This is a genomic window from Pseudomonas sp. JV245A, assembly GCF_032424515.1.
In the GTDB taxonomy this organism is placed as follows: domain Bacteria; phylum Pseudomonadota; class Gammaproteobacteria; order Pseudomonadales; family Pseudomonadaceae; genus Aquipseudomonas; species Aquipseudomonas protegens.
On sequence record NZ_VYKE01000007.1, the window covers coordinates 1 to 54,774 of the forward strand.

The following is a 54,774-nucleotide window of genomic DNA, read 5'->3' on the forward strand; positions in this document are numbered from 1 at the left end:
GCGCAGCCACGTTCACCAATTGCGCCAGGTGATCGACAAGCCGTTCGCCAAGCCGCTGCTGCACACCGTGCACGGTGTCGGGTACCGCCTGGCCGAGGGCCGAGATGGAGTTTAAGCAGAGCCTTGCCCAGCGCATCATCATCGCCTTTGCGTTGATGAGCGCACTGGTGGCGGGGGCGTTCGCCATGGGCATCGTGGCGACGGTGCACCTGGTGGAGGAGAAGCTCATCTCCGCAGGCCTGGGCGGTGACCTGCAACGCCTGTTGCTGATGGATAACGTCGGCGACTGGAGCCACCGTCCCGAGCCCGACCAGTTGTTCTACTACAGTGGCGGGCGCGGCGACTTCGAGCTGCCCAAGGATTTGCGCCATCTGGATCCGGGTTTCCACGAGGTGTTCCGCGAGGAGTTGTCCTATCACGCCATGGTCGAGGTGGTGGACGGTCGGCGCTATGTGCTGCTGCAGGACCAGAGCGATTTCGAAGAGCGCGAGCGGGTGCTGTTCGCCGTGGTGCTGGTAGGTTTTGTCCTGAGCCTGGCGCTGGCGGTGTTTCTCGGCTGGGTCCTGGCTCGCCGAGTGATGGCGCCGGTGGTGCGTCTTGCCCGGCAGGTGCGCCACCGGGATCAACTGCTGGGCCTGGCTCCGCCCCTGGCGCCGGACTACGCGGCGGACGAGGTGGGAGAGCTGGCCATTGCCTTCGATGCAACCCTGGGCCGCTTGCGCCAGGCCTTGAGCCGCGAGCGGCTGTTCACCAGCGACGTCAGTCACGAACTGCGCACGCCATTGATGGTTCTGGCCACTTCCTGCGAGCTGCTGCTGGAGAATCCACGGCTGGACCCCCGTGGGCGAGCCCAGGTCGAACGCATCGCTCGCGCTTGCGACGAGATGCGCGAGCTGGTGCAGACTTTCCTGATGCTGGCCCGAGCACAGCGTGAAGATGCCAGCATGTCGCCGCAGCTGAGCCTGAGCCAGGCGGCCAGTGACTTGACCGGTATCTGGCGCGAAGCCATCGAGGCCAAGGGGCTCGAGCTGATCTTCGAGCCCGGAACCCCAGGTGACAATCGCTACAACGCCACCTTCCTGCATGCGGTGATGGGCAACCTGCTGCGCAACGCCTTGCACTACACCGAACAGGGTTTCATCCGCCTGAGCCTGGTGCCCGATGGATTCGTGGTGGAGGACAGCGGCGTGGGCATTCCCGAGGAGAAGCGCGAGGCAATGTTCCAGCCGTTTGTGCGGGGCGATGAAAAGCGTGGGGAAGGCCTGGGGCTGGGGCTGTCCCTGGTGCAGCGGATCTGCGAGAACCAGGGCTGGACTGTCAGCCTCACTACCATGACGCCCAATGGCTGTCGTTTTTTCGTTCAGCTGAACTCGGCCAAGGCCTGATTGTTCTTTCCCGGCCCTGTTTTACGGGGCCGGTCACTTGTCGTTTTTTCCTCTTAAGTGGCCCCAGGCCACTGTCCTCAGCCTGTAAAACCCTGAAATATTTCCTCGTTGGACGGTACGAAGTTTTCACAAAGGGATGACCTGTCGCTGACACGTCGCTGCTTAAGGTGGCGCCATCAGTTGCAGGAGACTTTGATGATGGCTACGCCGATCAAGCTGGAATTTTCCGAAAAATACGATGCCCAACACGCCCAGGAATACCTGCTCAAGCACCAGGATGGTCTGGCGCGGCAGTTGTCCCACAAGCGTGACGAACAATTGGCCCGTACTGCGCTGGCCCTGGCGGGAGAGCCCGGGCTGGTACTGGACCTGCCCTGCGGTGCCGGTCGTTTCTGGCCGCTGCTGGCAGAAAAAACCAATCGAGTGATCATTGGCGCTGACAATTCAGCGGCTATGCTGAGTACCGCCACGGTGGCCCAACCGGCCGACGTGGTAAAACGGGTACGGCCCTTGCAGACCTCTGCGTTTGCCATTGATTTGCCAGACAACGCCGTGGACTGCATTTTCTCCATGCGTTTATTGCACCACATAGGCCAGGCGGAGCACCGCATGGCGCTGCTACGGGAGTTTCAGCGGGTCAGCCGTGACAGCGTGATCATCTCGTTGTGGGTCGATGGTAACTTCAAGGCCTGGAAACGCAAGCGCATGGAGCGCAAGCGCCAGGCTGAAGTTGGGCAGGAGGGTTACCAGAATCGTTTTGTGTTACCGGCGGCCACGGTCGAAGAAGAATTCAGGCAAGCCGGCTTTCGTGTCCAGGAGCACCTGGACTTCTTTCCGCTCTACGCCATGTGGCGGGTCTACGTATTACGCAAGAGGTAAGAGGATGGCTGTTGAATGTGCTTCGGAACTGGATGCCGCGCCCACAGATTGCTTCGAATACTTCTGGAACAAACAAGGTGAATGGGTCGAGGAACCCAATCAGCGTCGAGGCGGCGAGAGCGGCGTCCAACGCATTCAAAGCAGTAGCGGCGGCCTGCTCTATGCCAAGCGGCAGATCGGGCACATTCATCGCAGTTGGTTGCACCCTTTCGGGCGACCGACGGTCCTGCGTGAGCGCGAGGCTCTGCAAGGCCTGCGCCTGCTGGACGTAGAGGTCCCGGAACTGGTGTTCTGCGGGGCCCGGCGTGGCCCGGAGCGACAATGGCAGGCGTTGCTGGTCACCGCAGCGCTGGAGGGCTTCATGGAGGTCGACAACTGGTATGCCGCCGGTGGGCGCGAGCGCCATGGTGAAGCCTTTCATGATCGTTTGTTGCAGGCGGTGGCTGCGACCCTGGCGCGCATGCACAAGGGGCGCTGGCAACATGGTTGCCTGTACGCCAAGCACGTTTTCGTACGGGTGGACGGCGAGGGCGAGCAGGCTCAGGTGCGAGTCGCACTGCTGGATTTCGAGAAATGCCGCCAGCGCTTGAGCAGCCGCCGGGCTGCGGCCCATGACCTCAAGCAACTGCGTCGCCATTCGTCGTGGAATGACGCGGACTGGCAAAAGCTCTACTACTTTTACAAGACGGTGTTTGGCAGCCCCATCAAAGGTTTATAGCGATGAAGCTAGAAATTGCACGAGGTTTGTTCCTGGCAGGAGCCTTGGCAGTCGCTTCTTTGGCCGTAGCTGCCTGGGAGCAGCCGCGCACGCAGGTCCTGAGCGCCCAGGGAGACGCCCATTGCCCGTTGCCGCGGGTGGCCAAAGCCTCTGTGGCGGTCAAGCCCGATCATGATCTGTTGCTGTTCATGTTCGGCATGGCTCAAGGATTGAAACCCCAGAGTTGAAGCTTGTTCAGCCCCTAGAAAAAGGCCTCGCAATGCGAGGCCTTTTGTTTGCCCGGAAATGATCAGATCAGATGCAGGTGGTTGTCCCACAGGCCCGCTGGAAGGTCCAGGGGCTTGGCCACGATCTGCGTCTGGCGGCAGTCGTAGAAGCGGCAGCGACCTTGTCCCGAGGTCACCACGAAGCCATCGGCTACCGCTCCGACACCGGCGCAATCGGGCAGCGGGGCGTCGACCCGCACGGCACCGCTGTCCAGGTCCCAGATAAAGAAGCGGTTGCCCCGGGGAGCGGTCAGGGCCACCAGCCGCAGGTCGCTGTGCACTGCCACGCTGGCGGTGTAGTGCCCCATGGCCTGCAATTGTTCCTGGGCTACCGGGAAGGGGGCGAAAGGCTGGCCGGGACGCTTGATCGCCAACAGTTCCGAGGATTCGTGGGCGGCGCCCATGAACTGCTGGCCGGTGACTATGGTGCCGTCGCCGGCAATGCCCATGTGGCGCACGCTGTTCATCTGCTGGGCCAGGGTTTCCTTGCTCAGCAGCGTGCCATCGCGCTGCATCAGGACCAGGCTCGGTTCCATGGCGTCGAGGTTCATCTCCACCCGGCTTTCGGCTTCGGTACGGATACCGCCGTTGGCCACCACCAGGGTTTCCCCGTCGGGCATCCATGACACCTGGTGGGGGCCGATGCCATGGGTGGACAGCTCGCCGTTGTGCACCAGGCGCTCACCCTCGAAGCGGTAGACACCCAGCAGGCCCCGGCCCGGGTCCCGGGTATCGTTCTCGGTGGCGTACAGCCATTCGCCGCTCTTGTGGATCACCGCATGTCCGTAGAAATGCCGGTCCGGTTGCGCGGTCAGGGTCTGCAGGAGCGCGCCGTTGCGCAGGTCGATCAGGTAGCTTTCGGTGCCCGGGCGCCGCGCCACGAACAGGGCGATGGGCAGTTGCGGGTGGTTGATGATGTCATGGCAACGTTGGCCGACCTGGGTGGCAAACACCTGTTTACCGTCCAGTTGATAACCGACGGCGTAATGCTTGCCGTCACCATCGTCCCTGGCCGAAAGCAGCAGGGGCTGCTTGCCCTTTTGCTTGAACAGCGTCCAGCCGCCCAAGGTCACCGCACTGAGCAGCAGGCTGCCCAGCGCCAAAGCCTGACGTCGCAGCATCATCAGTCACCGTCGTTGGCGTTGAAGCCCAGTTGGATCCCCAGCGCCTTGGCCAATTCGCCTTCATGCAGGCGGTGGACCACGTTGAGGCTGTCATACAGGTCGTTGAGTTGCTGGCGGCCAGCGTCGTCGCTGAGCATTTCGGTCAGCGAGCGCTGGGTGCTGGCGAAGAGTTTCAGCGAGGCGGCGTAGGCGGCGTCGATCTTGTCGGCCAGAGGCTTCTGATCGGCAGGCAACAGGCCGCGCAAGCCCTTGTTGTCGACCCCGGCCCAGACTGTCTGGGCAGCGCTGAGGCTGGCTTCCAGGCCCTGCAGGGACGACTGACTGCGCCAGGCATCGGCCTGGAACGGCTGCGGGATGCCCTTGGTCTGGCGGCCCATCGGCGTGCCGAGCTTCTTCTTCAGGGTATCCAGAGCCGTGACCTGGACCCGCAGCAGGTCGGCGATGGCCTCGTGGGAATCGGCGTACCGCTGGTTGGGGAACTTGCTCATCTGCGCGAGCATGCCGTCGTTGGTGTTCCAGCTCGACAGGATTTCTTCGGCCAGTTGTTTCTGGCGCTCACCAATGGCAGTCAGCAGCGGGCAGTAGCGGGCTTTCTGCGCGCTGTCTGCCATGTCGATCTTGCTGTCGAAGAGGATGTATTCGTAGGCCGACAGCCCCTGCACCACGACGCTGGACTTGGCCAGGGCGGCGGCATCGATCTGCGGGTTGGCGGTGACCAGTTGCTCCACCTGACGGCCCACCAGGTTCTTCTTGTCCGGCCAGAACTGGACCTGCCAGGAGCGGTTGCCCTCGGCCAGTGGGCCGATCAGCAACGGCTGGAGCTCGGCCCAGGCTTTTTGCGCATGGAGGAAGTCGGCCCGGGCGGTGTCCAGGCTTTCCTTGCCTTCACAGAAGGCCAGGGCACTGATGGCCAACTGGCGGTCGGCGTCGACCCAGCGACTGTAGGTCGGCAGGATGACCTGCTTGGCGATGGCCGCCGAGGTCACGGCTTGTGGGTCCTGGGGCGAGCAGGCGCCCAGGGCGAGTGCGGCAAGGCTGGTGAACAGCAGTTTGGGGCGGAACATGTTCGGGCTCCCTTTATTGTGGAGAAAACGTGTGAGTCGAGCGTTATAGAGAATTCAGGAATGCCAGCAACGCGGCGCGCTGCTGGGCATTGAAGGTCAAGACCTGTTGTTTCGCGCCTTCGGCTTCGCCGCCGTGCCAGAGCACCGCCTCCATCAGGTTGCGGGCGCGGCCGTCATGCAGGAACTGGGTGTGGCCGCTGACGGTTTTGGTAAGGCCGATGCCCCATAGCGGCGCGGTGCGCCAGTCGCGGCCACTGGCCTTGAACTCTGTGCGGTGGTCCGCCAGGCCTTCGCCCATGTCATGCAGCAGCAGGTCGCTGTAGGGGCGTATCACCTGGTTGGCCAGCTCGGGTTCGGCGGCGTTGGCCGCGGTGGTGAAACTTGGGGTATGGCAGGATTGGCAGCCGGCCTGGAAGAACAGGTTCTTGCCGGCCAGGACCTGGGACGAGTCGACATCGCGACGTGCCGGCACCGCCAAGTTGCGGGTATAGAACAGCACCAGGCGCAGGATGTTGTCGCTGACCTCCGGCTCGCCATCCGGGCCGTTGCCATTGGGGGCCTGCTTGCAGGCGGTTTGCGCGTCGGTGCAGTCATCGAAGGGTCTCAGGCGGGTGGTCAGGCCCATATCACCAGAAAACGCGTGAACATTTTGTTGATTGAGGTTGGGTTGCCCGGCTTTCCAGCCAAAACGCCCGAGTACGGTCTTTTGCAGGGCGTCATCCCAGACCCAGTTGGGCCGGCCGGCGATGGCATTTTTATTCGCCGGCCTGGCATTGGCCAGGATCGCCTCTTCGGGAATGGCTTCCAGCAGCCCCAGGCCGATCATCGGTGGCGCCACCCGGGCGGAAAAACGCGTGTCCGGGTGCATAGGCCCGTAGCCCAGGTCGGTGATCTGCAGCTTGGGTTTGCGCAGCTCCACTTGGGTGCCGTCCTGGAAGCGTACCGGCAGGGGATCGTAGTCCACCCGTACCCGGCCTTCCGGAGCGACCCCGGGAATGGCCATGTCCTGCAGCTGGCCGCCGTACACCGGCTCCGGAACGATGCCTGCCTGTTCGATGAGCCTGGCAAAGGCCGGATCGTCGGGGATCGACAGGCGCACCAGCATTGACACCGCGTTCAGCGCATCCGGCGCCGGGGGATGGCCGCGCCCGTCCTTGACGTGGCAGTTCTGGCAGGCGTTGGTGTTGAACAACGGGCCGAGGCCGTCGCGGGCGGTGGTGGTGGAGGGGGCGATGACCCAGGGGCTGCGGAAGAAACTGTTGCCGACGCTGAAGTCCAGGCGCCGGGTGGGTGGCAGGTTGGCCGACGGCAGGGAGAAGGCATTGCGATCGCTCTTGTTGACCGTGGTCGCGCCGCCTGCCCGGGCTTCTCCAGGTTCGGCCTGGGTAAAGCGCGGCGCGTCATCGCAGGCACTCAGGCTCAGGGCCATGAACAGAGCGGACCAGCGAAGCGGCAACGAGGGCATCGGACATCCTGCAAGACGAGCAAAACAAGGGCGCAAAGTCTAACAGGGCGGCCTGGATTGAATAAGAGGAATTATCGTTTGGTTTGACCCAGGACAAGCTGGACGGGGCGCAGGCAACGATGTTGCAGGTTGTGCAAACGGCTGCGGCGGGCACAAAAAAGGCGACCCGAGGGTCGCCTTTCTGCCTGGCGCAATGCTGATCAGAATTCGTGATCGGCGTTGTCCGGGTTCAGGTCGCTGATGCCCAGCTTGCCGGCGGCCTGCTCGATCGAGCCGGTCTGCTTGACCAGGGCGGCGATGGCGTCACGCACGATCTGGTTGCCGGACTCGTTGCCCGCCGCAATCAGCTGGTCGTAGTGCTCGCCCTTGTTGGCGTGGTCGACCATGACCTGGATCTTGGCTTCGGTGGCCGCCAGGTCGGCTTTCAGGGCCGCGTCGGCGGCCGGGTCGGCCTTGGCCACCAGGGACGACAGGCTGGCGCCGCTCATCTTGGTGCCGTCGGTACGGGTGTACTCGCCCAGGTAGACGTTGCGGATGCCCTTGGCGTCGTAGAAGTGCGAGTTGTGGGTGTTGTCGCTGAAGCAGTCCTGCTCGTCTTCAGGGGAGTTGGCTTCCAGGGAAACCTTCATCCGCTCGCCAGCCAGTTCACCCAGGGACAGGCTGCCCATGCCGAACAGCATCTTGCGCAGGCCGGTCTCGGCCGGCTCGGCTTCCAGGGTGGCGCGGTAGTTGTCGGCCACGTCCGGCTTCCAGTTGCCGACCATTTCTTCCAGGTCGTTGACCAGCAGTTGGGTCACGGCCTTCAGGTAGGCACGACGACGGTCGTTGTGGCCGCCGGTGGCGCCGGCACCTTCCAGGTAGTCCGAAGCAGGGCGGGCGCCGGCGCCAGGGCCGGTACCGTTGAGGTCCTGGCCCCAGAGCAGGAATTCGATGGCGTGGTAGCCGGTGGCGACGTTGGCCTCGGCACCGCCCAGCTCGTTCAGGCTGGCGAGTTTTTCCGGGGTGATGTCTTTTACGTCGACCTTGTCTTCGCCGACCTGGATCTCGGTGTTGGCGATGATGTTGGCGGTGGCACCCGGGTTGCCCAGTGCGTGCTCGTAGCTCTTGTCGACGTAGTCGATCAGGCCTTCGTCCAGGGGCCAGGCGTTCACCTGACCTTCCCAGTCATCGATGATGGTGTTGCCGAAGCGGAACACTTCGCTCTGCAGGTAAGGCACGCGAGCGGCGACCCAGGCAGCCTTGGCGGCTTTCAGGGTGTCGTCGTTGGGCTTGGCGAGGAAGGCATCGATGGCGGTCTGCAGGGTTTTCGCGGTGGATTCGGAGTCGCTGTATACGGCGAAGACCATGTCGGCGTAATGCGCGACCACGGCCTTGGCAGCCGCTTCGTCGACCTTGCCGGCTGCATCGGCCGCTGGGGTGGCAGTGCTGGTGGCCGGGGTCGGCGCTTGGGCGGCAGCCTTGTCGTCTTTGCCTTCGCCGCAGCCGGCGAGGGAAATTGCGATGGCCAACAGACTGGCGGTAGCCAGAGGCATACGAATCATGGCGAACATCCTGCTTCGAGAGGGGAGTGGACGGCGCGGGGGCGCGCAAAAGCTGCGACATAATGCGAAAGATTTGCATTATGTGTAAAGGGTTGTGCCTGGAAATATTTCTTATTCAACAGGGGATTGCGCTGGGTCAGGTTCGCCAGCGCCGTGCCTGGCTCAGAGGATTGCCGCATTGCTGCGCTGGGCCTGTTTCAGGTAGGCCCCCAGCTCCCGGGCGGGCAGGGGTTTGCTGTAGTGGTAGCCCTGACCTTCGTGGCAGCCTTCGGAGATGATGTAGGCCTCCTGCTCGGCAGTTTCCACGCCCTCGGCGATCACCTGCATGCCCAGGCTCTTACCCAGCTGGATGATCGCGCGCACGATGGTGGCATCGTCGTCGTCGTCCAGCAGGTCCTGGACGAAGCTCTTGTCGATCTTGATCTTGTCCAGGGGCAGGCTCTTGAGGTAGCTCAGGGACGAATAGCCAGTGCCGAAGTCGTCGATGGCAATCAGGGCGCCGGAGCGACGCAGGCTCAGCAGGTGCTGGGCGGCGGTGCTGATGTCTTCCATCAGGCCGGTTTCGGTGACTTCCAGCTCCAGGCTGCGGGGCGGCAGGCGGTAGATCTGCAACAGATTGTTGACCACCCGTGGCAACTCGGCGTGGTGCAGTTGCACGGTGGACAGGTTGACCGCCATGCGCAGGTCGCTGAAGCCCATGTCGTGCCATTCCCGCAGCTGGCGACAGGCCTGGTCCAGCACCCATTCGCCGATGGCGATGATGGTGCCGTTCTGTTCCGCCAGGGGGATGAACAGGTCTGGCGGCACCAGGCCATGCTCGGGGTGCTGCCAGCGGATCAGCGCTTCGACGCCCACCACACGGTGGTCGCGATAGCTGATCTGCGGTTGGTAGACGAGGAAGAACTGATCCCGGGCCAGGGCCTCGCGCAGGTCTTTTTCCAGCTCGCGGCGGCGACGCATCTCGCTGTCGACGCTGGCGATATAGAACTGATACCGATTGCGTGACCGGGTCTTGGCCAGGGTCATGGTCTGTTCGGCTTTTTGCAGGAGCTTTTCCGTGCTGTCGCCGTCTTCCGGGAACAGGGTGATACCGATGGTGGCACGCAGGCGGATTTCCTGGTGATCCAGGGCGAAGGTGGCCTCCAGGTCATCGAGGATGCTCTGGGCCAGTTCCGCAGCTTCGTAAGGCTGTTCGATATCGGCCTGGACCAGGGCGAACTGATCGCCCCCCAGGCGCGCCAGGGCGCCAAGCCGGCCGCTGTGGCCGCGCAGGCGGTCGGCCAGGGCCAGCAACAGTTGGTCGCCGGTCTGGTAGCTGAACTGTTCGTTGATGCCCTTGAAATCATCCAGGCCGACACAGAGCACCGCCACCCGGCGTTGCAGGCGCCCGGCGTCCACCAGGATCTTGTCCAGTTGCTGTTGCAACTGCTGGCGGTTTGGCAAGCCGGTGAGGAAGTCGTACTGGGCCATGCGCAACAGGCTGTTTTCCGCCTCGTGACGCAAGTGGGTGTTGCGCTCGATGGAGGCCAGCAACTGGTTGGCGGTATTGATCCAGATCCCCAGCTCGTTCTTCTCGTGGCCCTTGAGCAGGGGCAACTGGTGTTCGCTGGGGCGGTCGGGGTTGATGGTGGTCAGGTGCTCGATGATTAGCGACAGCGGCTTGGTCAGCAGCCAGTGATAGACCAGGTACAGCACCAGGCCCATGGCCAGGGCCCGCAGGACTCCGGAAATGAAGATGATCACCGAACTGACGATGAAGCCCTGGCCATAAGTGGCGGTGTCGAGGGTGATGCTCAGGTCGCCGTAATATTCGCTGTAGGGGCCACGGCCCACCAATTGCGTAGTGAAGGTGCGTTCCTGACCGAGGATCAGGTCGGTCAGCCAGCGGCTGGAGGATTTCTGCAGGTCGCGGGATTTCTCCGCGAGCATGGTCTCGTTCGGGTGGCCAATGGAGGCCATGCGCACAGCGTCATCCTGGAACAGGCCTTCAATGACTTGCATGCCCATTTCCCGGTCCAGGCTGTAGACCGCCTGTGTCGATGGGTCGCGAAACATGTCGAGAATGCGCTGGGCATCGCTAGCTACCGCCTGCCGAGTCTTGTAGGCATCGAAGACGATCTGGGCGCAGCTCAGGACCACGCCCACTATGAGTGCCGACAGCAGCACAACCCGGAGCAACTTCACCGACAAGCTGTTTTTGAGTTCCAGCTTCAAAGGGCTATTCCTTGTTCCGTGCGTGTAGCGTCAAGTTGCCATGAGTATTGGCAATCCCGTGATGGCCGTCAAAGTGACATTAGTGCCGAGAACAGGATGTCTGCGGGCCAGGCCCGGGTGATCAGAATCAGGATTGCTCGTGCTGTGGATAGTGTGTCGGTAGCGACGCCTTGCAACTTGAGGGGTGGCGTTGTTTTTTACCTGCCATGAATCTTAGCGCTTCAGGTGGGCGGGACAAGATCCCGGCTTTGCCACAGGCAAAAAAAACCCGGCCAGGCCGGGTTTTTTACACTGCAAACGGACTTAAGCGACGAAGTTCTTGCCTTCGAACTGCTCAGCCACGAATTTCCAGTTGACCAGGTTCCAGAACGCTTCGACGTATTTTGGACGAACGTTGCGGTAGTCGATGTAGTAGGCGTGTTCCCAGACGTCGCAGGTCAGCAGCGGGGTGTCGCCGCTGGTCAGCGGGTTGCCGGCGCCGATGGTGCTGGCCAGGGCCAGGGAACCGTCAGCCTTTTTCACCAGCCAGCCCCAGCCGGAACCGAAGGTGCCAACCGAAGTCTTGGTGAATTCTTCTTTGAACTTGTCGAACGAACCGAACGCAGCGTTGATGGCTTCAGCCAGGGCGCCGGTAGGTTGGCCGCCGGCGTTTGGCGCCAGGCAGTTCCAGTAGAAAGTGTGGTTCCAGACCTGGGCTGCGTTGTTGAAGATGCCGCCCGAAGAGGTTTTGACGATCTCTTCCAGAGTCTTGCCTTCGAACTCGGTGCCTGGCACCAGGTTGTTCAGGTTCACGACGTAGGTGTTGTGGTGCTTGTCGTGGTGGTATTCCAGGGTTTCCTTGGAAATGTGCGGCTGCAGAGCGTCGTGTGCATAGGGCAGCGGCGGCAATTCGAAAGCCATGATGATTCTCCTAATCAGGTCAGTTGCGGTGAGCGCAAGGCCGATCACGGGCGGCCAGACAAGCGCCGGGGAGTTTGTACTCTTTGCGGCGCAGGGTTCGGATCATAGCACCGGGGGTGCGGCTTAACCACGCAACAACTGTGTGGGATAGAGGTTCCAGAGCCTTTTGGAATAAGTCACGCGGCGCTGATCAACTGCAGGGCGACGCTGAACATCATCACCGCCACCAGCAGGTCGAGTATCCTCCAGGTGCTCGGGCGCGCCAGCCACGGAGCCAGCCAGGCGGCGCCTAGCGCCAGGGTGAAGAACCACAGCAGCGAAGCGCTCGCGGCCCCCACCACATAGGCGCCCGGTTCGGTCTGCTGGGCCCCCAGCGAGCCGATCAGCAGCACCGTGTCCAGGTACACGTGGGGGTTGAGCAGGGTCACCGCCAGGGCGCTGAGCATCACCGCCCGCAGCGAACGCACGGTCTGTCCTTCGCCCTGCTGCAGGCTCTGTTTCGAGCAGGCCCGGCGCAATGCCTGGGCGCCATACCAGATCAGGAATGCCGCGCCGCCCCAGCGTGCCACCGCCAGCAGCATCGGGCTCTGGGTGAGCACGGTGGCCAGGCCGAACACGCCGGCCGCCACCAGTAGCGCATCACAGGTGACGCACAGTGCCGCCACCGGCAGGTGGTGCTCGCGGCGCAGGCTCTGGGCCAGGACGAAAGCGTTCTGAGTACCGATGGCCATGATCAGGCCGAAGGCCACCAACAGACCATTCACATAGCTTTGCCACATGGCTATTGCTCCTCGCCGGCGGCCAGTTGTTGCAATACCTGCATGGCCCGCCCGGCATCCGCCTGGCCGACAAACAGGTGGTCGTGGTAGTAGCCGGCGATCACGTTGCAACTGATCCCGGCCTTGCCCAGGGCCCCGGCGAAGGCAGCGGTCAGGCCCACGGCTTCGAGCGCCGAATGCACGTTGAGGGTGATCCAGGCGGCTACATAGTCGAAGCCCAGGCCCAGGCGCTCGGCCTGCTGGCGCGGGAGAATCACGGTCAGGCCTTCGCGCTCGCGAAAACTGCCCAGCACTTCGCAGTCCTGCAGCAGGCTGCGGTCGGAGAGGGAGCAGAACACGTACTCGCCGTCATTGAGCTGCGGGCTCATGCTGCGCAGCAGGGTTGCGAGGGAGGTTTCACCGGCCATGAACGGAATCCTTGAACGAAGAGGCATTGCTGAGGCTTTACGCTGGCTATTTTCCCGGCCCAGGTTGTATAAGAAAAACCAATATTGCTGATCTCTCATTAGGAAAACTGATGTTCGACTACAAGTTGCTCTCGGCCTTGGCCGCAGTGATCGAGCAGGCAGGGTTCGAGCGGGCGGCCCAGGTGCTGGGTTTGTCACAGTCGGCGATTTCCCAGCGGATCAAACTGCTGGAGGCCCGGGTCGGCCAGCCAGTGCTGGTGCGGGTGACGCCGCCGGCGCCGACGGAAATCGGCCGGCGCCTGCTCAACCATGTGCAGCAGGTGCGCCTGCTGGAGCGCGACCTGCAAAGCCTGGTGCCGGCGCTGGACGAGGAGGGCCTGCCGGAGCGCTTGCGCATCGCCCTCAACGCCGACAGCCTGGCCACCTGGTGGGCTGGCGCAGTGGGCGATTTTTGCGCCGAGCACCATCTGCTCCTGGACCTGGTGGTGGAAGACCAGACCGTCGGCCTCAAGCGCATGCGCGCCGGGGAAGTGGCGGCCTGCGTCTGTGCCAGCGAGCGCCCGGTGGCCGGGGCCCGCAGCCTGCTGCTGGGGGCCATGCGCTACCGGGCCATGGCCAGCCCGGAATTCATCGCCCGGCATTTTCCCCAGGGCGTGCGTGCCGAGCAGTTGCCGCGCACACCGGCGCTGGTGTTTGGCCCCGACGATTTCCTGCAGCATCGCTACCTGGCTTCCCTGGGCGTGGACGGTGCTTTCGAGCATCATCTGTGCCCGTCTTCCGAGGGCTTCATTCGCCTGACCGAGGCCGGCCTGGGCTGGGGGCTGGTGCCCGAGTTGCAGGTCCGCGAGCAGCTCGAGCGGGGCCTGCTGTTGGAACTGTTGCCGGATAAACCCATCGATGTGCCGCTGTACTGGCATCATTGGCGCAACGGCGGCCAATTGCTGGGGCTGCTCACCGAGCACCTGGCACGTTTGTCGGCACAATGGCTGGTGCCCTGGGAGCAGCCGTCAGCGTCAAGCGACAAGCTGCAAGTAGACAGCTTGCGCACTGATTTTTAACTTGCAGCTTGTAGCTCGTAGCTCGTCACTGCTTTCTTAGGAATATTTCATGAAGATTCTGGTTACCGGCGCAAGCGGCTTCATCGGCGGGCGCTTCGCCCGCTTTGCCCTTGAGCAGGGCCTGGAGGTGCGGGTCAATGGCCGTCGCGCCGAAGCCGTGGAGCATCTGGTGCGCCGTGGCGCTGAGTTCGTCCAGGGTGACCTGAGCGATGCCGATCTGGTGCGCGAGCTGTGCCGCGACGTCGACAGCGTGGTGCATTGCGCCGGTGCCGTGGGCTTGTGGGGGCGCTACCAGGACTTCCACCAGGGCAATGTGCTGGTCACCGAGAACGTGGTCGAAGCCTGCCTCAAGCAGCGGGTGCAGCGGCTGGTGCACCTGTCTTCGCCCTCGATCTACTTCGACGGCCGGGATCACCTGGGGTTGACCGAGGAACAAGTGCCCAAGCGCTTCCGGCATCCTTATGCGGCCACCAAGTACCTGGCCGAGCAAAAGGTCTTCGGCGCCCAGGAGTTCGGCCTTGAAGTGCTTGCCCTGCGCCCGCGCTTCGTCACCGGCGCCGGCGACATGAGCATCTTCCCGCGGCTGTTGAAGATGCAGCGCAAGGGCCGCCTGGCCATTGTCGGCAACGGCCTGAACAAGGTCGATTTCACCAGTGTGCACAACCTCAACGAGGCGTTGTTCAGCAGCCTGCACGCCAGCGGCTCGGCCTTGGGCAAGGCCTACAACATCAGCAACGGCACACCGGTGCCTTTGTGGGATGTGGTCAATTATGTGATGCGCCAGATGCAGGTGCCGCAAGTCACCCGTTATCGCTCCTTCGGCCTGGCCTATGGCGTGGCGGCGCTCAACGAAGGTTTCTGCAAGCTCTGGCCGGGGCGACCGGAGCCAACTCTGTCGCGCCTGGGAATGCAGGTCATGAACAAGAATTTCACCCTGGATATCAGCCGTGCCCGGCATTATCTCGGCTATGAGCCCAAGGTCAGCCTGTGGGCGGCCCTGGATGAGTTCTGCGCCTGGTGGAAAGCCCAGGACATAAGCTGAAACCAAAGACTGAACCGAGTTTGCCCGGCCCGGTCCATTGGCCGGGCGGATTAGCGGTTTATACTCGCCGCACTCAGCCACCACCGCGTTTCACAAAGGTTGCCCCATGCGTAACGATGCAAACGATGACTTCGACGACGTTCCCAGTCTGCGCGCCGATCCTCTCGACGACGATGTCTTCCCCACCACCAGCGCTGCCCGCGAGCGTACCTCCGTGCATTCGCGCGGCACGCCGGTAGTCAAGGTCAAGAGCCCCAGCACCGGCCCGCTCTGGGCATTGGTGGGCGCCTTGTTCTTTGCCTTCATCGGCCTTGCCTGGTGGAGCTTCCAGCAGATTTCGCTGATGGAACAGCAATTGGTGGCGACCCAGGAAAGCTTCGCCAGGATCAGTGAGGAAGCGGCCGGACGCCTGCAGGACATCTCCGGCAAGGTGGTGGCCAGCCAGACCAATGTCACCACGGACAGTGAAGCGCTGAAGCTGCAGATCAAGCAACTGGAGAGCCGCCTGCAGGACCAGAGCCGACAGCAGCAGGGCGTGGCGGGGCAGGCCACCGATCTGGACAAGCGCCTGGCGCAGATGAGCGCGCAGACCGCCGAACAGCAAGCAGCCAACAGCCAGTTGCAGGCTCAGGTGAAAGCCTTGAGCGGTGAACTGGCGAGCCTGAAAAGCGCCCAGATCGACAATGGCAAGGTCGATGCCCAGCTCAAGAGCCTGGGCGCCGACCTGGCCACGCTGAAGAAACAGGGCAATCCGAGCGCCGCCATCGAGCGTCTGGAACAGGACCTGATCGTGCTCAAGAGCCAGCAGGACAACCGTCCCGCCGCTGCGCAAAACGGTGCCAGCACTGCCGAGTTCGACGCCTTTCGCGGCCAGGTGACCCGCAACATCAACACGCTGCAAAGCCAGATCCAGAACCTGCAGCAGCAGATCAACACCCGCCCTTGATGGGGGCCGCCTTCCCACGCCTGGCGTGGGAAGGCGTCGGTTCACCCCCCGTGTGCTGAATGTTTCCGCATATCCTGCAGCCGTCTACGCTCTTCGAACGCCAACACGAACGAGGAGCGGGCGATGAGACTGTGGCTTGGAAATACCTGGGTGGGCTGGCTGCTGCTGTTGTGCTTGGGCCCGCTGCAGGCGGCGCCGTCGGTGGATGATGGCGCGGCGGCCCGGGCGCTGCTGGAAAAGGCCCTGGGCTACTACCACGATCAGGGCGACAAGGCATTCGCTGCCTTCAGCCGCCAGGGCGAGTTCGTCGACCACGACCGCTATGTGTTCGTGGTGGATACCCAAGGCGTGATGCTGGCCAGTGGCGGTCCCTCGTCGGCGTTGATTGGCCGTGATGTGTCGCAAGTCCTGGGGCCGGACCTGCGCAAGGCGTTCAAGCAAGCGTTGAAGACGCCCGAGGGCAATGGCATCCAGCAGGCCGAGTACCGCTGGCAGAACTGGGCCGACGGCAAGATCGAGCGCAAGCATGTGTATTTCCAGCGGGTCGGCGAACGCATCCTGGCGGTGGGTTACTACCAGCCCCGGGCGTCGGCCGAGCAGGCCAGGGCATTGCTGGAGAGGGCAGCCACGGCCCTGAGCACGGACCGCAACGGCACGCTCAAGGCGATCAACCAGTTGCAGGGCGGTTTTCTTGAAGACGATCTGTACGTGTTCGTGGTGGACATGGACAGCCGGCGCTACCTGGCCCATGGCACCAACCTGCGTTTGCTCAACACCGACTTCGCCAAGATCAGGGATCCCGAAGGCAAGCCGGTGGGCGAGCCGATGCTGGCGCTCATGGCTCGCGAGGATCAGGGCGAATACCAATACCGCTGGAAGAACCCGGTGACCGGCAAGGTGGAGGACAAGCACGCCTACCTGCGCAAAGTAGGGAATCTGCTGGTTGCGGTGGGCTACTACAGCCCTTGATCATGCTGCCCTGCAGCCGCTGCCGCAGGCTGCTTCAGCAAAGGCTGGAGCGCTTCGACCAAAGCGGCTACAGGAGCTCGGGGTGGGTTAACGCGCCTTGTCTTCACGACCGCGCAGCAGGCGATTGGGCATGGCGATCGCCGCTGCCAGCCCCAGCAGGGATACCCCGGCACTGACCAGCAACAGATGCTTGAAGGTCGTCAGCAACTCGGCTCGCAAGGCGTCCCGCGCCGGGCCGGGGGCGGCGTTCAGGCCTTCCAGCAGGGCATTGCCGGAGTGCCCTTCAACCATCAGCCCGGCGCCACCGAGATGGGCCAGGCTGGAATCCTGGAGCAAGGCCAGCAGCAACGCCGACATCAGCGCCACGCCCACCGCCCCGCCGAGGGCGCGGAACAGGTTGGTGGTGCTGGTGGCCACGCCGATATCCCGTTGCTCCACCGAGTTCTGCGTGCCCACCAGGGAGGTGGGGAACTGCATGCCGCCGGCGATCCCGCAGAGCAGCATGAACAGGCCGCTGAGCAGCTCCGACTGCGGCGGCACCAGGGCCATGCCGAGGATCGACAGCGGCATCAGCAGCGCGCCACTGAGGATCATCGGCTTGTAGCGCCCGGTGACCGAGGTCAGGCGCCCGGCACAATAGGCGCCCATTGGCAGGCCCATGGCCAGCGGCAGCAGGTGCAGGGCGGCACTGTCGGCCCCGGCGCCGGTGATGCTCTGGAGGCGCAGCGGCATCAGCACGATCAGGGAAATGGCCTGGAAGCTGGTGAAGAAGATCGTGCACCAGCACAGCAGCGCGTTGCGGTTGGTGAACAGGTGCATCGGCAGCAGGGGTTCCCGGGCCCGGCGCTCATGCCAGACGAACAGTGCCAGGACGATGACCGCGATGGCCAGCAGATCGAGCACTTCGGCGCTGCGCCAGGAATAGCCCTGGCCTACCTGGGTGATACCCAGCAGCAGGGCGGTCAGGCCGATGATCATCAGCACGGTACCGAGGTAGTCGATGATCGGCTTGCGCTGGGGCACCGGCAGCCCGATCAGAGTGCGATGCGCCACCCACCAGGCGCCCAGGCCCAGAGGCAGGTTGATCAGGAACACCCAGCGCCAGGAAAGGAATTCGGTCATGTAGCCGCCCAGCACCGGGCCGGCGACGCTGGCCACTGCGTACATGCTGCTGAAGTAGCCCTGGTAGCGACCGCGCTCCCGAGGCGGAACTATGTCGCCAATGATGGCCTGGCTCACGGAGATCATGCCGCCGGCGCCGATACCCTGAAAAATCCGCGCCAGCACCAGTTGCTCCATGTTCTGTGCCAGGCCGCAGAACAGCGAGGCCAGGGTGAACAGCCCCATGCCGAACAGCATCAAGCGGCGGCGGCCGTAGAGGTCGCCGAGCTTGCCGTAGATGGGCACTGCCACGGTCATCGCCACCATGTAGCCGGAGATCACCCAGGCCAGCAGGCCGACGTCCTTGAACTGGGCGGAAATGGCCGGCATGGAGACGGCGACAATGGTCTGGTCCAGGGCGCCGAGAAAGATCGCGAGCATCAGGGCGATCAACACGCTGCGAATGGCCGGTTTGGGCGAGACGGGCTGTTGGAAGTGGGTCACGAAAGAACCTGCGGGCAGAGATTGACCCGGCGGAGCAAGGCCGGTGGAAGTGCGCTTCAGTGTACTAGATAGGAGCCTACTAGATAGCCATACAAGGAAGTCTCCGGGGATTTTTCATCTGGGCTTAACTGATGGGAACGATGCTCTGTGAAGACCTGGGCGGTCAGACGAAAACGCAGATTATTCGGCGGGAATTAGCTGGTAATGGGACGCATTCTGTATAGTGCCCGGCACTGGGCTGGTGCTCTGAACACCGGCCCGGTCAATGTCCATTGATGTTGCTGTTGCTTGCATTTCGCCCGGGCGTATTCGTTTATCGAAGAGCCCTGGCGGTTGTCTGATGGTTCGCCCGCTGGCGCCCCCGTCGCCCGTCACACTGAGGCCTGGACTGTAGTGATGAACAAGCCTGCCCTTGCGTCGATTCCGGTGTTCAAGCTCTATGGCGAGAGCCTGGACTGGCCTACCCCGGACCTGCTTCATTGCGAGCCCATCAGCCAGCGCAGCCGCGAGCACCATTGGGAAATCAAGCCCCATCGGCATGCCGACCTCTGCCAGTTGCTGTTTGTATACCGTGGGCAGGCGGAACTGGAGATCGAAGGCCAGCGTACCCTGCTGGACAAATCGATGGTCCAGGTCCTGCCGCCGCTGTCGGTCCATGGCTTCCGGTTTTCCGAAGACATAGAAGGTTATGTGGTGACGCTGGCAGCGCCGCTGGTAAGCCATCTGCAAACCCAACTGGGGCAGGGGCAAAATACCCTGGCCAGGCCCGAGGGGTATCCGACGGGGGCAGACGAGGCGTACCTGAACGGTTTGTTCGCCGCCTTGCAGCAGGAGTACCAGGGGCAGCAGCCGGCCCGGGAAATGCTCATGCATGCGCTGGTCAGCATGATTGTGGTCTGGGTCGGGCGCCAGGCGTTGCAGCGCAGCAGTGCCAGCCGGCGTCCCCAGCGGGCCCGTGAGTATTTCAATGGCTTCATCCAGTTGGTGGAAGCCCATTACCGCGAGCATGTGAAGGTCGAGGACCTGGCCCACAAGCTGGGCATTTCCGTGTCGCACCTCAACGGCACCTGCCGTGAACTGGCAGGGCAGCCCGCGCTGCAGATCATGCACGAACGCCAGCTACTGGAAGCCAAGCGGCTGCTGACCTACACCGGGATGACCATCTACGAGATTTCCGCGGACCTGGGGTTTTCCGACCCCACCAACTTCACCCGGCTGTTCCGGCGCCGGGAGGGGATCTCGCCCAAGGTATTTCGCGACCGCCTGAAGGCCGATCAGGCCGGGGACGCCGATTCGCTGACGCTCACCTGAGGGCGTTCAAGGTGGCGTTGTGGGGCATGCAGCGCTCCAGGTTGCAACTGGCGTAGTTGCGCGGTTGCATGCGCGCCTGCTCCACGCGATAAGCGGCAGTACCGTATAGCGCCAGGGTCACGGTGCAGGTCATGAAGATGGCCAGGTACCTTCTTGTCTTGACGTTCATGGCAACGACCTCTGAACCCATACCCCTTTGGTTTAAAGGGGTACTGTTATCAGCATAGGTCAGTTGCGTGGGCTTGCCCGGCCTGTTTGGCAGGGTATTCAGCAGTTGGATCGAGCAGCCTGGCCAGCGCCGTGCATCTATCTACAAACCTTCGTCCCAGAGCGGTTGCTGGGGAAACCTGAGGACCAGGAAGTCGAGCATGCTGCGCAAGGTCGCCGGCATGTGCTTGCGCGAGGCATAGACCGCGTACATGTTCATCGTGCGCGGTTCGGCGTGGGGCAGCAGGCGTACCAGCTCTCCACGCTTGATGTACTCACCGGCCTGGTAGCTGGGCAGCATGGCGATCCCGGCGCCGGCCATGGTGGTGCGCAGCAGCGTGCTGGCCTCGTTGGCGCTGATGTTGCCCTGCACCGGCACCGATACCTGTTCGCCATCCTGTTCGAAATGCCACAGGCTCTTGCCGAAGTAGGAGTGGGTCAGGCAGTTGTGCCGGTTCAGTTCCTCCACCCGCTGGGGCGCGGGGTGCTCTCGCAGATAGGCCGGCGAGGCGCAGATCACCGAGCGGCAGACCGTCAGGCGCCGGGCGATCAGGTTCGGGTCCAGGTCGTTGCTGGTACGGATCGCCAGGTCAATGCGTTCATCCACCAGGTTTACCGTGCGATCGAGCATCTGCAGGTCGATGCTGACCCCCGGGTAGCGCTTGACGTAGTCGGCCACGGCATCCGCCAGTTGCGACTGGCCGAACGAGGTACTGACGCTGATGCGCAGCAGGCCGCGGGGTGCATCGTCCGGCTCGCCGACCGCGGCCTGCATGTCGCTGGACAGCTCCAGCATCTGCCGGCAGCGGGGCAGGATCTCACCGCCGGCGGCGGTCAGGCTGAGCTTGCGCGTGGTTCGGTGCATCAGCCGGGCGCCGACCCAGTCCTCCAATTCCGCCAGATAACGTGACACCACCGGACGCGACAGGTCCAGGTGATCGGCGGCGGCCGACTGACTGCCCAGGTCGACGACGGTGACGAAGACCCGCATTGCTTGGAGACGATCCATGATTTGCCCGCTTTCAGAAACAAACTATGTTCAAGCATCGCATTTTTTGTAACGAGTCTGGCAACTAAGCTCTGTCCATCCCAACCCAGCCAACAGATGCCGGAGCTGCCCTCATGATCGGATTCACTTCACTCAAACGCTTGCTGCTGGCCACTGCCACCCTGGGCTTTGCCGCCCATGCCGCGGCCGCCGAGCCGACCCTGAGCCTGGATGTCTACAACCCGGGCGCCAACGCAATCTTCCCGGTGACCTCGGTGCTGGTCAGCGGCAAGAAGGACGCGATCCTGGTGGACGCCCAGTTCGGCAAGTCCCAGGCCCAGCAACTGGTGGACAAGATCCGCGCCAGCGGCAAGCACTTGACCACCATCTACATCAGCCATGGTGACCCGGACTACTACTTCGGCCTCGACACCCTGACCGCCGCCTTCCCCGACGCCAAGGTGGTGGCTTCGCAGCCGACCGTGGATCACATCAAGGCCACGGTGGATGGCAAGCTGGCGTTCTGGGGCCCGAAAATGGGTGCTGACGTACCGGCCAAGACCATCGTGCCGGGCGTGCTCAAGGGCCACAGCCTGACCCTGGAAGGGCAGAAGCTCGACGTCATTGGCCTGGACGGCAAGCAGCCGGACCGCAGCTTTGTGTGGATCCCGTCGATCAAGGCGGTGGTCGGTGGCGTGGTGGTCGCGGAAAACATCCACGTGTGGATGGCCGACACCCAGACCCCGCAGTCCCATGCGGACTGGCTGGCTACCCTCAAGACCATCGACAGCCTGCAACCCAAGATCGTGATCCCCGGGCACTTCCTCGGTGACAGCGCGCGTTCCCTGGCCCCGGTGCACTTCACCGCGGACTACATCAAGGCCTTCGACGAGGAAACCGCCAAGGCCAAGGATTCCGCCGAGCTGATCGCGGCCATGAAAAAGCGTTACCCGGACCTGGGCGAGGACAGCTCCCTGGAGCTGAGCGCCAAGGTCGCCAAGGGCGAAATGAAGTGGTGAAAACGGTTTGACCCGCTCCCTTGTGGGGGCGGATGCCTCTGTACTCTCTTAGCCAACTGGAGACATGTCATGAGCAAGATCGCAATCATTGGTGCCACCGGCCGTGCCGGTAGCCAACTGCTGGAAGAAGCCCTGCGTCGCGGCCACAGCGTGACCGCCATCGCCCGCAACACGGCGAAGATCGGTTCGCGTGCCGGCGTGGTCAGCCGCGATGTGGATGTGGCCGACAGCGCCGCGCTGCAAGCGGCGGTGGCCGGTCACGATGTGGTGATCAGCGCGGCGCATTTTTCCAGCATCGCTGCCAATGCCATCATCGACCCGGTGAAAAAGGCTGGGGTCAAGCGCCTGCTGGTGGTAGGCGGTGCCGGTTCGCTGTTGCTGCCGGGTGGCAGCAAGGTCATCGATAGCCCGGGCTTCCCGGAGGAATACAAGGCCGAAGCCAGCGCCGGCGGGGTGTACCTGGAGACCCTGCGCAAGGAGCAGGACCTGGACTGGACCTTCCTTTCGCCATCGGCGGAGTTCGTCGAGGGTGAGCGTACCGGGCACTTCCGCCTGGGCCAGGACGACCTGCTGGTCAGCGCAGAGGGCCGTAGCTGGATCACTTTTGCCGACTACGCCATCGCCATGCTCGACGAGGTGGAAAAGCCGGCTCATAGCCGTCAGCGTTTCACCGTCGGTTACTGATCACTGGCCGATTGACCCGTTAGCCGCCTGTTGCAGGCGGCTAACGGGTTGTTCCGGCAAGCGTTGAAGGCCCCTCGCGGGGCTTTTCGCTGTCTGCCGGTATTTCAGCGCTGCCGGGCCTGTTCCACCAGCCAGTCCAGCAGTTCCTGCAGGGCCGGCGAAGGCCCCGGGCGCTCCGGGTACACCAGGTAATACGCCTGCCCTGTCGGCACCTTCAATTCAAAGGGCATGACCAGCCGCCCGGCACTCAGGTCATCGCCAATCAATGCCCAGTCGCCAATCGCCACGCCTGTGCCCTGGGAGGCCACGGACATCGCCAGGTCCAGGGTCTCGAAGTGCTGGCCCTTGCCCAGGGTGTCCAGGGGCGTGCCAGCGGCCTTGAGCCAGGTTTGCCAGTCCCGTTGATCATGGGAGGGGTGCAGCAGCAGGTGCTGTTGCAGGTCTCTGGGGCTCGTCAGCGGCACCGGGCCTTCCAGCAGGGGCCGGGAACAGACCGGAGTCAGCTGTTCATTGAACAGGTGTCGCGAGCCCAGGGTCGGTGCCGGTGGCGCGCCGTACATGACCGCGGCGTCGAACGGCTCGCGGCCGAAATCCACGCCATGGGCAATGGTGGTGGTCAGCTGCACCGGTACATCGGGGCGCTCCTTCTGCCACTGCAGCAACTGCGGCAGCAGCCAGCGCATCACGCAGGTCGGGGCCTTGAGCCGCAGGTTGCGCTTCTGGCCGCCGATCTCGTCCACCGCGCCATTGATCATTTCGAACACCTGCTGCACCCGTGGCAGCCATTCCAGCCCCTCGGCCGTGAGGCTCAGGCCCCGGGCCTGGCGCAGGAACAACGGATAGCCCAGGTGACTTTCCAGCCCGGCGATCTGCCGGCTCACCGCTCCCTGGGTGATGTGCAACTGCTCGGCGGCGCGAGTGAAGTTGCAGCACTGGGCGGTGATCAGAAAAGTGTGCAGCGCGGGCAAGGGAGGAAGGCGTTTCATGGCTGGCCGAGGCATGACGTGGGGACATGGCTAGTATGACTTTTTATCCATTGTTGCGGCTACAGGCCCACCGTTCCAATAGCCCCTCTATCGGCGCCCGCAGGCGTTTTCCAGCCTGTGGCCGACGTGCGGTTTTCCTCCAATAAGAAGGGCGATGAGATGGCGACGTGCGGTGAAGTACTGGTCAAGCTACTGGAAGGTTATGGCGTCGAGCAGGTGTTCGGCATTCCCGGGGTACACACCGTGGAGCTGTATCGCGGCCTGGCCCGTTCGCCCATCCATCATGTGACTCCGCGCCACGAGCAAGGCGCCGGCTTCATGGCCGACGGCTACGCCCGAACCAGCGGCAAGCCCGGTGTGTGTTTCATCATCACAGGCCCCGGCATGACCAACATCACCACCGCCATGGGCCAGGCCTACGCCGATTCGATTCCCATGCTGGTGATCTCCAGCGTGCAGGCCCGCAGCCAGTTGGGGGGCGGGCGCGGCAAGCTCCACGAGCTGCCCAACCAGAGTGCGCTGGTCAGTGGCGTGGCGGCGTTTTCCCACACCCTGATGTGTGCCGACGAGTTGCCAGCGGTGCTGGCCCGGGCCTTTGCCCTGTTCCAGGCCGGGCGCCCACGCCCCGTGCATATCGAGATTCCCCTCGATGTGCTGGTCCAGGACGCCGACCACCTGTTGACCAGCGAGCCGGTGCAGATCGCCCGCGCCGGCGCCGCCCCGGCCGCTGTCGCGCAGATGAGCCAACTGCTGGCCAGTGCCAAGCGGCCGCTGATTCTCGCGGGCGGGGGCGCCATCGATGCCGCCCCGGCCCTGACCCGCCTGGCCGAGCTGTTGCAAGCGCCGGTGGCCCTGACCATCAATGCCAAGGGCATGCTGCCTTCGGCGCATCCGCTGCTGATCGGTTCCACCCAGTCCATGGTGGCGACCCGGGCCCTGGTGGCAGAGGCCGATGTGGTCTTGGCCATTGGCACCGAGCTGGCGGAAACCGATTACGACGTGACCTTCGCCGGTGGTTTCGAGATTCCCGCTACCCTGCTGCGTATCGATATCGATGCCGACCAGACCGTGCGCAACTATCCGCCGAAAGTGGCACTGGTGGCCGACGCCCGGATCGCTGCCGAAGCGCTGCTGGCGCAACTTGCCGGGCTGGAATTGGCAGCGCGTCGCAGCGACTGGGGCCAGGTCCGCGCCGCCGCCTTGCGCAGTGAGCTGAGCCAGCTCTGGGACGGCCCGACCCAGGCCCAGACCCTGTTTCTGCAGACCGTGGTCCAGGAACTGCCGGATATTGTCCTGGTGGGCGATTCCACCCAGCCGGTGTACAGCGGCAACCTGACCTTCAACCCCGAGCAGCCACGACGCTGGTTCAACTCCTCCACCGGGTACGGCACCCTGGGTTATGCCTTGCCGGCGGCCATTGGCGCCTGGCTCGGCGGCGGTTCGCACGCCAGCCAGCGACGGCCGGTGGCCTGCCTGATCGGCGATGGCGGCTTGCAGTTCACCCTTTCGGAACTGGCCTGCGCGGTGGAGGCTCGCACCCCGATCATCGTCCTGCTGTGGAATAACCAGGGCTACGAAGAGATCAAGAAATACATGGTCAACCGCGCCATCGAGCCGGTGGGCGTCGACATCTACACCCCGGATTTCATTGCCGTGGCCAAGGGCCTGGGCTGCGCCGCCGAGCGCATCGACAGCGTCGAGCAACTGCGCGTGGCGCTGCGCTCGGCGGCGGATCGCCAGGGCCCGACCCTGATAGAGGTCGATCAGAACCGCTGGACCCAAGGAGTACAGGCATGAGCGCGCAACCCCTGTTGAACGGGCTGTACATCGACGGCCAATGGTTGGCGGGCAGCGAGCATCTGCAGGTGATCAACCCTAGCACCGAGGGCGTACTGGCCCAGGTTGCCGGTGGCGGTCCCGAGGCCGTGGAGCAGGCGCTGTGCGCTGCCAGCGCCGGCCTTGCGCGTTGGTCGCACAGCAGCGGGGCTGAACGTGCCGCGGTCCTGCGACGGATTGCGGCCGGGGTGGCCGAACGCCGGGAGCAACTGATGCACCTGCAGTCGAGCAACAACGGCAAGCCGCAATTCGAGGCCGCCATGGATGTGGACGATGTGATTGCCACCTTCGAGTACTACGCCGGGCTGGCCGAAGGCCTGGATGCCGCTCAGGACGCCAACGTGGCACTGCCCAGCGAGGCCTTCAGTGCCCGCCTGCGCCGCGAGCCCTGTGGCATCGTCGGGCTGATCGTGCCGTGGAACTTCCCCATGGTCACCACCGCCTGGAAGCTCGCTCCGGCCCTGGCCGCCGGTTGCAGCGTGGTGCTCAAGCCCTCCGAAGTCACCCCTTTGCCGGAGCTGGAACTGGCGGCAATCATCGCCGGCAGCGGCTTGCCCCGGGGCGTGTTCAACCTGGTCTGCGGCACCGGCCTGGCGGTGGGCGCGCCCCTGGCAGCCGACCCGCGAGTGGCGAAAATCTCCTTCACCGGCAGCAACGCCGTGGGGGTCCAGGTGATGCAACGCGCGGCGGAAACCGTCAAGGGCGTGAGCCTGGAGCTGGGGGGCAAGTCGTCGTTGCTGGTGCTGGCGGATGCCGATCTGGATCTGGCGGTGGAGCTGGCCTGTGGCGGCGGCTTCTTCAACGCCGGGCAGATGTGCTCGGCCACCAGCCGGGTGCTGGTGGCCGATGAGTTGGCCGATGAGTTCCTGTTGCGCCTCAAGGCCCGGGCCGAAGCCATTCGTGTGGCCGACCCGTTCGACCCGGAGGTGGAAATGGGCGCGCTGGTCAATCAGGCGCAATACCGGCGGGTGCAGGCCCATATCGAGGAAGGCTTGAATGTGGGGGCCAAGCTGGTCTGCGGCGGTGGCCGCCCGGCCGGCTTGCAGCAGGGGTATTTCATCCAGCCCACGGTGTTCACCGAGGTGCCGCTGGACAGTGCGCTATGGCGTGAGGAGATCTTTGGCCCGGTGCTCTGCGTGCGCAGTTTCAGCAACGAGCAGCAGGCCATCGAAATGGCCAATGACAGCGAGTTCGGCCTGGTGGCCAGCGTAGTGGGAGCGGATGCAGCGCATGCCGAGCAAGTGGCCAATGCCCTGCAGGCCGGTCTGGTGTGGATCAATGCGCCACAGGTGATCTTTCCCCAGACGGCGTGGGGCGGCTACAAGCAGAGCAGCATCGGTCGTGAACTGGGGCCCTGGGGGCTACAGGCCTTTCAGGAAATCAAGCATGTGATCCGCGCTCGTTAGGCAGGCCTCAGCTGCTCACCCGCAGGCGCGCCATATCCCGCAACGGCGGCGCGCCGAACAAGCGGCTGTACTCGCGGCTGAACTGCGACGGGCTTTCATAACCCACCCGATAGCCCGCCACCGAAGCCTCCAGCCCCTCGGCCAGCATCAGCCGCCGGGCTTCTTGCAGGCGCAACTGTTTCTGGTACTGCAGCGGGCTCATGGCGGTCATGGCCTTGAAACGGTGGTGCAGGGTCGAGACGCTCAGGTTCACCTCCCGGGCCAGATCATCGATGCGCAACGGGTGCACGAAATTGCCGTTGAGCCACTTGATGGCCTGGTTGACCCGGTGGCCCTGGCTGTTGGCGGTGGCGATCTCATACAGGCGGTGGCCCTGGGGGCTGCGCAGCAGGCGATAGAGAATTTCCCGGCGTACCAGCGGCGCGAGCATGGCGATGTCTTTCGGGGTATCCAGCAGGCGGGTCAGGCGCAACACCGCGTCGAGCATCGCCGGGTCCAGGCGCTCCACGTACAGGCCGCGCCCGGTAGGCCGGGCGGGTACGCCGATGGGGCCGGCATCGGCAATCAATGCATTGATTTCCCCGGGGTCGATGTCCAGGCGCAGGGCCAGGATCGGCTCCTCTGGTGAAACGATCGCCACCTTGCCGCTCAGGGGGACGGAAACCGAGACCACCAGGTAATTCAAGGGGTCGTAGTTGTAGCTTTCATCGGCCAGGCGTACTTCCTTGCGGCCCTGGGCCATGATGCACAGCGCCGGCTGTGCCAGCACCGAACCGAATTGATGAGAGCTGCTGTGGCGCGAGACGAACAACGAGTCGATGGCCGTGGCGTAGCTGCCGTCCTCGGCGGTGTTGCGTGCAATGATCGCGGCCAGTTCCACGCGCTGCCGTTCCATCCCCGGGGCCAGGGGCGGTGGCGGGGTTTCCAGTGATGGCATGGGGCAGCCTCCGAGTGTTTGCAGTCGGCACAGCTTAAGTTTGTGCAAGAAGCGCGGGTAGGCGAATCCTGCGTAAAACTTGCCTGATCCTGCTGCTTGCGCGCGCGATAGGCAAGATCAGCCGATGCTCCTGAGCTTCACTTGCTTGAAACACCGTTGTCATGCTTTTGCCCAATGGCGCGGAGTCGGGGAGGGAGCAAAGGGCTTGTCGCAGGATTGGGCAAATCAACGGCAGAAATCGACTAACGCGCGCGAGGGCCTGCCCCGTATCGTTGATCCTGTCGCAGCCCGTCCCATGGCTGCCTCGACAACACCCTGGGAGGGTCGCACATGTCCACGCATATTCCCGTCAGTCACATGGCCTTTGTCCGAGCCCGGGCCGGGCGTTCCAAGGAGCTGGGTGCGCGTTTGAGCAGCCTGATCGAACCGTCCCGCCAGGCCTGTGGTTGCCTGCATTTTGCCCTGCAGCATTCGCAGTGCGATGCCGACCTGTGGCTGGTGTCCGGTTTCTGGAGCAGCCAGCAGGCGATGACGGCCTATTTCAATTCCCCGGCCATGGCGATCTTTGCCGAGCTGGTGCAGGACCTGGTGGTCAACAGCCTGGATTTTCATACCTTCAGTACCGTGTCGGCGCTGCAAGCCCATGGCGAATATCCGCAACTACAGCAGGCGCCGGTGCACAAGCTGGCCAGTTGAAGGTTTAGAATGGCCGACTTTTCATTGGCCAGGACTCGCAACATGGCACGCAAAGAGTTTGCACACTACGAAGCAGTTTCCGCTGTGGTTCCAGGGGAGGGGGGATACAGCGCCGCCATCGCCGTCAAGGCTCTCGGCTCATCAAGCGCACCACGCTTTCATAAAGTCCTGGATGAGCAGAAATTCAAGACGGCGCATGACGCCGACCAGGCTGCCGCACAACAACTCGAACAGTTGGCCGACGTCGATCAGGACGGCGAATTGAGCTGGAAGAGCTACTGAGTCCAAGCGCTATTTGACTGCCCCCGGGCGGTGCATCCTGAACAGAGCCTCTGGCCCCAGTTGGAAGTAATCCGCCGGCCCGCCGCCGCGCAGAATCGGCTCTGCCGCGGCGGTGTCGTAGATCCCTTCCTTGAGCAGCCACTTGGCGATATGCACGGCGACCACTTCGCCGAGGATCAGCCAGCTCGGCACCAGTTCCTTGTCCGCCCGCTGCAATTGAATGATCTGGGTGACCTTGCACTCGAAGGACACCGGGCTCTCGGCTACCCGGGGCACGCTGATGACTTTCGACGCCACGGGGGTCAGGCCGGCCAGTTCGAACTCGTTTACCTCGGCCGGGACTGCGGCGCAGCTCTGGTTCATCTGCTCGGCCAGAGGTCGGGTGGCCAGGTTCCAGGCGAACTCGCCGGTCTGCTCGATATTGTTCAGGCTGTCTTTGCGCCCGACGCTGGAGAAACCGATGATCGGTGGAATGTAGTTGAAGGCGTTGAAAAAGCTGTAGGGCGCCAGGTTCAGGCGACCCTCGCGATCCTGGGAAGAGATCCAGCCGATGGGGCGCGGGCCGACGATGGCATTGAACGGGTCGTGGGGCAGGCCGTGGCCCAGGGCAGGTTGGTAAAAGTGGATATCGTCGGGCATGGCTCAAGGTTCCTGCTTGGGGCGGGGTAAGGGCGTCATAGTGCAGTGCGCAATCGCCCAATTCCAGCGTCCTGGCCCTTGAGCGTTCCACGCTGTGGGTGTTTTCCCCTGGCCAGAAACGACTAAGCCCGGCCAAGGCCGGGCTGTGGTGTCAGGTGCATCAATCAGCTGATGCTGGCGGAACCGGTGCGGTCGTAGCCATCAGCGGCGAAGGTAGCGGAACCGGTGCGGTCGTAGCCATCGGCAGCGAAGGTGGCGGAACCGGTGCGATCGTAGCCATCGGCGGCGAAGGTAGCGGAACCGGTGCGGTCGTAGCCATCGGCAGCGAAGGTGGCGGAGCCGGTGCGATCGTAGCCATCGGCAGCGAAGGTGGCAGAACCGGTGCGATCGTAGCCATCAGCGGCGAAGGTGTTGGCAGCCAGTACCGAGAGGGTCAGGGCGAGGATCAGTTTGCTTTTCATGATGGTGACTCCGGGTTCGTTGAGATGAATGCGTTGGGCTTGGTATGAATCCTACTCCGGTAAAATTGATATAAAAGCGCAAATTAATGCTTATAAATATCTGCTTTATCGATGCTTATGAGGTCGGCCCTCGCCGCCAAATACCGCGTTCAAGCCTCACTGCATAGAAGAGCCAAGTACCCACTTGGATTCATTAGCAGGCTATGCATCCAGCATTAACTGATCATTAATTGAGCAGATTGCTTGTAAGAAAATATTTCAACGATTTTTTCATCCGCGCCTTACCTGTTTTTCACCCCTTGACGTTCAGCCTCCGCGCAGGCCTGCAGTCCATAGACAGGCCGCCTTGAATGCGACCTTTGGAGCACCTTTGCGAATGAACAAGCTACCCCAGATCACCCTGGCCTTCTGGGTCATGAAAATCTGCGCGACCACCCTCGGCGAAACAGCGGGGGACCTGCTGTCGATGACCCTGAATGTGGGTTATGCCATCAGCTCGATGATTCTGATCAGTGTGTTCCTGCTGACCCTGGTCACCCAGCTGTGGTCCAAGACCTACAACCCGGTGCTGTACTGGATCGTGATCCTCTCCACCAGTACCGCCGGCACCACCATGTCGGATTTCATGGACCGCACCCTGGGCCTGGGCTATGCCAGTGGCTCGTTGATCCTGATCGGTATTCTGCTGGCGATCTTCGCGCTCTGGCGTCTGAGTGGCGACTCGCTGAACGTCAACAAGATCCAGACCTTTCGCGGCGAGATGTTCTATTGGATGGCGATCCTGTTTTCCAACACCCTGGGCACCGCCCTCGGCGACTACCTGGCGGACGATTCGGGGCTGGGCTTTGCCGGCGGGGCGCTGTTGATCGGCTTGACCATCGCCGTGGTGGTGCTGCTCAAGTACTTCACCAGGCTCTCGTCGGTGCTGTTGTTCTGGGTCGCTTTCGTATTGACCCGGCCGTTCGGCGCAACCTTGGGTGACTTCCTCACCAAACCCCACGAAAAAGGTGGCCTGGATTTCGGCACCATCGGCTCGTCGGCGGTATTGGCGGGAATCCTGCTGGTGATGATCGTGGGGGCGGCCTGGGCCCAGAGCCGCGATGGGCGCCAGGGCGCTGCCGAACTTTCCTGACCTGTACAGCCTCTGTAGGAGCCGGCTTGCCGGCGAAAGCTTCCCCACAGATCGCGAAAAGCGCCCGGGCCTTGCACCCGGGCGTTGTTGTTTTCAGTCAGTCTCGATCCGCGAATGCTTGCGGGTGTCTTTCATGGTCGCGTAGACCAGCAGCGAACAGGCGATGCAGGCGGTGACGTACCAGTAGTAGCCGGTTTCCATGCCGATGCTCTTGAACCACAGGGCGATGTATTCGGCGGTACCGCCGAAGATCGACACGGTCAGTGCGTACGGCAGGCCCACGCCCAGGGCGCGGATTTCCGTAGGGAACAGCTCGGCCTTGACCACCGCGTTGATCGAGGTGTAGCCGCTGACGATGATCAGCGCCGCCATGATCAGGAAGAACGCGCCCCACCAGGTCTGGATGGTGTGCAGGGTGGTGAGGATTGGCACGGTGAACAGGGTGCCGAGGATACCGAAGGCAATCAGGATCGGGCGCCGGCCAACCTTGTCCGAGAGAGCACCGATCACCGGTTGCAGGCACATGAACAGGAACAGCGTGGCGGCGGAAATGGTGGTGGAGTCGGAGATGCTCATGCCGACAGTGTTCACCAGGTATTTCTGCATGTAGGTGGTGTAGGTATAGAAGGCCAGGGTGCCGCCCATGGTCAGGCCGACCACGGTCATCAACTCCTTGGGATGACGCATCAGGGTGCGCATCAGGCTTTCCTTGGGCTTTTCCTTCTTCTTGGTGAAGGACTCGGTTTCTTCCATGCCGCGACGCAGGTACAGGGCTACCACGGCGCAGAGGGCACCGATGCCGAACGGAATCCGCCAGCCCCAGGACTGCAGTTCCTCGGTGGTCAGAATGTTCTGCAGCACGATCAGCACCGCCAGGGCGATGAGCTGGCCGGAGATCAGGGTCACGTACTGGAAGCTGGAGAAGAAGCCACGACGTTCCTTGGTCGCCATCTCGCTGAGGTAGGTGGCCGAGGTACCGTATTCACCGCCTACCGACAGGCCCTGCATCAGGCGCGCCAGCACCAGCAGGATGGGAGCGCCGACGCCGATGGTTTCGTAACCCGGGGTCAGGGCGATGATCAGCGAGCCGAAGCACATCAGCAGCACCGAGGCCATCAAGGCGGCCTTACGCCCTTTGCGGTCGGCATACAGCCCCATCAGCCAGCCACCGATCGGGCGCATCAGGAAGCCCACGGCGAAGATCGCGGCGGTGTTCAGCAGTTGGGCGGTGGTGTCGCCCTTGGGGAAGAAGACTTTGGCGAAGTACAGCGAGAAGGCGGCGTAGACGTACCAGTCGTACCACTCGACCATGTTGCCCACGGAACCGCTGAAGATCGACTTCAGGCGGCTGGCGGTGGTCTTTTCTGTGGCGGGCGCAGCCGCCGACCCGGCAGGCAGGGTATTAGAGATATCCATGAAGGACCCTTCTATTCATTGTTTTTGTGGAGTGCGCGCGAGCGCAGCCTGCTGGGGCTATAGCAGGACCTGTGCCAAGGGCGAGAAGCCCGGGCTAGAGGGGGGGGAGGCGGGAGTAATGAGCGGAAATCCGCCTATCGGCACCTTGCGGGTAAGCGGGAAATTGCCGAAAGCGGCCGTGCCCCTGGGCATGTGGGCGAAGGCGTCGATGGGGGCGGTGCCGGGCTTGAGGCTGATTCTCCGGCAAGCCGGGTCCTATAGGGGTTACTCCTCCTTGAGGAACTGTTCCCTGGTCAGTCCATGGCGCTGCATCTTTTCGTTAAGAGTCCGGCGGGGCAGTTGCAGCTCGTTGAGCACCGCCTTGATATCACCCTTGTGCCGGCTCAGGGCCGCGCGCAGGCATTGGGCCTCGAAGGCTTCCTGTTGCGCCGCCAGGGACTGGCCGGGTTCGATGGCGTCGGGTTCCGGCTCGCCCAGGCCCAGCACCTGGCGCTCGGCGGCGTTGGCCAGCTCGCGCACGTTGCCCGGCCAGTCGTGGCTGAGCAGGCGGCTCAGTTGCGCGCCGCTCAAGGGCGCGACGCTGCGCCCCAGGCGTTCCCCGGCATTCTGGGCAAAGTGCTCGTAGAGCAGTGGGATGTCCTCGCGGCGCTCGCGCAAGGGTGGCAGGCGCAGTTCAGCCACGGTCAGGCGGTAGGCCAGGTCTTCACGGAAACGCCCGGCACGGGCCTCGTCCAGCAGGTCGGGCTTGGTGGCGGCGATGATCCGCAGGTCGACCTTGATGCTCTGGTTGGAACCCAGGCGTTCCAGCTTCTGCTCCTGCAACACCCGCAGCAGCTTGACCTGCTGGGCCAGGGGCATGCTTTCGATCTCGTCGAGAAACAGCGTGCCGCCGTCGGCGTATTCCAGCTTGCCGATGCGTTTGCCCTGGGCGCCGGTGAAGGCGCCGCTTTCATGGCCGAACAGCTCGGCCTCGAACAACTGCTCGGGGATCGCCGCGCAGTTCAGGGCGACGAAGGGCTTGCCGGCCCGCGGGCCGAAGTCGTGCAGGCAGCGGGCAATCAGTTCTTTGCCGCTGCCGGTCTCGCCGCGGATCAGCACGTTGACCGGCAGGGCTGCCAGTTCCAGTACCTGGCGGCGCAGGGTCTGCAAGGCCCTGGAGACCCCCAGCAAGGTGGCGTCGAGCTTGGCCCGGCTGTCGGCCTGTTGGTGCAGGCGGCGGTTTTCCAGGACCAGGCGGCGCTTGTCCAGGGCCCGGCGCAGGCTGCTGAGCAGGGTGTCGGGGCTGAAGGGTTTTTCCAGGAAGTCGTAGGCCCCGTCGCGCATGGCTTCCACCGCCATGGGGACATCGCCGTGGCCTGTGAGCAGGATGATCGGCAGGTCCGGGTCCAGGCGCTGGACCTGGGCCAGCAGTTCCAGGCCACTGATGCCGGGCATGCGCACATCGCTGAGGATCACCCCGGGAAAGTTCTTCGGCAGTTGCGCCAGACAGTCCTCGGCCCGGCTGAACAGCTGGACCTCGAAGCCCGACAGGCTCAGCCACTGCTCGACGGCGGTACGGATGCTGGCTTCGTCGTCCACCACGATCACTGAGTTCAGCATTGGATATGGGCCTCCAGGTCGATGGGCAGGCTCAGGGTGAACACCGCCCCTTGCTCCTGGTTGGCCACGCTCAGGCGGCCACCCAGCTCGTGGACTATGGCATAGGACACCGCCAGCCCCAGCCCCAGGCCATCACCCACCGGTTTGGTGGTGAAGAATGGATCGAAGACGCTCAGCAAGTGTTCCTCGGCAATGCCGCCGCCGTTGTCGGCCACCCGCAGTTGCCAGAGCTGGTCTTCGGCTTCGAGACTGATCTCCAGGCGCTTGTGCGGTTTGTCCTGCATGGCGTCCAGGGCATTGCGCAGCAGGTTGATCAGCACCTGTTCCAGGCGGATGGCGTCGCCCCGGACCCAGGCCGGGCGGGTCAGTTGCAGCACCACTTCGACGTCTTCAGCACGCAGCCGGGCTTCCAGCAAGTGCAGCGACTGGTCCACCACAGCGGTCAGGTCCAGGCGTTCTCGCAGGCCACTGGGGCTCTTGCGGGCGAAGGTCTTGAGATGGCTGGTGAGGGCGGCCATGCGGGTCAGCATGTCGTCCAGTGGGCGCAGGGCTTTGTAGGCTTCGTCCACCCGGCCGTGATCCAGCAACAGCCTGAGGGTTGCCAGCTGCATGCGCTGGGTGGTCAGGGGCTGGTTGATTTCGTGGGCCAGGGCGGCGGACATCTGCCCCAGGGCCGCGAGCTTGGCCGATTGCACCAGGCCTTCCTGGGCGGTGCGCAGATCGCGGGTACGTTCCTCCACCAGTTGCTCCAGCTCCTGGCGATTGCGCTGGCGGACTTTCCCCAGGCGCCAGCGCTGGTTGAGGAACAGCAGCAGGAACACCAGGGTCAGCCAGGCACCTGCGGCGGCAAGCCCGGCATTGCGGGTTTCCTCGAAGGCATTCGGCGGTTTGCGCAGCAGGTGCAGGGTCCAGCCTTCGGCGGCCAACGGCAGGGACTCCCAGAGGTAGCTGGCGCGGCCCTCGGGGCCTTCGACCCGGGCCAGGCTGCTGTTGTCGTCAAAGCGTTGCAGCGTCTGGTGCTGCAGCGGGGTCAGGGGCTGTTTGTCGTACTGGCGGGTGAGCTTGATTTCTTCCAGGTCGTTGCTCGACAGCGGCTGCAAGTGCCGGTAGCGCCAGCCTGGCTGGTTGGCGATGAACACGATGCCCCGGGCATCGCTGACCAGCAGGGTGTCGTTGCCCTGGCTCCATTCATGTTCCAGCTCGGGGAATTCCAGCTTGACCACCATGGCCCCGAGGAAGTCCTGGTTGTCGGCCTTGACTGCGCTGGCCAGGAAATACCCCGGGATGCCGCTGGTCACGCCCACCGCATAGAAGCGCCCGCTGCCCTGGCTGCGGGTCTGCTTGAAGTAGGGGCGAAAGCCGTAGTTGTGGCCCACGTAGCTGCTGGGCAGGCGCCAGTTGCTGGCGGCCACGGCCAGGCCCTCATGGTTCAGCAGTTCCAGGGTCGAGGAGCGGGCCGCGCCATTGATCTTTTCCAGCTTGCGGTTCAATGCGTCCTGGGTTTCGGTGGCCACCGGCCCCTGCAGCGCCGCGCGCAGTTCCGGGTCCAGGGCCAGGACCGCCGGCAGGGCGCGATAGCGTTCGATCAGGGTATGCAGCGAGTTGGCATACAGCCCCAACTGCTCATTGGCACGGGCGGCTTCCTCCACCAGCGTCTGCCGTTCTGCATGGCGCATGGCCAGGCCGGCGCTGAGCACGGTGCCAGCAAGAATCACCAGGATATAGAACGTCAAGCGGAGGGGGCGAGAGATCTGGGCCATGAGTCGGGGCAGGCTGCAATGGGGGCGGGAACGATAGCATGAGCGCCGGGGCTAACGTTGATCGCGGACAGTGTCGGGAAAGGGCGGTGCATAAAAAAAGCGGCGGGCCATTCAATGAACAGCACCGCCGCCTGGGCCGAACGGAGGAAGGGCTTACTGCACTTCTACCGCCAGGCTGTCACTGATCTTCTTCTGCCAGATGGCGGGACCTGTGATGTGTACCGACTCGCCCTTGCTGTCGACTGCGACGGTCACCGGCATGTCCTTGACCTCGAATTCGTAGATCGCTTCCATGCCCAGTTCGGCAAAGGCCAGGACCTTGGACTTCTTGATCGCCTGGGCTACCAGGTAGGCAGCACCGCCGACGGCCATCAGGTACACGGCCTTGTTGTCCTTGATCGCTTCGATCGCGGTCGGGCCGCGCTCGGACTTGCCGATCATGCCCAGCAGGCCGGTCTGCTCGAGGATCTGGCGGGTGAACTTGTCCATCCGCGTGGCGGTGGTCGGGCCAGCCGGGCCGACCACTTCGTCACCGACCGGATCGACCGGGCCGACGTAGTAGATGAAGCGACCCTTGAGGTCCACCGGCAGGGTTTCGCCTTTGTTCAGCATCTCGACCATGCGTTTGTGCGCAGCGTCGCGGCCGGTGAGCATCTTGCCGTTGAGCAGTACGGTTTCGCCCGGCTTCCAGCTTTGCACTTCTTCCGGGGTCAGGGTGTCGAGGTTGACCCGACGGGCCGACGGGCCGGCTTCCCAGACGATTTCCGGGTAGGCGTCCAGCGGTGGCGCTTCCAGGCTCGCCGGGCCGGAGCCATCCAGTACGAAGTGCGCGTGACGGGTGGCGGCGCAGTTGGGGATCATGCACACCGGCAGGGAAGCGGCGTGGGTCGGGTAGTCCATGATCTTCACGTCGAGCACGGTGGTCAGGCCACCGAGGCCCTGGGCGCCGATGCCCAGCTGGTTGACCTTCTCGAACAGCTCCAGGCGGATCTCTTCGATGCGGTTCTGCGGGCCACGGGCCTTGAGCTCGTGGATGTCGATGGATTCCATCAACACTTCCTTGGCCATCACTGCCGCTTTCTCGGCGGTGCCGCCGATACCGATGCCCAGCATGCCCGGTGGGCACCAGCCGGCGCCCATGGTCGGAACGGTCTTGAGTACCCAGTCGACGATCGAGTCGGACGGGTTGAGCATGGCCATCTTCGATTTGTTCTCGGAGCCGCCGCCCTTGGCCGCCACGTCCACTTCCACGGTGTTGCCCGGGACGATGGAGTAGTGGATCACCGCGGGGGTGTTGTCCTTGGTGTTTTTCCTGCTACCTGCCGGGTCGGCCAGGATGGAGGCGCGCAGGACGTTTTCCGGCAGGTTGTAGGCGCGACGCACGCCCTCGTTGATCATGTCGTCCAGGCTCATGGTGGCGCCGTCCCAGCGCACGTCCATGCCCACGCGCACGAATACCGTGACGATGCCGGTGTCCTGGCAGATCGGCCGGTGGCCGGTGGCGCACATGCGCGAGTTGATCAGGATCTGCGCTATGGAATCACGGGCAGCCGGCGATTCTTCCCGCAGGTAGGCCTCGTGCATCGCCTGGATGAAGTCCACGGGGTGGTAGTAGGAAATGAACTGCAGGGCGTCGGCAACGCTCTGAATCAGGTCGTCTTGCTTGATCACGGTCATGAGTCGCGCTCCTCTAAAAGACGGGAACATTTAATAAGGTGCCTGCACTTGGGTGCATCGGTCGGATGCAGGCACCTTCTAAGGCACGCCGGACAGACAACTGGCGCGACGCTAAAAAGGCGCGGCAGTATACCTCGCCTGGGGGTTGGGTACACCCGCCGGCCGGGCCAACCAAAGTCGCCCATCGGATGGGCACTGTTCTTGCCTGAGTCGGCGCTGAAACCTGGCGACGGGGTTTTAAATTTGAATAGTCATTTGCCGGGCTCAGCACTAAAGTGGCAAGTGGCCTGCAGGGTAGGAAACTCTTTAAGCCTCCTTTCTCACGGTGAGTCAACGATTGACCCATAAAGCCATCCAGAGCCTGTTATTCAAGCGCTTCGCCATTGCCGCGGGCACTTACGCACTGATCCTGCTGCTGTTCTGGCTGGCCGTCGTCACGGGGCATTCCCGTGCTTCGAGCGGCAGCGCGCTGCTGGGCACTGGCCTGGTGCTGGCCAGCCAGGCGCTGCTGTGCTGGGTGTTCGTCAGCGGACGCAACCTGCAGTTCGCCGACCCCAGCCTGACCGAAGTCCAGGTGGTGCTGGGCATCGCCTGGCAGACCTGGCTGATGGCCCATCTGGATCAGGCCCGCGGGGTGTTCCTGGTGTTCTACCTGCTGCCGTTGCTGTTCGGCCTGTTTCACCTCTCCCGCCGGGCCTATCTGCGCAGCGCGGCGCTGATCTTCTTTTGCTTTGCCGCGGTCAACCTGTGGGACGGCTATCGCCTGCTCCTCGGTGATCCGCAACTGGCCGCACTGCAGGTCTGCGTGCTGCTGGTGATGCTGGTGTGGATGTGCCTGTATGCCGCCTATGTCCAGGCTTCGCGCTCACGCATGCGCCAGCGGCGCTTTGCCTTGCAGGCCCATCAGGACACGCTGCGAGGCATGATGCGACAGCTGGAGGACCTGGTAGCCACCGATGAACTGACCGGCCTGTTCAACCGCCGGCATTTCCTGCGCATTGCCAGCCGCGAGCTGCAAGCCATGGATCAGGAGCAAGTGCATGGGCTGGCGCTGATCGACCTGGATCATTTCAAGCGCATCAACGATCTCCACGGCCATGCTGCCGGCGACCAGGTACTGCAGGCCTTCGCCGCGGTGGCCACGGCTTGCCTGCGCGATGGCGACGTATTGGCCCGTTACGGTGGCGAGGAATTCGTGGTACTGCTGCCCGAGTGTGACGCCGAGCGCCTGACCTCCTGCTGCGAGCGTTTGCGCCTGGCGTTCACCGAAGTGCAACTGGTGGGCCTTAACGTACGAGACCTGAGCCTGTCGGCGGGGATGACCCTGCTGCGGGCCGGCGACGATCTGGACCATGCCCTGCAACGCGCCGATCAGGCGCTGTATCGGGCCAAACGCGACGGTCGCAATCGTTGCTCTGCAGCCTGGGAAAACCTCGATGCCTGAATTGACCGTTGGCAGCCGGTGCTGGCCGGTGGCGCCTGGAAGCAACCTGCTGGATGCCCTGAATCAGGCTGGCGTGACGGTGCCCTACAGTTGCCGCGCCGGTAGTTGCCATGCCTGCCTGGTGCATTGTGTCCAGGGCTTGCCCAGCGATAGCCGGCCGGATGCCTTGAGCGACGAACAGCGCCGGCTCGGCTGGCGCCTGGCTTGCCAGTGCCAGGTGGTGGAGGACCTGCACGTCGAGACCTTCGACCCTGTGCGTGATGGCCTGCCTGCGACGGTGAGCGGCCTGGACTGGTTGTCGAGCTCGGTCCTGCGCCTGCGCCTGCAGCCGCAGCGGCCCTTGCGTTACCGCGCCGGCCAGCATCTGGTGCTGTGGGCCGCCGGCCAGATCGCCCGGCCTTATTCCCTGGCCAGCCTGCCGGAAGACGACCGCTTTCTGGAGTTCCACCTGGATTGCCGGCATCCGGGCCAGTTCAGCGATGCGGCGCGCCAGTTGCAATTGGGCGACCCGATGCGCCTGGGGGAGTTGCGGGGCGGCGCCTTGCACTACGATCCGGACTGGCAGCAGCGCCCACTCTGGCTACTGGCCGCGGGAACCGGCCTGGCGCCGCTGTTCGGCATACTGCGCGAGGCCTTGCGCCAGGATCACCAGGGCCCTATCCGTATCATTCACCTGGCCCATGACAGCAGTGAGCATTACCTGGCCAAACCCCTGGCGGCCCTGGCGGCGAACCGGGCCCAGCTGTCCGTCGAGCTGTGGACCGGGGCCGAGCTGACAGCCGCTTTGGCGCAACTGCGGCTTGTTTCCCGGCAAACCCAGGCCTTACTCTGCGGTCACCCTGACAGTGTCGAAGCCTTCGCCCGGCGCCTGTACCTGGCGGGGCTGCCGCGCAATCAACTGCTGGCCGATGTGTTCCTGCCCCGCGGTTGAGCGCTGATTCTTCCAGAGCGAGATCCCCATGACCGATGCCATCGAGTTGCAACGTGAGGGCGGGCTGCTGACCCTGCGCCTGAACCGTCCCGACAAGAAAAACGCCTTGACCCGCGCCATGTACGCTCGCCTGGCCGACGCCCTGAGCGAGGCCGATGGCGATCCCGAGATCAACGCCGTGATGATCTGCGGCAGCAGCGAATGCTTTACCGCCGGCAATGACATCGCCGACTTCCTCCAGCAACCGCCCCGGGACCTCGACAGCCCGGTGTTTCGCTTCATGCGCAGCCTTGTGCAATGTCGCAAGCCGGTGGTGGCCGCAGTGGCCGGCGCGGCAGTAGGCATCGGCACCACGATGCTGCTGCATTGCGATCTGGTCTATGTCAGTCGCGATGCACGGCTGCGCATGCCGTTCGTCAACCTGGGGCTGTGCCCGGAATTTGGTTCGAGCCTGATCCTGCCGCGCTTGCTGGGGCAGGCCAAGGCGGCGGAGTTGCTGTTGCTGGGCGAAGGCTTCAGTGGCGAACAGGCCGCCGCCTGGGGGATTGCCAGCGCCGCCCTGGGGGATGGTGTGGCCACCTTGGCCAAGGCCCGGGAGGCGGCCTTGCGTTTCAGCCAGTTGGCGCCCGAAGCGGTGCAGGTGAGCAAGCGCCTGATGAAGGCGCCGGGCCGCGAGCAACTGCGCCAGGTCATTGAGCAAGAGGGCGTGGAATTCACCCGGCGCCTGCAGTCCCCGGAAGCCATCGCCGCGTTGTCCGGGTTTCTCAGCAAGGGCTGAGACCCTGGAAAGCGGTTTCACGCGGGCATGAAAAAGCCCCGGTGTTTTCGGCACCGGGGCTTTTTGTTCAGCAAGGCGAAGACTCAGACCATCGGGTCGCCCACGTGCAGGATCTTCATGCCGTTGGTGCCGCCGGTGGTGTGGTAGCTGTCGCCCTTGGTGAGAATCACCCAGTCGCCTTTCTCTACGACACCGCGCTTGAGCAGCTCATCGATCGCTGCCTGGCTGACCTGCTCGGGCGGCAGGGAAGCCGGGTCGAACGGGATGGTGTAGACGCCACGGAACATGGCTGCGCGAGCCTGGGTTTCGCGGTGCGGGGAGTAGGCGTAGATCGGCACCGAGGAGCGGATGCGCGACATGATCAGCGGGGTGTAGCCACTTTCGGTCAGGGCGATGATCGCCTTCACGCCCGGGAAGTGGTTGGCGGTGTACATGGCAGCCAGGGCGATGCTCTGGTCGCAGCTTTCGAACACCTTGCCCATGCGGTGGCTGGAGGTCTTGCTGGTGGGGTGCTTTTCCGCACCGACGCAGATCCGCGCCATGGCCTGCACCGCTTCCAGCGGGTAGGCACCGGCGGCGCTTTCCGCCGAGAGCATCACCGCATCGGTGTAGTCGAGCACGGCGTTGGCCACGTCGGACACTTCGGCGCGGGTCGGCATCGGGTTCTGGATCATCGACTCCATCATCTGGGTCGCAACGATCACCGCCTTGTTGTGGCGACGGGCGTGCAGAATGATTTTCTTCTGGATGCCCACCAGCTCGGCGTCGCCGATTTCCACGCCCAGGTCGCCACGGGCAACCATGACCGCGTCGCTGGCCTTGATCAGGCCGTCGAGGGTTTCGTCGTCGGCCACCGCTTCGGCGCGTTCGATCTTCGCTACCAGCCAGGCAGTACCACCGGCTTCGTCACGCAGCTTGCGCGCGTATTCCATGTCGGCGGCGTCCCGTGGGAAGGACACGGCCAGGTAATCGACTTCCATCTCGGCCGCGAGCTTGATATCGGCCTTGTCTTTCTCGGTCAGGGCCGGAGCGGTCAGGCCACCACCACGACGGTTGATGCCCTTGTGGTCGGACAGCGGGCCGCCGATGGTCACCACGCAATGCAATTCGGTGGCGGTGGCGGTTTCCACACGCATCACCACGCGGCCGTCGTCCAGCAGCAGCTCGTCGCCCACACCGCAGTCCTTGACCAGATCCGGGTAGTCGATGCCGACGATATCTTGGGTGCCTTCGGTCAGCGGATGGCTGGTGGAGAAGGTGAACTTGTCACCGATCTTCAGCTCGATGCGCTTGTTGGCGAATTTGGCGATGCGGATCTTCGGGCCCTGCAGGTCGCCGAGGATGGCCACGAAGCGGCCGTGCTTGGCTGCCAGGTCGCGGACCAGTTTGGCGCGAGCCTTGTGCTCGTCCGGAGTGCCGTGGGAGAAGTTCAGGCGGGCAACATCCAGGCCCGCGAGAATCAGCTGTTCGAGAACTTCCGGCGAGTTACTGGCCGGGCCAAGGGTGGCAACGATTTTGGTACGACGAACGGACATGCACGGACTCCTGAGTTCAAGCGCAACGAGAGGCTACTATGCTCCGAAGTTGTAGTCATTGTTCGTTTGCACTACTTATTGCTTTGTTTGTTTACCGCAACAACCTTGAAGATTTTTGCCGATGAGTCGATACACTGCACAAGACAGGAGATACCCCATGCGATTCGTACTCATTGCTGCCCTGGCCGTCAGTGTTGTCGGCTGTACCCGCTGGTCCATGGACCATCATTTGAATAACGCCTACCGCGCTTATGACCGCGGCAACTGCGAGAGCGTGATGCTCGAGTTGAGCCAGGTCGACCGTGACAGCCGTGCCCGTCGCTATATCCAGCCGGAAGTGTCGATGCTGCGCGGGCAATGCCTGGAGCGCCAGAAGTTGTTCGTCGATGCCGCGCAGACCTACCAGTTCATCATTACCCAGTACCCCACCAGCGAGTACGCGTTTCGCGCCCGGGCTCGCCTGGATACCCTGCAACAGTTGGGGCACTACCCGGCAAATGGCGCCGCTCAAGTTCGTCGCACGGCGTTGTAAAAGAGATTCACTAGGGGGCGGTGTAATTGCCCCTCGTGCTTGAGCTAACATCTGCACAGGCTGTTCGAAAACTGCCCCGGCCCGGCTGGTGGCAGTGGCGTTGGAATCCTTCTGGCAGTCTTCCTCGCGCATCGAATCCGGGAGGGCGGGCCGATTCAGGGCCTGTTCCGAAGCACTAGTGCGGTCATGCTTAATGACCTTTCATAGCGATACCCAGCATGTTCATGGAACCTCGGATCGAGCGGCACCAACTGCCGTCCTTTTTAAAAGTATTCAATCGTTTCACCGACAAGCCGGTGGGTTTCCTTGGCAACCTGTCGGCCGACGGGCTGATGCTGATCAGCCAGTTGCCGATGCTGATCGGTGCCGAATTCGACTTGCGGGTGAAAGTCCCCGGCGGTGACGGCCAGGTGCAGTTCATCGACTTCAGCGCCTGCTGCCTCTGGTGTCATGAGGACCTGACGCCGCACCACTACGACAGCGGTTTCAGCCTGTTGCGGGCCGGTGCGGAGTTTGTCGAGCTGGAGCAGGCGTTGCGTCATTACTTCAGCTTTCACCCGTTGCAGACCTCGGCCTGAGGCGCTCGGCAGCAGCTACAGGCTGCCGGCTTTCTTCCAGCTCAGATAGCGGCTGACCAGTTCGGCCCCCAGTTCTCCCGGGCGGGCGTCGAGCAGGGCGACGCCGTGGGCGCTCAGGCGTTCGTGCAGCTCGGCGCGGCTGTTCAGGTAGTTCACCGTCGCGCTGTAGGCCAGGGCTTCGGGCAGGGTTTGCACCGGGCTCTGGCGCAACTGGTCGAGCACCTCTTCGCGCAGGCTGGCCACCAGCACCCGATGCTGGCGGCCGATGCGCTTGACCGCCGTCAGCAGTTCCTGGTCATCCTCGTCCCGCAGGTTGGTAATCAGCACCACCAGTGCCCGGCGTTTCTGCCGCGCCAGCAGCTCGCTGGCGGCGGCCTGGTAATCGGCGGGGCGCTGGCTGGTGTCCAGGTCGTAGACGCCATTGAGCAGCACGCTCAACTGGGCCGAGCCCTTGACCGGTGCAAGGTAGCGCGAGCGTTCCCCGGCAAAGCTGTACAGACCCACCGCATCGCCCTGGCGCAGGGCGACATAGCTCAGCAGCAGGCAGGCATTGAGGGCGTGGTCGAAGTGCGCCAGCTCGCCATCCTGGCTGCGCATGCGGCGCCCACAGTCGAGCATGAAGATGATCTGCTGGTCGCGTTCGTCCTGGTACTCCCGGACGATGGGCGCGCGTTGGCGGGCCGTGGCCTTCCAGTCGATCTGCCGCAGGCTGTCGCCTTCGCGAAACTCCCGCAGTTGGTTGAACTCCAGGCCCAGGCCGCGGCGTTGCCGCTGGCGCACACCGAGTTGGCTGAGCCAGTTGTCCACCGCCAGCAATTGTGCGCCGTAGAGCCGGGCGAAGTCCGGGTAGACCCGGGTGCTGTCGTGCACCTTGAGCAGGCGCCTGGCGCTCCATAATCCGAGAGGGCTGGGCAGGCTGACTTCGCACTGGTCGAAATTGAAGTGGCCGCGCTGCAGTGGGCGCACGTTATAGCCGATCCGGCTGACCTGCCCCGGCTCCAGGCGCGTGGACTGCGGCAGGTGCTCGAAGCCCAGGCCCTGGGGCGGGTGGTCGAACAGTTGCACATCCAGTGGTTGCCGGTAGTCGTGCAGGATCTCCAGTTGCACCTCGCTCCAGCGGCCCAGGGGCAGGCTGCCGGGTAGCTGGCGCTGGATCTGCGGCGAGGCCACGCGCAGCAGGCGCAGGGCGTCCAGCAATGCCAGCAGCAACAACGCCAGCAGCAGGCCCCAGGCAATCGAGTCCAGGCGCGGCAGGGCCTCGCTGCCCAGGGCGCGGGCGGCGCCGAGCAGGGTGTACAGGCCGGTCAAAGTACCCAGCCAGATCAACAGCAGACGGGTCGGCTTCATTGGCGTGGGCGGCTCACAGGCGCGGTGCCGGAATCTGTTCGAGCATCTGCTTGAGCACCTGTTCCACCGACAGGCCTTCGATGTCCAGCTCCGGGGCGACCCGTACTCGATGCCGCAGCACGGCCATGGCGCAGCCCTTGATGTCATCGGGAATCACGAATTCGCCGCCACGCAGCAGGGCTCGGGCACGAGCGCCGCGCACCAGGGCAATGGAGGCGCGGGGGCCGGCGCCCAGGGTCAGGCCTGGCCAACTGCGGGTGGCCCGGGCCAGGCGCACGGCATAATCGAGCACCTGCTCGTCCAGGGGCAGTTCGCTGGCGATGCGCTGCAGGGCCAGTACGTCCTTGGCCTGGAGTACGGTGCGCAGAGGCTGTACGTCGAGCATGTCGGCGCGGGTCGAGCGCGTCACCTGGCGGACCATGGTCAGTTCTTGTTCGGCATCCGGGTAGTCCATGCGCAGCTTGAGCATGAAGCGATCCAGCTCGGCCTCCGGCAGCGGGTAGGTGCCTTCCTGTTCGATGGGGTTCTGGGTAGCCAGGACCATGAACGGCTGGGCGATGGGCAGCGCTCGGCCTTCGAGGGTGACCTGACGTTCCTGCATGGCTTCCAGCAGGGCGGCCTGGGTCTTGGCCGGCGCGCGGTTGATCTCGTCCGCCAGCAGCAGGTTGGTGAACAGCGGGCCCTTGCGCAGCTTGAACTGCTCGGTCTGCAGGTCGTATACCGCATGCCCGGTGACGTCGCTGGGCATCAGGTCGGGGGTGAACTGGATGCGCGCGAACTCGCCGCCAAAGCAGCGGGCCAGGGCTCGTACCAGCAGGGTCTTGCCGAGCCCGGGGACGCCTTCGAGCAGCACATGGCCGCCAGCGATCAGGGCGGTCAGCACATCATCGATGACCGCTTCCTGGCCGATCACCGCCTTCTGCAGTTCCTGGCGCACCGCCTGAGCCAGCTGGCTGGCCCGCTGGCGCTGCTGGGCAGCATGGACCTGAGGCTGTGGAGCCTCGGAAGGCTCGGGGAATTCGATCGGTTGTTCGCTCATAGGGCATTCCTGAGAGTTTGCAGGCGGGCGACCTGGTGGCTGAAATCAACGCTGGAAAGGCGCTGTCCGGACAAGGGTTGCAGGGACTGTCGAATGGCCTCGACAGGTTGTTGGCTGAGCAGGGCCAGCACGTCCCACTGGGCCTCGGCCGACAATTGCTCGAAGCCCGGGTGGCGGCGCCGTGCACGGCGCCGGATATCCAGTTGCAGGGCCTGCAGCAACGCACCCTGGCCAGCATGGCGCAGCAGGAAGTCGGCACTGGCCCGCAGGTGTTCACGCAGTTGGCGCCGCGCCTTGGGGGCTGGAGCCAGCAACGGCCCGTGGCGCACGCCGGCCTGCCAGAGCCACAGGCCGAGCAGCAGGGCCAGGGCTACCAGCGCCTGGGGGAAATAGCGCCAGAGCAACTGCCAGAGGTCCGGGTGATCGGTATTGAACAGCAGCGTCACGGCGCTATCGGTATTGAGGTACCACAGCAGCCAGGCGTTGTCGTACAGGCCGATGGCCGGGGCTTTCCAGATATCGGCATCGGTGAGCACGATGACCGCGCCCTTGCCGTATTCAAGCTGGATCATGTGGGTCGCCACGCCGCTGTTGGCCCAGGATTGCGCCAGGCTTTGCGGGTCGTCCAGGTGGAAGTCGGTGTCGAAACTGATGTAGGCCGGAGCCTGTTCGTCTTCCAGGTAGACCTTGGTCAGCTTCGGATAGGCATCGTCGGCTTCCGGCTCCGGTGGCTCGTCAAGGTCCTGGCTGAGCTGCTGGTGGATCTGCACCCGGTCCAGCAGCAGGTCGCCGCTCTTCTGGCTGTCCTCGTTCCACAGGGCCTCGGCGACGAAGAGCAGGCGGCCGCCGGCGCGGGCCCACTCCAGGAGCTGGTCGACCTGGGGCGGGCTCATGTTCGAGCGCTCCCCCAGCAGCAACAGGCTGTTGCCGGCCGGGGGCAAGCTGGCCAGGACATCCAGGCTATTGGCGTGTTGTACCTTGAGGCCACGTTCACGCAGGAACATCTCGGCCGCCAGGTAGGGGTTGGCCCGGGCCTCGGGGGAGGGGCCGTGATCGACCAGTTCCTGATAGGGCGTGGCATGGCGATACAGGTAATAGCCGCCGGCCCCGAGGACCAGAGCCAGGAGCAGGACCAGGCCGCCCCACAGGTAGCGCTTCATGGCTGTGCTCCGGGGCCGAACAGGCTGCGCCAGGCGCCGCACAGCTGTGGTTGCAGATCGGCGCCGGGTACCTGATGACCGTACGCCATGTTCTGCCAGTGGCGGGTCAGGCTGATGCTGAAAGCCTCCAATTGTGGCTGCTGCAGCGCCTTGATGCGCTCCAGCACCTGGCCTTCGGTATCGGCCACGCTGAGGGGCAGGTGGAAGTCTTCCAGCAAGCGGCTGAGCAGCGCCCGGTACAGCAGGCCCAAGGCTTCCCGGGGCTGGCTGGCCCAGAGTTCAGCGGCGCGGGCGGCGACATCGGCGGGCAGGGTTTCGCTGCTGACTTCCAGGCCGAACAACTGCTGGGGCATGGCCGCGGGGCGTTTCTTGCGCGGCAGCGGACGACGGCTGACGAAGGCCTGCAGCCAATCGCGGTAGCGCCAGATCAGCCAGCCCAGAGCCGCCAGCAGCAACCCCCAGAGCAGAATCTCCAGGCCCTTGGCGACCCCGCCGAAACTGTCCTTGCCGAGGCTTTCCAGCAGGTTCTTGAGCCAGCCTGGAGGCTTGCCCTTGGCGTCCTTCTTCTCGGCTTGCTCGTCACCGAAACGGTAGCGAGTGACCGACTCCTGGTTCTTGAAGGGGGGCTTGTCCAGGATGGCCTGGATGCTGTCCCTGGACGCCTTGCTGGTCAGCGGTTGCTGCAGCAGCCGCGGGGTCTCGGGGCCGGCCGCGGAACTGCTGGGGGCGGCGGCCCAGAGCGGTTGGGTCGGTGCCAGGAACAGCAGGCCGGCGAGCAAGAGCAGCGTGCTGGCACCGGTCAGGCGCTGGCGCAGGCGACGGAATACCAGCTCGATGTCCCAGGCCTCCAGCTCGGTGCGTCGGTTCAGGTACAGGCTGAAACCGCAGGCCACGTAGATCGGCTCCCAGATCACCAGGACCAGGGCGTAGAAGACGTTGGTCAGGTGTTCCAGCCATAGCCAGTCCTGTTGGGCGGCGATCATCAGGCTCTGCCAGCTCCAGTCCACTTCGACCTGTTGTGGCAGCAGCAGGTAGAACAGCACCATCAGGCCAATCCACAGGGCGCCTTCCAGGTGCATGCCAATCAGGGTCAGCCAGCGCGCGGCCCCGGCATTTTTCTGTAGCAGCACCGCCAGGCGTTGTTGCCGGGCGTCGGCGCTCAGGCCTTCAAGTTGTACCACCGGCAGGGTGAAGCTGCGGCTCATGCTGAAGCGGCGCCAGGTCAGGCTGGCCAGCAGTTGCGGCTTGAGCAGGAGAGGCCATTGTTTCAGCGCTTGCCCCAGGCTGGGTGTTTCGCCGAACAGGGCTTTAGACAGAATAAACAGCGGCAGGCGTTCGAAGGCCGGCTTCAGCCACCAGAACAGCAGGATCGCCAGCGACGGCGATTCCCAGAGCAGTAGGCTCAGCAGGGCGAACACTGGCAGGCTGACGATGGCCCAACTGGTCATCAGCAAGCGCCGATGACGCTGGCTCAGTAGCACGCCCAGGTCCATGGCCTCCCAGGCGCTGCGGGGGCGGATCACCACGCTGGCATCACTCAGGCGCATGGGATTCACGTCCGGCCAGGGTCAGGTAGGCCGCCACCAGGCCCCAAAGGGCACTGCCGACGCTGTATTTGACCCAGGCGGCCGGCCAGGTCATGGAGGACCAGTAGGCTTCGACAAAGGCGGCGATCAGCAAGAAGCCGATGACGCCGTAGATCAGTTGCACGCTGACGCGCGCGGCTTGCAGCAGGGCTTCGCCGCGGGTCAGGCGGCCCGGCGCGATCAACGCCCAGCCAAGTTTTAGCCCGGCGGCGCCAGACAGGGCAATGGCGCTGAGTTCAAAGGCGCCGTGGCCGATCACGAACGGCCAGAAGGTCTGGCCGAAGCCGATCTGGGTCAGGTGGCCGGCAATGGCGCCGATCATCAGGCCGTTGAAAAACAGGAAGAACACACTGCCCACGCCGAACAGCAGGCCGCTGGCAAAGGTCTGAAAGGCGATCCCGATGTTGTGCATGATGTAGTAGCCGAACATCACCCAGTCTTCGCTCGAGGCCCGTTCGGCGGCCCGCCCCAGGCGCCCGGCGGTAGGGTCGTACATGCCCTGCATCTCGCTGACTTGCTGCGGGCTCACCAGGCTGTAGATCAGATCGGGAAACAGGTACACCAGCACCCCGATGGCCAGCAGGCTGCCGAAGAACAGCAGGCTGGCCAGCAGCACCAGGCGCCACTCCTGACGCACCAGGCGGGGGAAACCGGCCAGCACGAAACTCAATAGATTGGCCCCGAAGGCGCTGCGCTGTCGGTACAGCTGCTGGTGGCCGCGCAGGGCCAGTTGTTGCAGCGGATCGATCAGGTAGCTGCTGTAGCCGCGTTCTTCGGCCAGGGCCAGGTGCTGGCACAGGCGCCGGTAGTCCTGGACGAAGCTCTGGCATTCCTCGGCTTTGGCCCGGCCATGTTCCAGACGCTCGAGCAATTGCTCGAACTGTTGCCATTGCGCCTGGTGGCGGTGTTCGAAAAGGCTTTGTTTCATGGGGTTCCCAGGAAGCCGCGGGCAATGCCATTGAGTTCGGCCGTGGCCTGGGCACTGGGTACATGCAGCGGTTGTGCGAGGATGCCGGCCAGTTCCCGGGTACGTTCGGCCGACAGCTGGCCCTGGCGCTCGGCAAAGCCGAGGATCGCCCGTTGCTCATTCAGGCTCAGGGCGAAGGGCGCGGTGCGGGGGACGGCTGGCGGCAGTTCGGGGCGTTTGACCGGCTGCTCGCGGTAGATCACCAGGGTGCCGGCGGCCAGATCGCCGAGGCGTTTGAAGGTCGGGTGCTGCAGGCAACTGATGGCGCCGAGGAAATAGCCGAAAGGCAGCATGTCGGCAAAGCGCAGCAGGTTGCGGGTCAGGGAGGCACTCCAGCCAATCGGGGTGCCGTCGTCCTGCACCACTCGCAGCCCCATCAGTTGCTTGCCGGGGGAGCGCCCCTGGTTCAGCACCTCGAACAGCACCATGTACCACCAACTGATGAGGAACAGCAGGATGGAGCCGAGGCCGACGCCGACTTCGTCGAAAAAGCCCAGGATGATGAACAGCAGGCCCAGCACCAGCCCGCGGATGCCCAGGTCGAGACTGAAGGCCAGGGTGCGCACCAGCAACCCCGCAGGCCGCAGCGGCAGGTCGATGCCCTCGGGGGTTTCGACCTGGTAGCGCGTATCCAGTGGCGGGTGCAGCGATGCGTTCCTTGGCGTTGCTGTCGTCTCAAGCATGGGTAACTTATCGGCTTGGTCTGGTAAAAAATCCAGCGCCGATGCTAGCAGTGTCTGAGGGGCAAACGACATCATTAACTACGAATTCGCCAAGTCCAATGCCTTCGCCCCGGTTCGTGCGGCTGGCCCTGACGGCGCCTGAACGCCTAGACTGCGGCGGTCTTTCAGTTCAGGAACAGGCCGTGACTTCCCTCTTTTGGTACGACTACGAAACCACCGGCATCAATCCGCGTTGTGATCGCCCGTTGCAAGTGGCCGGTATCCGCACCGACCTGGCACTCAACGAGATCGACGAGCCGGTCAACCTCTACTGCCAGCCCAGCGACGATATCCTGCCCCATCCGATGGCTTGCATGATCACTGGCATCACCCCTGGCCGTCTGGCCGAACAAGGCCTGGGGGAGGCGGATTTCATGACCCGGGTGCACGAGCAACTGGCGCGCCCCGGGACCTGCGGCGTGGGCTACAACACCCTGCGTTTCGACGATGAGATGACCCGCTACAGCCTGTATCGCAATTTCTTCGACCCCTACGCCCGGGAGTGGCAGGGCGGCAACAGCCGTTGGGACCTGATCGACGTGGTGCGCACGGCTTATGCGTTGCGCCCCCAGGGGATCGTCTGGCCCGAGGAGCAGGGGCAGGTAAGCCTCAAGCTGGAGCGCCTGACCGCAGCCAACGGCATCGATCACGGCCAGGCCCATGACGCGCTGTCCGATGTCCGGGCGACCATCGCCCTGGCGCGATTGGTTCGCGACAAACAGCCCAGACTCTATGACTGGCTGTTCCAGTTGCGCAGCAAGCAGCGGGTGATGGATCAGGTCCGCCTGTTGCAACCCATGGTGCACATCTCCGGGCGCTTTTCTGCGGCGCGCCACTACATCGGCGTGGTCCTGCCCCTGGCCTGGCATCCACGCAATCGCAATGCCTTGATTGTCTGCGACCTGCACCTGGACCCTCAGGGGCTGTTGGAGTTGGACGCCGAAACCCTGCGCCAGCGTTTGTACACGCGCCGGGAAGATCTGCTCGAAGGCGAGTTGCCGGTGCCGTTGAAACTCATCCATATCAATCGCTGCCCGGTCGTGGCGCCATTGAGTGTTCTGCGCAGTGAAGATCAACAGCGGCTGCACTTGGACATGGAGCTATATCAGCGTCGGGCTGTGGCCTTGAGCGAAGCTCAAGAAGTTTGGCGGGATAAACTTTCGGTGATTTATGGGCCGGATGAATTTGCCGCAAGCGATGACCCGGAGCAACAGTTGTACGACGGTTTTATTGGTGACCGTGACCGGCGTTTGTGTGAGCAAGTACGTGAGGCTGACCCGTTGCACTTGGCCCAGCAACAATGGCCATTCGATGATGAGCGCTTGCCGGAATTACTCTTTCGCTACCGTGCCCGCAACTTTCCAGAAACATTGAACAAAGCCGAGCAAGAACGTTGGCTGGTTTTTTGTCAGCAGCGTTTGCTAGATCCGCAACTCGGTGCTCCCAATACCCTGGAAAGTTTCCGGCAAGGGCTTGAGCAATCGCTGTTAAGTGCGGACCCGGTGCAGCGTCAGGTTCTGGATCAATGGCAGGACTATGTACAGGCCCTGACTCGGCGTCTGGCTCTTTGAGCCGCGGCCCCGCTCCTTGAGCGGGTTGCCAGGGCATAAAAAAACGCCAGCATGCTGGCGTTTTCTCTGTAGGGCTGCAAAGCCCGGGCGCTCAACGGAGAGGCTTAGCCCAGCAGGGTGGCCCAACCTTCTACCACGTCGCCGCCCCACTTGGCTTTCCACTCTTTCAGAGTCTTGTGGTTGCCACCTTTGGTTTCGATGACTTCGCCGTTGTGCGGGTTCTTGTACTGTTTAACTTTACGGGCGCGCTTGGTGCCGGTGGTTTTAACCGCGGCGCGAGGTGCTTTAACTTTCGAGTCCGGATCCAGCAGGGCGATGATGTCGCGCAGGGATTTGGAGTACTCGCCCATCAGGCTGCGCAGTTTGCCTTCGAACTCCAGTTCGGCTTTCAGTTTGTCGTCTTGGGACAGGTTCTTCAAACGCGCTTGCAGTTCTTTGATGGCTTCTTCAGTGGCACGGTATTCGTTGATCAGGGACATGAGGACTACCTTATTGAGCGCTGAGTGGCTGGGTGACAGTGTCGCAATAATAGTCAGGGAGTTTGAGCAAGTAAACATAATACCGCTGTTTTATTCGTCTCTCTTAGTGTGTTTAGGCGTAAAAGACATTTCGCTATTTAATAGGTTGATGCATTCGGGCCGGTTATTCACAAACTAGTTAAGCACTATTTACAAGTGCCATTACGGCACCTGGAGTAGCGGCCGCTAAGCCGGGCCGGGGCGGCCCTTGGTGATCTACCCAGGGAGCTGGATGCAATGAATACTGCAGTTTTGTCGCGCAATCGCTAGAATGGCGACCTTTGCGAAGTTCTGGAGTTTCCCCCCCATGCGCACCTTTCGGTTGGTGATTTCTTGCCCTGACCGCGTTGGCATCGTTGCCAAAGTCAGTAACTTTCTAGCCTCCCACAACGGTTGGATCACCGAAGCGAGCCACCACTCGGACAATCTCAGTGGCTGGTTTTTCATGCGCCACGAGATTCGTGCCGATTCACTGCCCTTTGGCCTGGAGGCTTTTCGCGAGGCCTTTGCGCCGATCGCCGAAGAGTTCTCGATGGACTGGCGCATTACCGATACCGCCGAGAAAAAGCGCGTGGTACTGATGGCCAGCCGCGAATCCCACTGCCTGGCCGACTTGCTGCACCGCTGGCACAGCGATGAGCTGGATTGCCAGATCGCCTGCGTGATTTCCAACCACGATGATCTGCGCAGCATGGTCGAGTGGCACGGCATTCCTTATTACCACGTGCCGGTCAACCCGCAGGACAAGGAGCCGGCCTTCGCCGAGGTGTCGCGCCTGGTCAAGCAGCACGACGCCGAAGTGGTGGTGCTGGCGCGCTACATGCAGATCCTGCCGCCGGAGCTGTGCAGCGAGTACGCGCACAAGGTGATCAACATCCACCACAGCTTCCTGCCATCCTTTGTCGGTGCCAAGCCTTACCATCAGGCCTCGCTGCGCGGTGTGAAGCTGATCGGCGCAACCTGCCACTACGTCACCGAGGAACTGGACGCCGGTCCTATCATCGAGCAGGACGTGGTGCGGGTCAGCCACAGCGACAGCATCGAGGACATGGTGCGTTTCGGTCGTGACGTGGAGAAAATGGTCCTGGCCCGCGGCCTGCGCTATCACCTGGAGGACCGCGTGCTGGTGCACGGCAACAAGACTGTGGTGTTCTGATTGAAAAAAAACCAGGCGCGGGGGTTCAATACCCCGCTCCTGGTTTTGCACCTCACGAGGTCAGCCCGATGACCGATCCACTGGATAAAGCCACGTCCAAGGCACCCGCCACCCTCGGCGAAGGTTGCCTGAGCCGTTACGACCCCGATGAGTTGAGCCCTGACGACGGCACCGATTTTCCCGATGCCGCGCAGTTGTGGGAGCAATTGCAGCAGGAACCCCAGGCGCCATCCCGGCCCAAGCCTGCTTGAGCCTGCCGCCGGCTAGCCGGCGGCAGGGCATTGGGCGCTTTCAGATCCTGAAACTGCCCACCAGTTGCTTCAAGCGTGCTGCCTGCTGCTCCAGATCGGAGCAGGCCCGCAAGGTGGCCTGGAGGTTTTCCACGCCTTCCTGATTCAGCGTATTGATCTCGGTAATGTCCATATTGATGGACTCCACCACCGAGGTCTGCTCTTCGGTCGCCGTGGCCACCGACTGGTTCATGCCGTCAATCTCGCCTATGCGCTGGGTCACGCTGTTGAGTCGTTCCCCGGCCTGGTTGGCGATTTCCACGCTGTCCTGGCTGTGGCGCTGGCTGTTGCTCATGGTGCTCACCGATTCGCGGGCGCCCACTTGCAGCTCCTCGATCATGCCCTGCACTTGCTGCGCCGACTCCTGGGTGCGGTGCGCCAGGTTGCGCACTTCATCGGCAACCACGGCAAAGCCGCGTCCTGCCTCGCCGGCCCGGGCCGCTTCGATGGCCGCGTTGAGGGCCAGCAGGTTGGTCTGCTGGGAAATGCTGGTGATCACTTCGAGGATCTGCCCGATGTTCACGGTCTTGCTGTTGAGGGTTTCGATGTTGCTGCTGGAGGCGCTGATCATGTCCGACAGTTGGTTCATCGCCTGGATGCTGCGATCCACCACTTGCTGGCCGTCTTCGGCGAGGTTGCGCGCATCGCTGGCCTGTTGCGAAGCCTGGGCGGCATTGCGGGCGATTTCCTGGGCGGCGGCCCCGAGCTGATTGATGGCGGCGGCCACGCTGTTGGTGCGGCTGGCCTGCTCGTCGGAGTTGAGCATCGACGAGTTGGAGGCGCTGACCACGCGCAGGGCGACTTCGTTGACGTGCTCGGTGGCCGAGGACACTTCGCGGATCGAGCCGTGGATGCGTTCGACGAAACGGTTGAAGGCGGTGCCGAGGATGCCGAACTCGTCCTGGTTATGGATGTTCAGGCGTCGAGTCAGGTCGCCTTCGCCATCGGCGATGTCCTGCATGGCCCGGGTCATCACGTGCAGCGGCTGCATCAGCAGGCGGATCAGCAGGCCCAGCAGGGCAATGGTCAGGGCCACGGCCGTCAGGGTGGCGATGATCGCCGAGGTGCGGAACTCGCTGAGCATGGCGAAAGCCTTGTCCTTGTCCACGGACAGGCCGATGTACCAGTTCACCGAGGACAGGCCCTTGATCTGGGTGAAGGTGACAATGCGCGGCTTGCCATCGACAGTGATCTCGCTGAGTTCACTGCTGATCTTGGGGGT

53 protein-coding genes and 1 pseudogene (1 of these 54 only partly in view) are annotated in these 54,774 nt (G+C 63.6%); 25 read left to right on the plus strand and 29 right to left on the minus strand.

Going from position 1 to position 54,774, the window contains the following annotated elements; all coding sequences use genetic code 11:
* From F6S12_RS03460 to F6S12_RS03480, 5 genes are all read left to right on the plus strand, one after another.
* A partial coding sequence (locus tag F6S12_RS03460) for a helix-turn-helix domain-containing protein (protein ID WP_315868723.1) occupies positions 1 to 115 on the plus strand: 115 nt, incomplete at its 5' end.
* Positions 105 to 1,385 carry a HAMP domain-containing sensor histidine kinase gene (locus F6S12_RS03465; protein WP_315868710.1) on the plus strand — a complete coding sequence of 427 codons (1,281 nt, stop codon included), beginning with the start codon at positions 105 to 107 and terminating at the stop codon, positions 1,383 to 1,385. The genes F6S12_RS03460 and F6S12_RS03465, both read left to right, overlap by 11 nt.
* A gap of 198 nt (positions 1,386 to 1,583) precedes the next feature.
* Entirely contained in the window at positions 1,584 to 2,264 is a 681-nt protein-coding gene (locus tag F6S12_RS03470; protein ID WP_011063088.1) for a class I SAM-dependent methyltransferase, read from the plus strand.
* Between the two features lie 4 nt (positions 2,265 to 2,268).
* Positions 2,269 to 2,982 (plus strand): lipopolysaccharide kinase InaA family protein, encoded by a 714-nt coding sequence (locus F6S12_RS03475; protein ID WP_011063087.1) that lies wholly within the window; start codon positions 2,269 to 2,271, stop codon positions 2,980 to 2,982.
* 2 nt (positions 2,983 to 2,984) lie between these two features.
* The gene (locus tag F6S12_RS03480) at positions 2,985 to 3,209 is read left to right on the plus strand and encodes a hypothetical protein (protein WP_041119677.1); all 225 of its coding nucleotides are present in this window, start codon (positions 2,985 to 2,987) and stop codon (positions 3,207 to 3,209) included.
* A 62-nt stretch (positions 3,210 to 3,271) separates the two neighbouring features.
* Here F6S12_RS03480 and F6S12_RS03485 read toward each other — a convergent pair whose 3' ends face one another.
* From F6S12_RS03485 to F6S12_RS03520, 8 genes are all read right to left on the minus strand, one after another.
* A complete protein-coding gene (locus F6S12_RS03485) occupies positions 3,272 to 4,369 on the minus strand; it encodes a DUF1513 domain-containing protein (RefSeq protein ID WP_077935046.1) in 1,098 nt (365 codons plus the stop codon).
* A gap of 2 nt (positions 4,370 to 4,371) precedes the next feature.
* Complete coding sequence (locus F6S12_RS03490; RefSeq protein WP_011063084.1) at positions 4,372 to 5,436, minus strand: imelysin family protein; 1,065 nt, start codon at positions 5,434 to 5,436, stop codon at positions 4,372 to 4,374.
* A gap of 43 nt (positions 5,437 to 5,479) precedes the next feature.
* Positions 5,480 to 6,901, minus strand: a complete 1,422-nt coding sequence (locus F6S12_RS03495) for a di-heme oxidoredictase family protein (protein WP_077934691.1) — start codon at positions 6,899 to 6,901, stop codon at positions 5,480 to 5,482.
* A 200-nt stretch (positions 6,902 to 7,101) separates the two neighbouring features.
* Positions 7,102 to 8,442, minus strand: a complete 1,341-nt coding sequence (locus F6S12_RS03500) for an imelysin family protein (protein WP_011063082.1) — start codon at positions 8,440 to 8,442, stop codon at positions 7,102 to 7,104.
* A gap of 162 nt (positions 8,443 to 8,604) precedes the next feature.
* On the minus strand, positions 8,605 to 10,656 hold the full coding sequence (locus F6S12_RS03505) for a putative bifunctional diguanylate cyclase/phosphodiesterase (RefSeq protein WP_315868711.1): 2,052 nt from the start codon (positions 10,654 to 10,656) through the stop codon (positions 8,605 to 8,607).
* Between the two features lie 303 nt (positions 10,657 to 10,959).
* Positions 10,960 to 11,556 carry a superoxide dismutase gene (locus tag F6S12_RS03510; RefSeq protein WP_011063080.1) on the minus strand — a complete coding sequence of 199 codons (597 nt, stop codon included), beginning with the start codon at positions 11,554 to 11,556 and terminating at the stop codon, positions 10,960 to 10,962.
* Between the two features lie 176 nt (positions 11,557 to 11,732).
* Positions 11,733 to 12,335: a LysE/ArgO family amino acid transporter gene (locus tag F6S12_RS03515; protein WP_011063079.1), complete on the minus strand. Its 603-nt coding sequence runs from the start codon at positions 12,333 to 12,335 to the stop codon at positions 11,733 to 11,735.
* Positions 12,336 to 12,337: 2 nt separating this feature from the next.
* On the minus strand, positions 12,338 to 12,742 hold the full coding sequence (locus F6S12_RS03520) for an ACT domain-containing protein (RefSeq protein WP_072450826.1): 405 nt from the start codon (positions 12,740 to 12,742) through the stop codon (positions 12,338 to 12,340).
* A gap of 110 nt (positions 12,743 to 12,852) precedes the next feature.
* On the opposite strand from F6S12_RS03520, the gene F6S12_RS03525 reads away from it, so the two are divergent.
* From F6S12_RS03525 to F6S12_RS03540, 4 genes are all read left to right on the plus strand, one after another.
* Positions 12,853 to 13,800, plus strand: coding sequence for a LysR family transcriptional regulator ArgP (locus tag F6S12_RS03525; RefSeq protein WP_315868712.1), 948 nt, complete (start codon positions 12,853 to 12,855; stop codon positions 13,798 to 13,800).
* Positions 13,801 to 13,849: 49 nt separating this feature from the next.
* Positions 13,850 to 14,842 carry an NAD-dependent epimerase/dehydratase family protein gene (locus tag F6S12_RS03530; protein WP_011063076.1) on the plus strand — a complete coding sequence of 331 codons (993 nt, stop codon included), beginning with the start codon at positions 13,850 to 13,852 and terminating at the stop codon, positions 14,840 to 14,842.
* 106 nt (positions 14,843 to 14,948) lie between these two features.
* Positions 14,949 to 15,788 carry a hypothetical protein gene (locus tag F6S12_RS03535; RefSeq protein WP_015636799.1) on the plus strand — a complete coding sequence of 280 codons (840 nt, stop codon included), beginning with the start codon at positions 14,949 to 14,951 and terminating at the stop codon, positions 15,786 to 15,788.
* A gap of 123 nt (positions 15,789 to 15,911) precedes the next feature.
* Positions 15,912 to 16,757 carry a cache domain-containing protein gene (locus tag F6S12_RS03540; protein ID WP_015636798.1) on the plus strand — a complete coding sequence of 282 codons (846 nt, stop codon included), beginning with the start codon at positions 15,912 to 15,914 and terminating at the stop codon, positions 16,755 to 16,757.
* An 87-nt stretch (positions 16,758 to 16,844) separates the two neighbouring features.
* On the opposite strand, the gene F6S12_RS03545 is transcribed toward F6S12_RS03540, so the two are convergent.
* Positions 16,845 to 18,362 (minus strand): MDR family MFS transporter, encoded by a 1,518-nt coding sequence (locus F6S12_RS03545; RefSeq protein WP_315868713.1) that lies wholly within the window; start codon positions 18,360 to 18,362, stop codon positions 16,845 to 16,847.
* 396 nt (positions 18,363 to 18,758) lie between these two features.
* On the opposite strand from F6S12_RS03545, the gene F6S12_RS03550 reads away from it, so the two are divergent.
* A complete protein-coding gene (locus F6S12_RS03550) occupies positions 18,759 to 19,673 on the plus strand; it encodes a helix-turn-helix domain-containing protein (protein WP_011063072.1) in 915 nt (304 codons plus the stop codon).
* On the opposite strand, the gene F6S12_RS03555 is transcribed toward F6S12_RS03550, so the two are convergent.
* Both F6S12_RS03555 and F6S12_RS03560 read right to left on the minus strand, forming a co-directional pair.
* The gene (locus F6S12_RS03555) at positions 19,666 to 19,842 is read right to left on the minus strand and encodes a hypothetical protein (RefSeq protein WP_015636796.1); all 177 of its coding nucleotides are present in this window, start codon (positions 19,840 to 19,842) and stop codon (positions 19,666 to 19,668) included. The genes F6S12_RS03550 and F6S12_RS03555 overlap by 8 nt on opposite strands.
* A 141-nt stretch (positions 19,843 to 19,983) precedes the next feature.
* A complete protein-coding gene (locus F6S12_RS03560; protein ID WP_011063070.1) occupies positions 19,984 to 20,889 on the minus strand; it encodes a LysR family transcriptional regulator in 906 nt (301 codons plus the stop codon).
* Between the two features lie 113 nt (positions 20,890 to 21,002).
* Between F6S12_RS03560 and F6S12_RS03565 the strand changes: the two genes are divergently transcribed.
* Together F6S12_RS03565 and F6S12_RS03570 are read left to right on the plus strand one after the other, a co-directional pair.
* Positions 21,003 to 21,887 (plus strand): MBL fold metallo-hydrolase, encoded by an 885-nt coding sequence (locus F6S12_RS03565; protein WP_169891996.1) that lies wholly within the window; start codon positions 21,003 to 21,005, stop codon positions 21,885 to 21,887.
* A gap of 69 nt (positions 21,888 to 21,956) precedes the next feature.
* Entirely contained in the window at positions 21,957 to 22,571 is a 615-nt protein-coding gene (locus F6S12_RS03570; RefSeq protein WP_011063068.1) for an NAD(P)-dependent oxidoreductase, read from the plus strand.
* Between the two features lie 104 nt (positions 22,572 to 22,675).
* On the opposite strand, the gene F6S12_RS03575 is transcribed toward F6S12_RS03570, so the two are convergent.
* A complete protein-coding gene (locus F6S12_RS03575; RefSeq protein ID WP_315868714.1) occupies positions 22,676 to 23,557 on the minus strand; it encodes a LysR substrate-binding domain-containing protein in 882 nt (293 codons plus the stop codon).
* A 159-nt stretch (positions 23,558 to 23,716) separates the two neighbouring features.
* Between F6S12_RS03575 and F6S12_RS03580 the strand changes: the two genes are divergently transcribed.
* Positions 23,717 to 25,354 (plus strand): 5-guanidino-2-oxopentanoate decarboxylase, encoded by a 1,638-nt coding sequence (locus F6S12_RS03580; protein WP_161466176.1) that lies wholly within the window; start codon positions 23,717 to 23,719, stop codon positions 25,352 to 25,354.
* Positions 25,351 to 26,799, plus strand: coding sequence for an aldehyde dehydrogenase family protein (locus F6S12_RS03585; protein WP_011063065.1), 1,449 nt, complete (start codon positions 25,351 to 25,353; stop codon positions 26,797 to 26,799). Before F6S12_RS03580 ends, F6S12_RS03585 begins: the two co-directional genes overlap by 4 nt.
* Before the next feature lie 7 nt (positions 26,800 to 26,806).
* Here F6S12_RS03585 and F6S12_RS03590 read toward each other — a convergent pair whose 3' ends face one another.
* Positions 26,807 to 27,736, minus strand: a complete 930-nt coding sequence (locus F6S12_RS03590; protein ID WP_161466175.1) for an AraC family transcriptional regulator — start codon at positions 27,734 to 27,736, stop codon at positions 26,807 to 26,809.
* 330 nt (positions 27,737 to 28,066) lie between these two features.
* Here F6S12_RS03590 and F6S12_RS03595 point away from each other — a divergent pair, with 330 nt between their 5' ends.
* A complete protein-coding gene (locus F6S12_RS03595) occupies positions 28,067 to 28,432 on the plus strand; it encodes a putative quinol monooxygenase (RefSeq protein WP_011063063.1) in 366 nt (121 codons plus the stop codon).
* Positions 28,433 to 28,441: 9 nt separating this feature from the next.
* Positions 28,442 to 28,714, plus strand: coding sequence for a hypothetical protein (locus F6S12_RS03600; RefSeq protein ID WP_053159908.1), 273 nt, complete (start codon positions 28,442 to 28,444; stop codon positions 28,712 to 28,714).
* Between the two features lie 9 nt (positions 28,715 to 28,723).
* On the opposite strand, the gene F6S12_RS03605 is transcribed toward F6S12_RS03600, so the two are convergent.
* Both F6S12_RS03605 and F6S12_RS03610 read right to left on the minus strand, forming a co-directional pair.
* Positions 28,724 to 29,353 (minus strand): flavin reductase family protein, encoded by a 630-nt coding sequence (locus F6S12_RS03605; RefSeq protein ID WP_315868715.1) that lies wholly within the window; start codon positions 29,351 to 29,353, stop codon positions 28,724 to 28,726.
* Between the two features lie 164 nt (positions 29,354 to 29,517).
* Positions 29,518 to 29,814 (minus strand): hypothetical protein, encoded by a 297-nt coding sequence (locus F6S12_RS03610; RefSeq protein WP_047288821.1) that lies wholly within the window; start codon positions 29,812 to 29,814, stop codon positions 29,518 to 29,520.
* 376 nt (positions 29,815 to 30,190) lie between these two features.
* Here F6S12_RS03610 and F6S12_RS03615 point away from each other — a divergent pair, with 376 nt between their 5' ends.
* Entirely contained in the window at positions 30,191 to 30,946 is a 756-nt protein-coding gene (locus tag F6S12_RS03615) for a hypothetical protein (RefSeq protein WP_315868716.1), read from the plus strand.
* 93 nt (positions 30,947 to 31,039) lie between these two features.
* On the opposite strand, the gene F6S12_RS03620 is transcribed toward F6S12_RS03615, so the two are convergent.
* From F6S12_RS03620 to F6S12_RS03635, 4 genes are all read right to left on the minus strand, one after another.
* Positions 31,040 to 32,362 (minus strand): MFS transporter, encoded by a 1,323-nt coding sequence (locus tag F6S12_RS03620; RefSeq protein WP_011063058.1) that lies wholly within the window; start codon positions 32,360 to 32,362, stop codon positions 31,040 to 31,042.
* A gap of 264 nt (positions 32,363 to 32,626) precedes the next feature.
* Positions 32,627 to 33,961 carry a sigma-54-dependent transcriptional regulator gene (locus tag F6S12_RS03625; RefSeq protein WP_011063057.1) on the minus strand — a complete coding sequence of 445 codons (1,335 nt, stop codon included), beginning with the start codon at positions 33,959 to 33,961 and terminating at the stop codon, positions 32,627 to 32,629.
* Positions 33,955 to 35,721, minus strand: a complete 1,767-nt coding sequence (locus F6S12_RS03630; protein WP_011063056.1) for an ATP-binding protein — start codon at positions 35,719 to 35,721, stop codon at positions 33,955 to 33,957. The genes F6S12_RS03625 and F6S12_RS03630 overlap by 7 nt, the downstream gene beginning before the upstream one ends.
* Before the next feature lie 153 nt (positions 35,722 to 35,874).
* A complete protein-coding gene (locus F6S12_RS03635) occupies positions 35,875 to 37,398 on the minus strand; it encodes a fumarate hydratase (protein ID WP_011063055.1) in 1,524 nt (507 codons plus the stop codon).
* A 337-nt stretch (positions 37,399 to 37,735) separates the two neighbouring features.
* Here F6S12_RS03635 and F6S12_RS03640 point away from each other — a divergent pair, with 337 nt between their 5' ends.
* From F6S12_RS03640 to F6S12_RS03650, 3 genes are read left to right on the plus strand one after another with little or no spacing between them, the layout of a single operon-like run.
* Positions 37,736 to 38,842: a sensor domain-containing diguanylate cyclase gene (locus F6S12_RS03640; RefSeq protein ID WP_041752521.1), complete on the plus strand. Its 1,107-nt coding sequence runs from the start codon at positions 37,736 to 37,738 to the stop codon at positions 38,840 to 38,842.
* Complete coding sequence (locus F6S12_RS03645) at positions 38,835 to 39,773, plus strand: iron-sulfur-binding ferredoxin reductase (RefSeq protein WP_011063053.1); 939 nt, start codon at positions 38,835 to 38,837, stop codon at positions 39,771 to 39,773. Before F6S12_RS03640 ends, F6S12_RS03645 begins: the two co-directional genes overlap by 8 nt.
* Before the next feature lie 28 nt (positions 39,774 to 39,801).
* Positions 39,802 to 40,551 carry an enoyl-CoA hydratase-related protein gene (locus tag F6S12_RS03650; RefSeq protein ID WP_015636786.1) on the plus strand — a complete coding sequence of 250 codons (750 nt, stop codon included), beginning with the start codon at positions 39,802 to 39,804 and terminating at the stop codon, positions 40,549 to 40,551.
* 83 nt (positions 40,552 to 40,634) lie between these two features.
* On the opposite strand, the gene pyk is transcribed toward F6S12_RS03650, so the two are convergent.
* Positions 40,635 to 42,086: a pyruvate kinase gene (gene pyk, locus F6S12_RS03655; protein ID WP_011063051.1), complete on the minus strand. Its 1,452-nt coding sequence runs from the start codon at positions 42,084 to 42,086 to the stop codon at positions 40,635 to 40,637.
* 157 nt (positions 42,087 to 42,243) lie between these two features.
* Here pyk and F6S12_RS03660 point away from each other — a divergent pair, with 157 nt between their 5' ends.
* Both F6S12_RS03660 and F6S12_RS03665 read left to right on the plus strand, forming a co-directional pair.
* A complete protein-coding gene (locus F6S12_RS03660; protein ID WP_011063050.1) occupies positions 42,244 to 42,618 on the plus strand; it encodes a hypothetical protein in 375 nt (124 codons plus the stop codon).
* Between the two features lie 218 nt (positions 42,619 to 42,836).
* Positions 42,837 to 43,196: a PilZ domain-containing protein gene (locus F6S12_RS03665; protein ID WP_011063049.1), complete on the plus strand. Its 360-nt coding sequence runs from the start codon at positions 42,837 to 42,839 to the stop codon at positions 43,194 to 43,196.
* A gap of 15 nt (positions 43,197 to 43,211) precedes the next feature.
* Here F6S12_RS03665 and F6S12_RS03670 read toward each other — a convergent pair whose 3' ends face one another.
* The 6 genes from F6S12_RS03670 to F6S12_RS03695 are packed head-to-tail and all read right to left on the minus strand — an operon-like array spanning position 43,212 to position 49,978.
* Positions 43,212 to 44,543: a DUF58 domain-containing protein gene (locus tag F6S12_RS03670; protein WP_011063048.1), complete on the minus strand. Its 1,332-nt coding sequence runs from the start codon at positions 44,541 to 44,543 to the stop codon at positions 43,212 to 43,214.
* A 13-nt stretch (positions 44,544 to 44,556) separates the two neighbouring features.
* Positions 44,557 to 45,582, minus strand: a complete 1,026-nt coding sequence (locus F6S12_RS03675) for an AAA family ATPase (RefSeq protein ID WP_011063047.1) — start codon at positions 45,580 to 45,582, stop codon at positions 44,557 to 44,559.
* Positions 45,579 to 46,742, minus strand: coding sequence for a DUF4350 domain-containing protein (locus tag F6S12_RS03680; protein WP_053153480.1), 1,164 nt, complete (start codon positions 46,740 to 46,742; stop codon positions 45,579 to 45,581). The genes F6S12_RS03675 and F6S12_RS03680 overlap by 4 nt, the downstream gene beginning before the upstream one ends.
* Entirely contained in the window at positions 46,739 to 48,289 is a 1,551-nt protein-coding gene (locus F6S12_RS03685; protein WP_315868717.1) for a DUF4129 domain-containing protein, read from the minus strand. The genes F6S12_RS03680 and F6S12_RS03685 overlap by 4 nt, the downstream gene beginning before the upstream one ends.
* The gene (locus F6S12_RS03690; RefSeq protein ID WP_011063044.1) at positions 48,276 to 49,256 is read right to left on the minus strand and encodes a stage II sporulation protein M; all 981 of its coding nucleotides are present in this window, start codon (positions 49,254 to 49,256) and stop codon (positions 48,276 to 48,278) included. The genes F6S12_RS03685 and F6S12_RS03690 overlap by 14 nt, the downstream gene beginning before the upstream one ends.
* Entirely contained in the window at positions 49,253 to 49,978 is a 726-nt protein-coding gene (locus tag F6S12_RS03695; RefSeq protein WP_011063043.1) for an RDD family protein, read from the minus strand. Before F6S12_RS03695 ends, F6S12_RS03690 begins: the two co-directional genes overlap by 4 nt.
* Positions 49,979 to 50,160: 182 nt before the next feature.
* Here F6S12_RS03695 and sbcB point away from each other — a divergent pair, with 182 nt between their 5' ends.
* Positions 50,161 to 51,588, plus strand: a complete 1,428-nt coding sequence (gene sbcB, locus F6S12_RS03700) for an exodeoxyribonuclease I (RefSeq protein WP_053153474.1) — start codon at positions 50,161 to 50,163, stop codon at positions 51,586 to 51,588.
* Between the two features lie 104 nt (positions 51,589 to 51,692).
* Here sbcB and mvaT read toward each other — a convergent pair whose 3' ends face one another.
* Complete coding sequence (gene mvaT / locus F6S12_RS03705; RefSeq protein WP_011063041.1) at positions 51,693 to 52,067, minus strand: histone-like nucleoid-structuring protein MvaT; 375 nt, start codon at positions 52,065 to 52,067, stop codon at positions 51,693 to 51,695.
* A gap of 346 nt (positions 52,068 to 52,413) precedes the next feature.
* On the opposite strand from mvaT, the gene purU reads away from it, so the two are divergent.
* Both purU and F6S12_RS03715 read left to right on the plus strand, forming a co-directional pair.
* On the plus strand, positions 52,414 to 53,262 hold the full coding sequence (gene purU / locus F6S12_RS03710) for a formyltetrahydrofolate deformylase (RefSeq protein ID WP_011063040.1): 849 nt from the start codon (positions 52,414 to 52,416) through the stop codon (positions 53,260 to 53,262).
* A gap of 68 nt (positions 53,263 to 53,330) precedes the next feature.
* Complete coding sequence (locus tag F6S12_RS03715; RefSeq protein ID WP_011063039.1) at positions 53,331 to 53,513, plus strand: hypothetical protein; 183 nt, start codon at positions 53,331 to 53,333, stop codon at positions 53,511 to 53,513.
* A 40-nt stretch (positions 53,514 to 53,553) separates the two neighbouring features.
* On the opposite strand, the gene F6S12_RS33695 is transcribed toward F6S12_RS03715, so the two are convergent.
* Positions 53,554 to 54,318 carry a methyl-accepting chemotaxis protein gene (locus F6S12_RS33695; RefSeq protein WP_370059447.1) on the minus strand — a complete coding sequence of 255 codons (765 nt, stop codon included), beginning with the start codon at positions 54,316 to 54,318 and terminating at the stop codon, positions 53,554 to 53,556.
* Between the two features lie 93 nt (positions 54,319 to 54,411).
* Positions 54,412 to 54,774: pseudogene (locus F6S12_RS33700) on the minus strand (cache domain-containing protein); its annotated part runs 669 nt beyond the window's last position; the annotation flags it as partial.

What these genes read in the sequence shown, in the direction of transcription:
- F6S12_RS03465 (WP_315868710.1), top strand. Translation starts at nt 105, where the DNA reads ATGGAGTTTAAGCAGAGCCTTGCCCAGCGCATCATCATCGCCTTTGCG.
- F6S12_RS03470 (WP_011063088.1), top strand. Translation starts at nt 1,584, where the DNA reads ATGGCTACGCCGATCAAGCTGGAATTTTCCGAAAAATACGATGCCCAA.
- F6S12_RS03475 (WP_011063087.1), top strand. Translation starts at nt 2,269, where the DNA reads ATGGCTGTTGAATGTGCTTCGGAACTGGATGCCGCGCCCACAGATTGC.
- F6S12_RS03480 (WP_041119677.1), top strand. Translation starts at nt 2,985, where the DNA reads ATGAAGCTAGAAATTGCACGAGGTTTGTTCCTGGCAGGAGCCTTGGCA.
- F6S12_RS03485 (WP_077935046.1), bottom strand. Translation starts at nt 4,369, where the DNA reads ATGCTGCGACGTCAGGCTTTGGCGCTGGGCAGCCTGCTGCTCAGTGCG.
- F6S12_RS03490 (WP_011063084.1), bottom strand. Translation starts at nt 5,436, where the DNA reads ATGTTCCGCCCCAAACTGCTGTTCACCAGCCTTGCCGCACTCGCCCTG.
- F6S12_RS03495 (WP_077934691.1), bottom strand. Translation starts at nt 6,901, where the DNA reads ATGCCCTCGTTGCCGCTTCGCTGGTCCGCTCTGTTCATGGCCCTGAGC.
- F6S12_RS03500 (WP_011063082.1), bottom strand. Translation starts at nt 8,442, where the DNA reads ATGATTCGTATGCCTCTGGCTACCGCCAGTCTGTTGGCCATCGCAATT.
- F6S12_RS03510 (WP_011063080.1), bottom strand. Translation starts at nt 11,556, where the DNA reads ATGGCTTTCGAATTGCCGCCGCTGCCCTATGCACACGACGCTCTGCAG.
- F6S12_RS03515 (WP_011063079.1), bottom strand. Translation starts at nt 12,335, where the DNA reads ATGTGGCAAAGCTATGTGAATGGTCTGTTGGTGGCCTTCGGCCTGATC.
- F6S12_RS03520 (WP_072450826.1), bottom strand. Translation starts at nt 12,742, where the DNA reads ATGGCCGGTGAAACCTCCCTCGCAACCCTGCTGCGCAGCATGAGCCCG.
- F6S12_RS03525 (WP_315868712.1), top strand. Translation starts at nt 12,853, where the DNA reads ATGTTCGACTACAAGTTGCTCTCGGCCTTGGCCGCAGTGATCGAGCAG.
- F6S12_RS03530 (WP_011063076.1), top strand. Translation starts at nt 13,850, where the DNA reads ATGAAGATTCTGGTTACCGGCGCAAGCGGCTTCATCGGCGGGCGCTTC.
- F6S12_RS03535 (WP_015636799.1), top strand. Translation starts at nt 14,949, where the DNA reads ATGCGTAACGATGCAAACGATGACTTCGACGACGTTCCCAGTCTGCGC.
- F6S12_RS03540 (WP_015636798.1), top strand. Translation starts at nt 15,912, where the DNA reads ATGAGACTGTGGCTTGGAAATACCTGGGTGGGCTGGCTGCTGCTGTTG.
- F6S12_RS03550 (WP_011063072.1), top strand. Translation starts at nt 18,759, where the DNA reads ATGAACAAGCCTGCCCTTGCGTCGATTCCGGTGTTCAAGCTCTATGGC.
- F6S12_RS03555 (WP_015636796.1), bottom strand. Translation starts at nt 19,842, where the DNA reads ATGAACGTCAAGACAAGAAGGTACCTGGCCATCTTCATGACCTGCACC.
- F6S12_RS03560 (WP_011063070.1), bottom strand. Translation starts at nt 20,889, where the DNA reads ATGGATCGTCTCCAAGCAATGCGGGTCTTCGTCACCGTCGTCGACCTG.
- F6S12_RS03565 (WP_169891996.1), top strand. Translation starts at nt 21,003, where the DNA reads ATGATCGGATTCACTTCACTCAAACGCTTGCTGCTGGCCACTGCCACC.
- F6S12_RS03570 (WP_011063068.1), top strand. Translation starts at nt 21,957, where the DNA reads ATGAGCAAGATCGCAATCATTGGTGCCACCGGCCGTGCCGGTAGCCAA.
- F6S12_RS03575 (WP_315868714.1), bottom strand. Translation starts at nt 23,557, where the DNA reads ATGAAACGCCTTCCTCCCTTGCCCGCGCTGCACACTTTTCTGATCACC.
- F6S12_RS03580 (WP_161466176.1), top strand. Translation starts at nt 23,717, where the DNA reads ATGGCGACGTGCGGTGAAGTACTGGTCAAGCTACTGGAAGGTTATGGC.
- F6S12_RS03585 (WP_011063065.1), top strand. Translation starts at nt 25,351, where the DNA reads ATGAGCGCGCAACCCCTGTTGAACGGGCTGTACATCGACGGCCAATGG.
- F6S12_RS03590 (WP_161466175.1), bottom strand. Translation starts at nt 27,736, where the DNA reads ATGCCATCACTGGAAACCCCGCCACCGCCCCTGGCCCCGGGGATGGAA.
- F6S12_RS03595 (WP_011063063.1), top strand. Translation starts at nt 28,067, where the DNA reads ATGTCCACGCATATTCCCGTCAGTCACATGGCCTTTGTCCGAGCCCGG.
- F6S12_RS03600 (WP_053159908.1), top strand. Translation starts at nt 28,442, where the DNA reads ATGGCCGACTTTTCATTGGCCAGGACTCGCAACATGGCACGCAAAGAG.
- F6S12_RS03605 (WP_315868715.1), bottom strand. Translation starts at nt 29,353, where the DNA reads ATGCCCGACGATATCCACTTTTACCAACCTGCCCTGGGCCACGGCCTG.
- F6S12_RS03610 (WP_047288821.1), bottom strand. Translation starts at nt 29,814, where the DNA reads ATGAAAAGCAAACTGATCCTCGCCCTGACCCTCTCGGTACTGGCTGCC.
- F6S12_RS03615 (WP_315868716.1), top strand. Translation starts at nt 30,191, where the DNA reads ATGAACAAGCTACCCCAGATCACCCTGGCCTTCTGGGTCATGAAAATC.
- F6S12_RS03620 (WP_011063058.1), bottom strand. Translation starts at nt 32,362, where the DNA reads ATGGATATCTCTAATACCCTGCCTGCCGGGTCGGCGGCTGCGCCCGCC.
- F6S12_RS03625 (WP_011063057.1), bottom strand. Translation starts at nt 33,961, where the DNA reads ATGCTGAACTCAGTGATCGTGGTGGACGACGAAGCCAGCATCCGTACC.
- F6S12_RS03630 (WP_011063056.1), bottom strand. Translation starts at nt 35,721, where the DNA reads ATGGCCCAGATCTCTCGCCCCCTCCGCTTGACGTTCTATATCCTGGTG.
- F6S12_RS03635 (WP_011063055.1), bottom strand. Translation starts at nt 37,398, where the DNA reads ATGACCGTGATCAAGCAAGACGACCTGATTCAGAGCGTTGCCGACGCC.
- F6S12_RS03645 (WP_011063053.1), top strand. Translation starts at nt 38,835, where the DNA reads ATGCCTGAATTGACCGTTGGCAGCCGGTGCTGGCCGGTGGCGCCTGGA.
- F6S12_RS03650 (WP_015636786.1), top strand. Translation starts at nt 39,802, where the DNA reads ATGACCGATGCCATCGAGTTGCAACGTGAGGGCGGGCTGCTGACCCTG.
- pyk (WP_011063051.1), bottom strand. Translation starts at nt 42,086, where the DNA reads ATGTCCGTTCGTCGTACCAAAATCGTTGCCACCCTTGGCCCGGCCAGT.
- F6S12_RS03660 (WP_011063050.1), top strand. Translation starts at nt 42,244, where the DNA reads ATGCGATTCGTACTCATTGCTGCCCTGGCCGTCAGTGTTGTCGGCTGT.
- F6S12_RS03665 (WP_011063049.1), top strand. Translation starts at nt 42,837, where the DNA reads ATGTTCATGGAACCTCGGATCGAGCGGCACCAACTGCCGTCCTTTTTA.
- F6S12_RS03670 (WP_011063048.1), bottom strand. Translation starts at nt 44,543, where the DNA reads ATGAAGCCGACCCGTCTGCTGTTGATCTGGCTGGGTACTTTGACCGGC.
- F6S12_RS03675 (WP_011063047.1), bottom strand. Translation starts at nt 45,582, where the DNA reads ATGAGCGAACAACCGATCGAATTCCCCGAGCCTTCCGAGGCTCCACAG.
- F6S12_RS03680 (WP_053153480.1), bottom strand. Translation starts at nt 46,742, where the DNA reads ATGAAGCGCTACCTGTGGGGCGGCCTGGTCCTGCTCCTGGCTCTGGTC.
- F6S12_RS03685 (WP_315868717.1), bottom strand. Translation starts at nt 48,289, where the DNA reads ATGCGCCTGAGTGATGCCAGCGTGGTGATCCGCCCCCGCAGCGCCTGG.
- F6S12_RS03690 (WP_011063044.1), bottom strand. Translation starts at nt 49,256, where the DNA reads ATGAAACAAAGCCTTTTCGAACACCGCCACCAGGCGCAATGGCAACAG.
- F6S12_RS03695 (WP_011063043.1), bottom strand. Translation starts at nt 49,978, where the DNA reads ATGCTTGAGACGACAGCAACGCCAAGGAACGCATCGCTGCACCCGCCA.
- mvaT (WP_011063041.1), bottom strand. Translation starts at nt 52,067, where the DNA reads ATGTCCCTGATCAACGAATACCGTGCCACTGAAGAAGCCATCAAAGAA.
- purU (WP_011063040.1), top strand. Translation starts at nt 52,414, where the DNA reads ATGCGCACCTTTCGGTTGGTGATTTCTTGCCCTGACCGCGTTGGCATC.
- F6S12_RS03715 (WP_011063039.1), top strand. Translation starts at nt 53,331, where the DNA reads ATGACCGATCCACTGGATAAAGCCACGTCCAAGGCACCCGCCACCCTC.
- F6S12_RS33695 (WP_370059447.1), bottom strand. Translation starts at nt 54,318, where the DNA reads ATGCTCAACTCCGACGAGCAGGCCAGCCGCACCAACAGCGTGGCCGCC.